This is a genomic window from Ferruginibacter sp. (assembly GCF_014377975.1).
Taxonomy (GTDB): Bacteria; Bacteroidota; Bacteroidia; order Chitinophagales; family Chitinophagaceae; genus Ferruginibacter.
Window position 1 is genome coordinate 1 of the sequence record NZ_JACMOO010000137.1, and the last position, 57,671, is coordinate 57,671.

42 protein-coding genes (1 of these 42 running past the window's edge) are annotated in these 57,671 nt (G+C 39.5%); 31 read left to right on the top strand and 11 right to left on the bottom strand.

The genetic code is table 11. The annotated features are described in order from the left end of the window. The 13 genes from H7254_RS08015 to H7254_RS08075 form a co-directional block, all read left to right on the top strand. Positions 1–771, top strand: a 771-nt coding sequence (locus tag H7254_RS08015; protein WP_301932474.1) for an SMP-30/gluconolactonase/LRE family protein, incomplete at its 5' end; no start/stop codon positions are given. A 39-nt stretch (positions 772–810) separates the two neighbouring features. Then, positions 811–2,046: a selenocysteine synthase gene (locus tag H7254_RS08020; RefSeq protein WP_301932475.1), complete on the top strand. Its 1,236-nt coding sequence runs from the start codon at positions 811–813 to the stop codon at positions 2,044–2,046. A 58-nt stretch (positions 2,047–2,104) separates the two neighbouring features. Continuing rightward, positions 2,105–2,527: an amidohydrolase family protein gene (locus tag H7254_RS08025; protein ID WP_301932476.1), complete on the top strand. Its 423-nt coding sequence runs from the start codon at positions 2,105–2,107 to the stop codon at positions 2,525–2,527. A 27-nt stretch (positions 2,528–2,554) separates the two neighbouring features. After that, positions 2,555–2,974 carry a hypothetical protein gene (locus H7254_RS08030; RefSeq protein ID WP_301932477.1) on the top strand — a complete coding sequence of 140 codons (420 nt, stop codon included), beginning with the start codon at positions 2,555–2,557 and terminating at the stop codon, positions 2,972–2,974. Between the two features lie 99 nt (positions 2,975–3,073). Then, a complete protein-coding gene (locus H7254_RS08035) occupies positions 3,074–3,364 on the top strand; it encodes a hypothetical protein (protein WP_367875426.1) in 291 nt (96 codons plus the stop codon). Between the two features lie 181 nt (positions 3,365–3,545). Continuing rightward, positions 3,546–5,276 carry a c-type cytochrome gene (locus H7254_RS08040; protein WP_301932478.1) on the top strand — a complete coding sequence of 577 codons (1,731 nt, stop codon included), beginning with the start codon at positions 3,546–3,548 and terminating at the stop codon, positions 5,274–5,276. A gap of 13 nt (positions 5,277–5,289) precedes the next feature. Continuing rightward, positions 5,290–6,423 carry a carbohydrate-binding family 9-like protein gene (locus H7254_RS08045; RefSeq protein ID WP_301932479.1) on the top strand — a complete coding sequence of 378 codons (1,134 nt, stop codon included), beginning with the start codon at positions 5,290–5,292 and terminating at the stop codon, positions 6,421–6,423. A 227-nt stretch (positions 6,424–6,650) separates the two neighbouring features. Next, positions 6,651–7,115, top strand: coding sequence for a RidA family protein (locus tag H7254_RS08050; protein ID WP_301932480.1), 465 nt, complete (start codon positions 6,651–6,653; stop codon positions 7,113–7,115). Positions 7,116–7,180: 65 nt separating this feature from the next. Then, positions 7,181–8,407, top strand: coding sequence for an aminotransferase class V-fold PLP-dependent enzyme (locus tag H7254_RS08055; RefSeq protein ID WP_301932481.1), 1,227 nt, complete (start codon positions 7,181–7,183; stop codon positions 8,405–8,407). Between the two features lie 41 nt (positions 8,408–8,448). Then, positions 8,449–10,251 (top strand): amidohydrolase/deacetylase family metallohydrolase, encoded by a 1,803-nt coding sequence (locus H7254_RS08060; protein ID WP_301932482.1) that lies wholly within the window; start codon positions 8,449–8,451, stop codon positions 10,249–10,251. A gap of 240 nt (positions 10,252–10,491) precedes the next feature. Continuing rightward, positions 10,492–11,421, top strand: a complete 930-nt coding sequence (locus H7254_RS08065) for an RraA family protein (RefSeq protein ID WP_301932483.1) — start codon at positions 10,492–10,494, stop codon at positions 11,419–11,421. A gap of 72 nt (positions 11,422–11,493) precedes the next feature. Next, positions 11,494–12,777: an MFS transporter gene (locus H7254_RS08070; RefSeq protein WP_301932484.1), complete on the top strand. Its 1,284-nt coding sequence runs from the start codon at positions 11,494–11,496 to the stop codon at positions 12,775–12,777. A gap of 485 nt (positions 12,778–13,262) precedes the next feature. Next, positions 13,263–13,985, top strand: a complete 723-nt coding sequence (locus H7254_RS08075; protein WP_301932485.1) for a hypothetical protein — start codon at positions 13,263–13,265, stop codon at positions 13,983–13,985. A 436-nt stretch (positions 13,986–14,421) separates the two neighbouring features. On the opposite strand, the gene H7254_RS08080 is transcribed toward H7254_RS08075, so the two are convergent. Next, the gene (locus tag H7254_RS08080; protein ID WP_301932486.1) at positions 14,422–15,315 is read right to left on the bottom strand and encodes a PIG-L deacetylase family protein; all 894 of its coding nucleotides are present in this window, start codon (positions 15,313–15,315) and stop codon (positions 14,422–14,424) included. A 159-nt stretch (positions 15,316–15,474) separates the two neighbouring features. Between H7254_RS08080 and H7254_RS08085 the strand changes: the two genes are divergently transcribed. After that, positions 15,475–15,933, top strand: coding sequence for a (2Fe-2S)-binding protein (locus H7254_RS08085; RefSeq protein ID WP_301932487.1), 459 nt, complete (start codon positions 15,475–15,477; stop codon positions 15,931–15,933). Between the two features lie 4 nt (positions 15,934–15,937). Next, positions 15,938–18,082, top strand: coding sequence for a xanthine dehydrogenase family protein molybdopterin-binding subunit (locus tag H7254_RS08090; RefSeq protein ID WP_301932488.1), 2,145 nt, complete (start codon positions 15,938–15,940; stop codon positions 18,080–18,082). A 707-nt stretch (positions 18,083–18,789) separates the two neighbouring features. Here H7254_RS08090 and H7254_RS08095 read toward each other — a convergent pair. From H7254_RS08095 to guaA, 6 genes are all read right to left on the bottom strand, one after another. Beyond that, positions 18,790–18,975, bottom strand: coding sequence for a hypothetical protein (locus H7254_RS08095; protein ID WP_301932489.1), 186 nt, complete (start codon positions 18,973–18,975; stop codon positions 18,790–18,792). A 220-nt stretch (positions 18,976–19,195) separates the two neighbouring features. After that, positions 19,196–20,575, bottom strand: a complete 1,380-nt coding sequence (locus tag H7254_RS08100; RefSeq protein ID WP_301932490.1) for a c-type cytochrome — start codon at positions 20,573–20,575, stop codon at positions 19,196–19,198. Between the two features lie 52 nt (positions 20,576–20,627). Further along, positions 20,628–22,280 carry an ATP-dependent DNA ligase gene (locus H7254_RS08105; RefSeq protein ID WP_301932491.1) on the bottom strand — a complete coding sequence of 551 codons (1,653 nt, stop codon included), beginning with the start codon at positions 22,278–22,280 and terminating at the stop codon, positions 20,628–20,630. A 70-nt stretch (positions 22,281–22,350) separates the two neighbouring features. Next, entirely contained in the window at positions 22,351–23,382 is a 1,032-nt protein-coding gene (locus H7254_RS08110) for a ligase-associated DNA damage response exonuclease (RefSeq protein ID WP_301932492.1), read from the bottom strand. A gap of 356 nt (positions 23,383–23,738) precedes the next feature. Then, entirely contained in the window at positions 23,739–24,962 is a 1,224-nt protein-coding gene (locus H7254_RS08115) for an ABC transporter substrate-binding protein (RefSeq protein ID WP_301932493.1), read from the bottom strand. Between the two features lie 137 nt (positions 24,963–25,099). After that, complete coding sequence (guaA, locus tag H7254_RS08120; RefSeq protein WP_301932494.1) at positions 25,100–26,632, bottom strand: glutamine-hydrolyzing GMP synthase; 1,533 nt, start codon at positions 26,630–26,632, stop codon at positions 25,100–25,102. A gap of 211 nt (positions 26,633–26,843) precedes the next feature. Here guaA and H7254_RS08125 point away from each other — a divergent pair, with 211 nt between their 5' ends. The 6 genes from H7254_RS08125 (at position 26,844) to H7254_RS08150 (ending at position 30,709) form a co-directional block, all read left to right on the top strand. Then, on the top strand, positions 26,844–27,728 hold the full coding sequence (locus H7254_RS08125) for a DMT family transporter (protein ID WP_301932495.1): 885 nt from the start codon (positions 26,844–26,846) through the stop codon (positions 27,726–27,728). Between the two features lie 115 nt (positions 27,729–27,843). After that, a complete protein-coding gene (gene rpmB / locus H7254_RS08130; RefSeq protein WP_301932496.1) occupies positions 27,844–28,080 on the top strand; it encodes a 50S ribosomal protein L28 in 237 nt (78 codons plus the stop codon). A 49-nt stretch (positions 28,081–28,129) separates the two neighbouring features. Continuing rightward, a complete protein-coding gene (rpmG, locus tag H7254_RS08135) occupies positions 28,130–28,312 on the top strand; it encodes a 50S ribosomal protein L33 (RefSeq protein ID WP_229760836.1) in 183 nt (60 codons plus the stop codon). Positions 28,313–28,411: 99 nt separating this feature from the next. Beyond that, positions 28,412–28,582 carry a DUF4295 family protein gene (locus H7254_RS08140; RefSeq protein WP_301921126.1) on the top strand — a complete coding sequence of 57 codons (171 nt, stop codon included), beginning with the start codon at positions 28,412–28,414 and terminating at the stop codon, positions 28,580–28,582. Positions 28,583–28,727: 145 nt separating this feature from the next. Beyond that, entirely contained in the window at positions 28,728–29,696 is a 969-nt protein-coding gene (gene ftsY, locus H7254_RS08145) for a signal recognition particle-docking protein FtsY (RefSeq protein ID WP_301932497.1), read from the top strand. Positions 29,697–29,854: 158 nt separating this feature from the next. Further along, positions 29,855–30,709: a S1 RNA-binding domain-containing protein gene (locus H7254_RS08150; protein WP_301921124.1), complete on the top strand. Its 855-nt coding sequence runs from the start codon at positions 29,855–29,857 to the stop codon at positions 30,707–30,709. A 72-nt stretch (positions 30,710–30,781) separates the two neighbouring features. Here H7254_RS08150 and H7254_RS08155 read toward each other — a convergent pair whose 3' ends face one another. Both H7254_RS08155 and H7254_RS08160 read right to left on the bottom strand, forming a co-directional pair. After that, positions 30,782–32,140 carry a GH1 family beta-glucosidase gene (locus tag H7254_RS08155; RefSeq protein ID WP_367875427.1) on the bottom strand — a complete coding sequence of 453 codons (1,359 nt, stop codon included), beginning with the start codon at positions 32,138–32,140 and terminating at the stop codon, positions 30,782–30,784. A 436-nt stretch (positions 32,141–32,576) separates the two neighbouring features. Next, entirely contained in the window at positions 32,577–35,039 is a 2,463-nt protein-coding gene (locus H7254_RS08160; protein ID WP_301932498.1) for a TonB-dependent receptor, read from the bottom strand. Between the two features lie 164 nt (positions 35,040–35,203). Here H7254_RS08160 and rimO point away from each other — a divergent pair, with 164 nt between their 5' ends. Next, a complete protein-coding gene (gene rimO, locus H7254_RS08165) occupies positions 35,204–36,511 on the top strand; it encodes a 30S ribosomal protein S12 methylthiotransferase RimO (protein WP_301921122.1) in 1,308 nt (435 codons plus the stop codon). A gap of 442 nt (positions 36,512–36,953) precedes the next feature. Continuing rightward, the gene (gene bshC / locus H7254_RS08170) at positions 36,954–38,549 is read left to right on the top strand and encodes a bacillithiol biosynthesis cysteine-adding enzyme BshC (protein WP_301932499.1); all 1,596 of its coding nucleotides are present in this window, start codon (positions 36,954–36,956) and stop codon (positions 38,547–38,549) included. A 178-nt stretch (positions 38,550–38,727) separates the two neighbouring features. Here bshC and purE read toward each other — a convergent pair whose 3' ends face one another. Beyond that, positions 38,728–39,243, bottom strand: a complete 516-nt coding sequence (gene purE / locus H7254_RS08175; RefSeq protein WP_301932500.1) for a 5-(carboxyamino)imidazole ribonucleotide mutase — start codon at positions 39,241–39,243, stop codon at positions 38,728–38,730. A gap of 269 nt (positions 39,244–39,512) precedes the next feature. On the opposite strand from purE, the gene H7254_RS08180 reads away from it, so the two are divergent. From H7254_RS08180 to H7254_RS08190, 3 genes are read left to right on the top strand one after another with little or no spacing between them, the layout of a single operon-like run. Beyond that, a complete protein-coding gene (locus H7254_RS08180) occupies positions 39,513–40,544 on the top strand; it encodes an efflux RND transporter periplasmic adaptor subunit (protein WP_301932501.1) in 1,032 nt (343 codons plus the stop codon). A 59-nt stretch (positions 40,545–40,603) separates the two neighbouring features. Then, positions 40,604–43,726, top strand: coding sequence for an efflux RND transporter permease subunit (locus H7254_RS08185; RefSeq protein ID WP_301932502.1), 3,123 nt, complete (start codon positions 40,604–40,606; stop codon positions 43,724–43,726). An 11-nt stretch (positions 43,727–43,737) separates the two neighbouring features. Next, positions 43,738–45,036 carry a TolC family protein gene (locus H7254_RS08190; protein WP_301932503.1) on the top strand — a complete coding sequence of 433 codons (1,299 nt, stop codon included), beginning with the start codon at positions 43,738–43,740 and terminating at the stop codon, positions 45,034–45,036. 73 nt (positions 45,037–45,109) lie between these two features. On the opposite strand, the gene H7254_RS08195 is transcribed toward H7254_RS08190, so the two are convergent. Then, on the bottom strand, positions 45,110–46,282 hold the full coding sequence (locus H7254_RS08195; RefSeq protein ID WP_301932504.1) for a 5-(carboxyamino)imidazole ribonucleotide synthase: 1,173 nt from the start codon (positions 46,280–46,282) through the stop codon (positions 45,110–45,112). 259 nt (positions 46,283–46,541) lie between these two features. Between H7254_RS08195 and hppD the strand changes: the two genes are divergently transcribed. The 5 genes from hppD to H7254_RS08220 form a co-directional block, all read left to right on the top strand. Further along, the gene (gene hppD / locus H7254_RS08200) at positions 46,542–47,675 is read left to right on the top strand and encodes a 4-hydroxyphenylpyruvate dioxygenase (protein ID WP_301932505.1); all 1,134 of its coding nucleotides are present in this window, start codon (positions 46,542–46,544) and stop codon (positions 47,673–47,675) included. A gap of 497 nt (positions 47,676–48,172) precedes the next feature. After that, on the top strand, positions 48,173–51,424 hold the full coding sequence (locus H7254_RS08205) for a TonB-dependent receptor (RefSeq protein WP_301932506.1): 3,252 nt from the start codon (positions 48,173–48,175) through the stop codon (positions 51,422–51,424). Between the two features lie 23 nt (positions 51,425–51,447). Further along, positions 51,448–53,196 (top strand): RagB/SusD family nutrient uptake outer membrane protein, encoded by a 1,749-nt coding sequence (locus H7254_RS08210; RefSeq protein ID WP_301932507.1) that lies wholly within the window; start codon positions 51,448–51,450, stop codon positions 53,194–53,196. 215 nt (positions 53,197–53,411) lie between these two features. Continuing rightward, a complete protein-coding gene (locus tag H7254_RS08215; protein WP_301932508.1) occupies positions 53,412–56,906 on the top strand; it encodes a VCBS repeat-containing protein in 3,495 nt (1,164 codons plus the stop codon). A gap of 132 nt (positions 56,907–57,038) precedes the next feature. After that, positions 57,039–57,671, top strand: partial view of a VCBS repeat-containing protein gene (locus tag H7254_RS08220; protein ID WP_301932509.1) — the 5' end (the start) only. It continues 957 nt past the right edge of the window; 633 of the gene's 1,590 nt are visible here — the first part of the coding sequence; the start codon lies at positions 57,039–57,041; the stop codon falls past the right edge of the window.

Sequence of the window (57,671 nt, forward strand, 5' to 3'; positions counted from 1 at the left end):
GAAGGACCTGCAGTTGACAAATCCGGAAACATTTATGCTGTAAATTTCTCTCATGAAGGTACAATTGGCATCATTGCTCCATCTGGTAAACCGTCACTGTTTGTTCAACTTCCGGATAGCAGTATTGGAAATGGAATCAGATTCGACAGCCACGGTAACATGTTAATTGCCGATTACAAGATGCACAATGTGCTTCAGGTGCACATGAAAACTAAAAGTATCAGTGTGTATGCCCATGAAGACAGGATGACGCAACCCAACGATTTAGCAATTGACAGCCAGGACAGAATTTATGCCAGCGATCCGAATTTTAAATTACAAACCGCCCGTGTCTGGAGAATTGATACCAATGGTAAAGTTACTTTACTGGATAGCATGGCTGCAACCGCAAATGGAATAGAAGTAAGCCCTAACGAAAAGAAATTATATGTAGGCGCCGGAAGTGAAGTCTTTTCCTATGATTTATCATCAAACGGAGCAATAAGCAATAAAAAATTATTAATTGAATTTCCTGATTTTGGTACGGATGGCATGCGCTGCGATATAGAAGGAAACTTGTACATCGCACGTTTTGGAAAGGGCACGGTTGCAAAAGTTTCTCCTGCCGGCCAATTGATGAAAGAGATTACATTAACAGGTAAAAGGCCCACCAATGTAGCATTTGGAGGAAAAGATGGATGTACGATTTATGTTACGTTAATGGATATAGGCAATCTTGAAAGTTTTCGCGTAGACGTTCCCGGCCGGGCCTGGAAGATGAAAAAACTGTGATGAAAAAATTCAGGGTATCACTTAGTAAAATAGATAAAGATGAAACGCAGAGATCTTATTAAAGGGTTAACACTCCTGCCAATGGGAGGAAGTTTTATAGGGAACATGCTTCCTGGTGAAGCAATGGCAGGCACCGGTTTCAAACACGGAAGCAAGCGCAACTTAGTGAAAGAACTTGGAATCCGCACTTTCATAAATGCTGCGGGCACCTATACAACTATGAGCGCCTCCCTGATGCATGAGGAAGTAATGGATGCCATAGACCAAAGCGCCAAAGAATTTTGTATGCTGAATGAAGTGCAGGATAAAGTAGGGGAAAGGATTGCTCAAATGTTACATGCGGACGGAGCCATGGTGACTGCAGGTGCATTTTCTGCTTTAACCCTGGGAATGGCAGGAATACTAACAGGCACAGCCCAGGAAAAGATAAAAAGACTGCCTCATCGTTTAGAGGAGGCAGGTATTAAATCAGAAGTATTATTGCAGAAGGGCCATTATGATGGCTATGAACAAGCGCTATACAATACAGGTGTTACTATAATTGCTGTGGAAACAGCAGATGATGTTCACAAGGCTGTTAATGAAAAAACGGCGTCTATGCATTTTTTAAACTGCAACGCACAGGAAGAAAAAATTATGCATGAAGAATGGCTGCAATTAGCCAAAAAATACCATCTTCCTGCTACCATTGATATTGCCGCAGATGTGCCGCCAGTTTCTAATTTATGGAAATATAATGACATGGGTTTTAGTTTTGTTGCGCTTTCAGGTGGCAAAGCTATACGTGGACCACAAAGCGCGGGAATACTAATGGGCAAAAAAGAGATTATTGCCGGAGCCCGGCTAAATGATTCCCCCAACGGTGTAACCATTGGCCGTGGAATGAAAGTGAATAAAGAAGAAATACTCGGCATGTATGCAGCATTGGATAAATACATTAACCAGGATCATGATAAAGAATGGAAAATGTGGGAAGACAATATTGGATTTATCAATGAAGCTGTTAAAAAAGTTAAAGGGGTTACCACAGAAATAACTGTTCCGCCAATTGCGAATCATACGCCGAAGCTGACTATAAGCTGGGATAAAAATATTATTAAAACAACCCGAAAAAATTTAGGAGACAAATTACGTAATGGAGATCCTTCCATAGAATTGATTTCATGGGGAGATCCGGATAATAGTATCAGCCTTACCGTTTTTATGTTAAAGAAAGGAGAGCATAAGATTGTTGCAAAAAGAATACAGGAGGAGCTTGCAGCCGCTTCAGCTTAAATAGCCTGAATTTATTTCGAACAATTCCTTTTTATCAAAAAAAAATCAACAGCTGCTAATGGTAAAATTATACTTTTTATTTTTCTCATTTTTATTTACGGGAGGCTATATCGTCAATGCTCAATGGTATAATATTGTTATTAAGGGGGGCCATGTAATAGATCCCAAAAATAACATCAACCGTGTAATGGATATTGCCATTAATGATGGGAAAATTGCTTTGGTTGCGGCAAACATAAATGCCAAAGATGCAAAACAGGTAGTTAATGCCAAAGGCTTATATGTTACTCCAGGTCTTATTGATATTCATACACATAATTTTTCCGGTAATCATTCCGACCAATATTTAATGGATGCTCCAGGCGCATTGTCTCCGGATGGTTTTACTTTTCGGGTGGGCGTTACTACGGTAGTTGATGCAGGAAGTTCGGGGTGGCGCAATTTTCCACTTTTTAAAGCGCAAACAATCGACAGGTCATAAACAAGGGTACTCGCTTTTCTGAATATTGTGGGATCAGGCATGTGTGGCGGCGCTTATGAGCAAAATGTAGAAGATATGGACCCCAGCATGGCTGCTTACGTTGCCAATGAGTACAAAGAATATATAGTTGGGTTTAAAGTAGCACATTTTGAGCCAGCTCAATGGACAACGGTGGATAGCACAGTGAAAGCAGGAGAATTAACCAGCAAACCTGTAATGATTGATTTTGGTGGTGATGAAAGTCACACGCCATTATCTATTGAAGAATTATTTTTTAAACACTTGCGTCCCGGCGATATTTATACCCACGCATTTGCAGAGCTTAAAAGAAGAGATCCTATCGTGGATATTACTACCAGAAAGCTAAAACCGTTTGTTATAGACGCACAGAAAAAAGGGATTGTTTTTGATGTGGGTTTTGGTGGTGCAAGTTTTGATTTCAGGTAGGCAATACCTGCACTTAAAAGTGGCTTTTATCCAAATTCTATCAGCACCGACCTTCATACAGGAAGTATGAATGCGGCCATGAAAAGTATGTTAAATATTATGTCAATTTTTTTGGCGCTGGGCATGGACCTGCAAAGTGTAATTACAGCCAGCACCTGGCATCCTGCTGTGGAAATAAAATACGAAGAGTTGGGGAATCTGTCAATTGGATCAGTGGCTGATATAGCAGTGCTAAATCTTAGAGAAGGCAAGTTTGGTTTTTGGGATAGAAATGGCTTTAAGGTGAAAGGTAAACAAAGGCTTGAATGCGAAATGACCATTCGGGCCGGCAACATCGTGTATGATTTAAATGGAATCGCTGATCCGGAAGTAATTAAAAGTACTCAATAATATTAAACCGGTTAATCACGGGTGCATTCAACATTTGGTGGGTATTGGCTGTGGCAACAACAAGTGGTTGGTAGAGATACCAATCACGGTTTAAAGTTAATCACTATGATGTTCCTCCCAAACGAAATTAGCAGAGGTCATTCGTAATGCATCCTTAATTACAAAAAAATAAACTCATTTTATGAGATTAGTTGTCTTAAGATTTCTTTTTGCATTCTTACTCATCATAAATCTTACGCAATGTAAAAGGCATGGTCTTCCCCTGGGTGATGCAGATAATGGAGGTCTTGTTTTGCCTGTAGGGTTTGAGGCCGTAGTTGTTGTGGATAGCCTTAAAGGTGCGGTAAGGCATCTTGCTGTAAATTCTAACGGAGATATTTACGTTAAATTAAGATTTCCTTCGGCTGAAGGAGGCAACGCTGCTTTAAGAGATGATGACGGCGATGGTAAGGCAGACATTGTTAAATTTTTTGATGAATACCAGGATAAAAGCAGTTATGGAACCGCCATGCGGATTCACAATGGGTATCTTTATTTCAGTTCTGTTACCAGGATATTCAGGCAGAAGTTAACTCCCGGCGATTTGATACCCGACAGTAAAATAGAATTGATGCTGACAGACACGCAACCTCCACGCCAGCACGATGCTAAACCAATAGCGTTTGATGATAAAGGAAATATGTATGTTCCATTTGGCGCCCCATCTGATTGCTGCCAGGTTGAAGACAGGACACCCTTTTCACCTGGTATGGACTCCTGTCCTATTCTAACGGTAAGGGGAGGAATCTGGCGATTTGATGCAAACAAACCAGGACAATTTCAAAAAGATGGTTATAAGTTTGCAACAGGATTAAGAAGTGTAGTAGCCCTTGAATGGAACAATAAAACCCATAATTTATACACCGTATGTCACGGACGGGACTACCTGCATGCTACCTGGCCCAAATATTTTTCTGAGTGGGAAGGTGCTGTGCTTCCATCCGAAGAATTTCTGGTATTAAAAGATAAAGCTGATGCAGGCTGGCCTTATTATTATTATGATCAGATAAAGGGTAAATTATTACTTAGTCCTGAATATGGTGGAGATGGAAAAATAGCAGGAAAAGCCGCTGAATATACACAACCACTTATAGGTTTCCCTGGCCATTTTGCACCAAATGATTTATTGTTTTATACAGGTAACCAATTTCCTGAACACTATAAAGATGGCGCTTTCATTGCTTTTCACGGATCTACCAGCAGTGCACCCTATCCCCAATCTGGCTATTTTATTTGTTTCGTTCCATTTAAAAATGGCGCACTTTCAGGGCCCTGGGAAGTTTTTGCAAATGGTTTTGCCGGCGTTGATACTGTTGTTAATACCAGTGATGCCAGATACCGGCCAATGGGTTTAGCAATGGGACCTGATGGTTCGTTATACATTTCCGATTCAGAGAAAGGAAAAATTTGGCGGGTAATGTATAAAGGAGATAGTACCATTAAATTTGGACAGGCGCAATTATCCAAAATGGCTAAAATAAAACAGCGGGCATCTAATATAAAATTGCCCGATATTGTTGCAGATAACCTGGACAGAGGAACTGTAAACAACGCAGGAAAGTTATACAATACCTATTGCGGCGTTTGCCACCAAAGGGATGGGATGGGCAACGATCGTTTTCCCCCTTTAAGTGGTTCTGAATGGGTTATAGGTGATAAAATGGTTCCCATAAATATTGTTCTAAATGGTCTGGAAGGGGAAGTGTATGTTAAAGGAAAAGCGTATAATAATAAAATGCCACGCCTTCACCTTTTGCCAGACGAAAATATAGCGCAGATTTTAACTTATGTCAGGCAAAATTTTAATAATAAAGCGGATACGGTTACAGTGGAAGATGTAGTAAAAGCAAGGATGGCGTTGGGTAAAAAGTAAACAAGAATTTAAAATGAGAAAAATAAAAAGTTTATCTGTTGCAGGTATTGCAATGGCTCTGTTATTTTATGGAGCAGCAAATGCCCAGGACAGCAATACCAGTTATAACAGGCTATTGCAAATTCCTTTGCAGTACACGGTATTGAGAACAACAGAAAAAATGATCATAGATGGAAAAGAGGATGAAAAGGATTGGAGCAAAGCATCCTGGACACCGAAGTTTACAGATATTGAAACGGGAAGCCAAATTGATTCAATACAGGAGGCAAGGTGTAAAATGCTGTGGGATGATGATTTTTTATATTTATTTGTAAAATTTAAAGAGCGTGATTTATGGGCTTCCATACATACTCATGATGCACAGGTTTTTCAGGATAATGCATTCGAAATGTTTATTTCTCCCGGTGGAGAAACGTATAATTATTTTGAATTTCAGATAAATGCTTATGGCACTGTCTGGGATTTATTTATGCCTAAGCCATATCGTAATGGAGGAATAGGGTTAACCAGTTGGGATATAAAAGGATTACAAAAAGCTGTTTATTTAGATGGCACTCTAAATAATCCCAATGATACGGATAGAAGCTGGAGCATTGAATTGGCGGTGCCTTTAAGCTCGGTTAGCATGAATGGCAGCCACAATCCTTCCATTGGAACTATATGGCGTATGAATTTCTCCAAGGTGCAATGGAAGCTGGATACAGTAAACGGAGCCTATGTGAGGCAAAAAGATAAGGTGACCGGTAAATTATTTCAGGAACATTATTCTGTATGGTCGCCACAAGGAATTATTAATTTACATTATCCGGAAAGATGGGGCTACGTTCTTTTTTCTGATACATTATCAACCAACAGTTTTCTTACTCCCCAGACTGAAAAATTGAAATTACTTCTCTGGAAATATTATTACATGCAACAGGAATTTAAAAGTATAAATGGAAAATATGCTGCTACATTAAAACAATTGGATATCATTAATAGAGGCGAAAATGGGTTAACAGCAAAGGACTCCGACATACAAATGCATGCGGATGAAAAACAGTTTTGGATACAGGTATTTTTGCCTTCATCAAATGAATATATGAGTGTTGACAATGGAGGAGAAATTCATGTCGAAAGTTCCGGTCAATTAAAAATAACTAATTAAAAAAACAGGTATCTTGACATAATATTCTTTGAATAGAATGTTTTGAGGAATGGAGATAATTTCATGGCCCTATGTTTTAAATGCGAGTTAAAACATAGTAAGAACTTTTGATGTGATTGCACCCAAATTGGCTTCAATATTTAAAACAACCCGTTGTGATGTGGTTTCAGGAATTAAAATAATCATCTGCATCTGATAAATATTTATAAACCATTTAAAACAAAATTATGCAAACAGAAAGAAGATCAGCCATTAAAAAATTATTAGCGTCTGTAACTGCCATTGCAGGATTGGGATTGGCAGCCAAGGCAACAGCTATTACCGGAAACGACAAAGTAGCTGGAAGTATAACTACTTCTCAGGATGTGCCCTTGTTCTCGGGTCATACTATACACAATGGGGTAGTGTACATTGCAGGAAAAGGCGCCCACGTGGCACCGTTTGAAATTAAAGCACATACAGAAATAGTATTACAGGAATTGGAAAAAGAATTAATTAAGGCAGGGTCATCAATGGAAAAAGTTTTAAAAGTAGGTGTATTTTTAAATGACATAGCTGATTACCAGGGAATGAATGAAGTGTATAAAGGCCGTTTTGGGAAAAATCCACCTGTTCGCACTACAGTAGCGGTAGCAAAAGGCGGTGTGCCTGGCGACTCACTGGTTGAAATGGATTGTATAGCTTATTTGTAATATCAACAGAAACCAACTCAAAGAAATACATTCAATAAAAAATGAGGGCCTGATAAATCTATAACATGAAAAGAAGAGATATTATTAAAGGGTTAAGTTTATTGCCGCTTTCCGGCGGAATAATCGGAGGAATATTTACTTCCAAAACAGTATTTTCGGAGTCAAAACAAAAGCGCGACAGGCGGGATTTGTTTGAAGAATTAGGGGTAACCAAGGTAATCAATGCAGGCGTAACGATGACTTTTTTATCCGGTTCGCTGATGATGCCGGAAGTATTGGATGCCATTAATTCAACAAGCCATGATTTTGCCAATATGTTTGACCTGCAGGATAAAGTGGGGGCAAAGATAGCAGAGATGTTACAGTGCGAAGATGCGATGGTAACATCAGGTGCAGCCTGTGCAATGGTGTTGGGAACCGCAGCAGCCATCACCGGCAAAGACCCCGAGAAGATAAAGCTAATTCCAAATCTTCCAGGACCCAGGCCTGAAGTGATTATGCTGAAAAGTCACCGGTACCTGTTTGACCAGGCTATTACCACAACAGGAGCAACCATTATAGAAGTGGCAGGGCCCGATGAGATGGATAAAGCTTTTAACAGTAATACCGTACTTGCTCTTTTTTATAATGCAGCCGGAAGTTCAAGCGTTTCGCATGAAGAATTTATAGCACTGTGCAAAAAGCATAACATACCTTCTTTTATAGATGCAGCGGCAGATGTACCCCCGGTTGAAAATTTATTTAAGTATCAGAAAATGGGTTTTGACCTCGTTACTTTTTCCGGTGGCAAAATGATCCGTGGCCCTCAAAGCGCCGGATTATTATTTGGCAGAAAGGATCTGATAGAAGCTGCCAAACTCAATCACAGTCCGCACGAAGCACCCATAGGCAGACCTATGAAAGTAAATAAAGAAGAAATGTTTGGTATGTACGCCGCATTAAAATCATATCTCGAACGTAACCATCAGCAAGAATGGGATGGTTGGCTTGAACGTATTGAAAAAATAAAGAAAAAGGTAACACAGGTGGAAAGTGTGCAAGGAGAAACGTATATAAATCCCGGTCCTGCAAATGCTTTTCCTACCCTTTATGTAACATGGGATCAGGAAATTGTGAAGATGACAGCAAATGATGCGCAAGCTGCGCTTCAAAAAGGCACACCATCTATTGTAACCAATGTGACCACCAAAGATGGAAGCAAGGTGTTAAGCGTTGGGGTAGTTTTATTAAGACCAGATCAGATAGACATTGTAGCCCGGCGCGTAAGGGAAGTTTTAAAACACGCCATTTAATTTTTTTTGCAGTAAACCCTAATTATAAAACAAAAAAATCAATGAAAAAAACATCACTGATTCTGATAACCCTGACTACATTTTTCTGTAATTATGCTTTTCCTCAAAACTATAGTATCGTCATAAAGGGAGGTCATGTAATTGATGCAAAAAATAATATTGATGCGGTAATGGATGTTGCTATCGACAATGGTAAAATCAGTTTGGTAGCAAAAAATATTAATGCTGCTAAAGCATCCCAGGTTGTAAATGCCGAAGGGATGTACGTTACGCCAGGGTTAATAGACATTCACACCCATGTTTTTTGGGGTACAGAACCTAATCATCAATATGAAAATGGAAACCTGGCCATTCAGCCTGATGGATTTACCTTTAGCAATGGGGTTACCACTGTTGTGGATGCCGGAAGTTCAGGCTGGCGTACCTTCCCCACTTTTAAGGGCCAAACGATTGATGTTTCTCAAACCAGGGTACTAGCCTTTTTAAACATTGTAGGCGAAGGCATGCGGGGTGGTTATGAGCAAAACAAAAACGATATGGATTCCAAAATGTCGGCCCAGGTAGCCAGACAATATAAAGATATTATTGTTGGGTTTAAACTGGCACATTATGAAGGCTACGACTGGGCGCCTTTAGACATGGCTGTACAAGCAGGTAACCTCGCTGGAGGTATTCCTGTAATGGTAGATTTTGGCGGAAGCCAGCCGCCGCTTTCAATTGAAGAATTATTTCTAAATCACCTGCGTCCCGGAGATATCTTTACACACTGCTTTGCGCAGTTGGGCAGCAGGGAGTTTATAATAGATACCACTACCAAAAAGGTAAAACCCTTCGTTTGGGAAGCATCTAAAAAAGGCATTATTTTCGATGTAGGCTACGGCGGCATCAGTTTTGCCTACAGCCAGGCTATACCGGCAATAAAAGACGGTTTTTATCCCAATTCCATCAGCACCGACTTGCATGTAGGCAGTATGAATGCCGCAATGAAAAGCTTTCTTACTACGGCGTCAAAATTTTTAGCAATGGGTATAGATCTTAAAACGGTAATTACACAAAGTACCTGGAATCCGGCCAGGGAAATCAATCACGAAGAACTTGGAAATTTATCAGTGGGATCAGGTGCAGATGTGGCCATACTCAGCATCAGAAAAGGTAAATTCGGCTTATTTGATTATACTGGTTATAAACTGGTAACCGATAAAAAGCTGGAATGCGAAATGACCATAAGAGATGGCAGAATTGTATACGATTTAAATGGCATTGCCAATCCGGTCATGGCTTCCCTGCGCCCTATTGCCGTTACAACAACCAATACTACCAGCAATTTTTACGACTGGTACAACGAAATAAAATCAGGTAATGACCTTAAATTAACTCCCCATAAAAGCATCAACCAGGCGGAGTTCTTCAGGCAATATCGTAAAAATAGCAGCTGGTGGGATAAAGCATTTACATTTTTAAAAACAAAGGAACTTGCTCAACTTACTCCCGGTATATACGTGATCGATTCCGGAAACGTGATTGCAACAGTTTCTCAGGGACCCGCCAAAAAAATGGAAGAGGTAAAATGGGAAGCTCATCGGAATTTTAATGATCTTCAATACATTATAAAAGGGAAGGCACTTATGGGCCTCGCATGCGTCGCCGACACCAGAGCAGCGCTTACAATACCCTATTCCAATACAACGGATAACATGAATTTTACAAATGAAGGCGGCGAATATTTTGATGCAGATGCGTCCACCTTCTTTATTTTTTCTCCGCTCGAAATGCACCGGCCAGTTATTAAAGTACCGGAGAATGAGGATGTGAAAAAAATCGTCATTAAGGTGAGGGTTCCATAAAATTGCCCTGATATTAATAATAAAAAATACAACGCATTGAATTGTTTTGTAAAAAAAATATTGAATAAGGGTGGATTTTATCATATGTAAGGTTGGTGCTTCCATCAACCCGGGCAGTCCGCCGTAGGCGGTCTATCCACCAACCACTTTCAACCGGGCGATGCTACATCCGAAAGCTATCGGATTGGAAATATACCCGTTGATAAAAGTTATTCTTTTAAATTAAATTAAACTAAAATAATGAAAGTTAATAAAGCTATAATTGGGGTGATTTTTTTTTGTATTTTCTCCTGCGGCCATGGTAATGCACAAACCATTTCTAAAGATGAATTGATATTTCTTACATCCCAATGGAAAGGAGAAAGGTTTGCAGATGGGCGTCCAAAAATTCCAGATGATTTATTGATAAGGGCACGTAATATAGGCCTTGATGATGCATGGACCGTTTTAAAAAATTTTGGATATCTAAACCAGTTTGAAGGTGGCTGGAAAATGGTAAATGACAGCACCCCGGTGATCGGCCGTGCGGTTACTGCCATGTACCTTCCTTCCCGTCCGGATGTAGAAAAAAACATTAAGGAACGGGGCTTAAAAGAAGGTCGTAAGGGTAGCACCAATGCATGGCTCATAGATATGCTTACCAAAGGAGATGTTTATGTGGCCGATGGTTTTGGTAAAATTGCAGGAGGCACCTTGATTGGAAGTACACTGGGAAATTCCATCTACAGCAAATCAGGGAATGGCGTAGTTTTTAATGGTTCAGCCCGTGACCTTGCAGGCTTATCTGAAATAAAGGGATTTAATGCATTTGTGCGTGATTTTCATCCATCTTTTTTGGAGGGAATGGTGCTCATGGGTCTTAATACACCTATCCGCATAGGGAATGCCATCGTGTTACCCGGCGATCTGGTTATTGCAGGCAGAGAAGGGGTTCTTTTTATTCCGGCTCAACTGGCCGACCAGGTTATCACTACATCAGAATTTGTTACGTTAAAAGATAAATTTGGTTTTGAAATGGTAAAAACCAATAAATATTCCACAGGCCAGATAGACAGCCAGTGGACTGATGACATAAAACAAATTTTCCTTAAATGGCTTAGCCAACATCCGGAGTTAGGAAAAATGAATAAAGAAAAATTAGAAGAAATTATGAGTAAGAGAACCTGGTAATTTGAATCTGAATAAAACCGTTACAGAATATCTTTCCATTGTATAAAAAAATTTAAAATAATTAAGCAGGATATGCCCAAACCTTTAGCCAAAAAACGCTGGTATCGATTAATTCCGATTGTCTTTATTACCTACAGTCTTGCATACCTTGACAGAGCCAATTTCGGATTTGCATTGGCAGGTGGAATGGGCCACGATCTGAACATTACGGCAGCCATGTCCTCCTTACTTGGCTCGCTCTTTTTTCTTGGCTATTTTTTTTTTCAGATTCCCGGCGCATTGTACGCTGCCAACAAGAGTGCCAAATTATTAATTTTTTGGTCCCTGATTTTGTGGGGCTTGCTGGCAATGGCTACAGGTATGGTGCATAATGTAAGTCTGCTAATTGTAATTCGCTTTATGCTTGGCGTAGTAGAAAGTGCTGTAATGCCATCCATGCTTATATTTTTAAGCAGATGGTTTACAAAAGCAGAACGCTCAAGAGCCAATACCTTTCTGATTCTTGGCAACCCCGTTACCATTTTATGGATGTCCATCCTGTCGGGACACCTGGTAGGAACGTTGGGCTGGCGCTCGATGTTTATCATAGAAGGAGCACCGGGAATCATATGGGCATTTTTTTGGTGGTACCTGGTAAATGACAAAGTAAAGGATGCCAAATGGCTGTCTGAATCTCAGAAAGCTGACGTGGAAGAACAATTACTATTAGAACAACAAAGTATTAAGCCGGTAAAAAATTATGCAGAAGCCTTTAAGTTACGGGTGGTGATTTTATTGTGCCTTCAATATGCGTTGTGGAGTGTAGGGGTATATGGCTTTGTAATGTGGCTGCCTTCTATCATTAATGCGGCCCCCAACATGGATATAGTAACAACAGGCTGGCTATCTTCAGTTCCTTATATTCTGGCAATAATCATGATGTTGGTAACCTCTTATTATTCCGACAGGACCTTAAAGAGAAAAGAATTTATCTGGCCGTTTCTTTTGGTGGGAGCTTTAGCTTTTTACGGATCGTATTTAGTTGGAACCAGTAATTTCTGGCTGTCGTTTATATTACTGGTGATTGCCGGTGGAGCAATGTACGCACCGTATGGGCCTTTCTTTGCCATCATTACAGAGATTTTGCCGGGCAATGTGGCCGGAGGAGCCATTGCACTTATCAATAGCTTTGGAGCTCTAGGTTCTTTTCTCGGGGCCTATTTGGTTGGATATTTAAACGGTACTACCCATAGTTTTGATGCTTCTTATATTTTTATGTCAGGCTCTTTGTTTATGTCTGCATTGATAACCATTATAGCGCTAAGAAAAAAGGAAGTGCTGTATCCACAACTAAAGCTGGCTAAAAAAGGCCACTGATACAACAACGGCGTATGATTAAAGAAAAGCCGGATTGGAAAAGTATTAAAATTAAAAATCATTTTTTCATTAACCTTACGTTACATCCGTCAGTAAGAATCCTTGCTGTTAATTTGTTTAGTTTATCCAGTTTTCTTTTTGGACAATCACTACAAAAAATAAGTTTCTTTAATAAAATAATTTCACGAGGCTTCCCGGCCAAAAAACTATTTTAACCAGGTTTGGTAGGTACAATATCAATTTCGGAAACTACTTGCTTCTTACTCAAATTTTTGAAAATTGACATTTTTGAAAATTATTCTGTTCAGTTTTGGCCCAGTTTGGATTGTGGTCTATTCGCTTTCAGTAATCTGTTGGCTTTACAAAAAAAGTAAACTGAGCATTTTTTTATTACAGCCATTGTAAACTACCGGCTTTAAAATTTTTGCAGACAATCCGAACATAGCAGTACTTCGTTTGTAAACGATGTTATTAAAATATAATTTATGAAATTTTTAATATGCTTCTTACTCATTAGTATTTCTTTATCAGCCTCACCACAGCAGCAAGAAGATAAGGGAACCGGTAAAAAAGTTCATTCTTTCCCCCTGATTATACGCGGTTTAGGTTCCAGTTTTCAACAGTTTGATGGCCTTAACAGCCGCATTGCAAATTTGACCCAATATGAAAAATTGCGGAATGATGCAGCTGTAATAAGTTTGGGCTGGCTTAAAGAAAAGCATCGTTTTATTTCTATAGCGGGCATCACCGCAGGTAGCACCATGAGTGGTCACCAGGACAAAAAAAGCAGCTCCATTCGTTATCTTGGCTTTAATGCTGATCTTGGATACAACCTGTTTAAAAGCGAAAAAATAATGCTTTATCCATTAGCTGGTCTTGGGTTTCAACAGTACCAGGCCATTTTTTACAAAGATAATTCCGGTGTTAATTTTGACGATGTTTTACAATCAACTGCTTTACAAAACAGCATCAGTTCTGTAAAGGTTAATAATGCATTTTTTGTGTATCGCCTTGGCTTTGGTGTTACAGTAAAATTTCCTAAATGTCCATCCGGATCAATAGGCATACAGGCTGGTTATACAGGCAGTTTTAAAAAGAATAACTGGAGGAGTAATGAAAGCCAGGTGTTGAATAATGCTCCAGAAGATAAAGTAAGTCAGTTTCATGTAAGTCTTATATTTATCAACAAACCATGGATGATGAAATAGCATCCACGTTTATATTTTTTATTTTTATCTGGCCTCCCATTTTATGATTATAGAACTTTCTTTTCATTCAAATCTAACTATTTCTGTAATTTTTACAGGCTGATAAAACCTAAGGTCGCTTGCCTAATTACCAAAACTGCTGTTGGGGTAATGATGTAAGTTTGTTACTAGGGCTATAGGTTTATTTTCATTGGTGTAACTCGCTTTTATCGCCTCAATTAAGGCTCAAAAAGGTGTTTGAAAAAAGTACTATTGCTGGTGTTTGTTAGCGGCAATTAAAATCATGAATACCATTTACTTATTTTGCCATAAATAAGTAAATACAGGAAATAAGTACTTGTGCGAAAAAAAATCATTTCCTCTGTAGCGGGGTCTCTACTGTTTCTGTTAATACCTGCGCTCACGACATCCGATACTATCACGCCAACTACTTTTTTTATTTTATCAGCATTGGAAATAATCTTCTGATCTCTGCTTCATCCGGTTGTGTTCCATACTCGCATATTTCAAATGCTTCTGCATATTTTGCCTGAGCGGCTTTGTCTTCACCATACCATTTTGCCAGCGACGTTTTTATTGCAGGAGTGATGGGTTCAACCCATTTTGTTGCCAACCATTTTAAGCGGTCACTTTTATTTTTTGGCACTTCGTTTAAATAATGACCTATCCATGGCAACCATTCGTATACCTGCGACACATGCGCATCTAACCCTAAAAGTTTTTGTTCATTTACATTGGTAATATCAACCGCGATATCCGGACGGAAAGGATTGGGCCTTTGAAAATTATCCTGGAAATATAAAAACACCGGGTTCTTTTTTAGTGCCGGAACATCGGACGCAACATTGGGTACAGAAACCATATAAGCTGCATCCTGTACCAATATACCTGTATATCGATGGTCGGGGTGATAATCATTTGGCCTTGGTGCAATCACTACATCGGCGTTCCATTCCCTAATTTTTCTGATGATCTCCAGCCGCACTTCCAATGTTGGCATCAGCAAGCCGTCATGGTTACCAAGCACATCGTATTTTATTCCGAGACGTTTGGCCACTTCCTGTGTTTCTTCATATCTGCGTTTGGCCAGCGCCACACCTTTCATTGTCTGGTGACCGGCATCGCCATTGGTTACGGAAAGAAATTTTACAGCATAGCCCATCTTCGCAAAAATTGCAGCAGTGCCACCGCTGTTTACATCGCAATCATCCGGGTGTGCGCCAATCATAATGATGCGGATCTTGCCATTGGGGGCTTGTGCAAAAACGCTGGTGATACTGCTGATTAAAAAAATAGAAATCAATACAAACAGAAAGTGTGTTGGCTTCATATAATTCGGTTTAGTGATTATAAAGATATAGTTTATTAGAAAGTAAAAAGATAGCCCCCGGTTTCGTTCACCGTAAATAGCGAAATAAATAATTCTGAAATTTACCCAAACTACTAAGTGTAAAATTTTGTAATTTTATAATTATAAAAAAACTATCACATGCCGGTTTATAATTTACAGATAAATGGTCATCAGCTTACCGCAGATGTGGCTGAAGATACTCCATTGTTATGGGTGCTAAGGGATCACCTGGGACTGGTTGGCACCAAGTATGGGTGTGGCATTGCGCAGTGCGGCGCCTGTACGGTACACATGAATGGTACTGCCATACGATCCTGCTCATTACCTGTTTCAGCTGTTAAAACTGCAGTCATTACTACTATTGAAGGACTTTCTGCCAACGGGGACCATCCCTTGCAACTGGCATGGGACGAAATAGATGTACCCCAGTGCGGGTATTGCCAGGCGGGCCAGATTATGACGGCGGCTGCGCTGTTAAAAAGAAATCCTCACCCTACCATAAAAGAAATTGAAGATACCATGCATGGAAATATTTGCCGTTGCGGTGCTTACCACCGTATTCGCGAAGCAGTAAAATTAGCCAGCACAAAAATTTAAAAACATGCAACAGTCAAATACTTCCCGGAGAGATTTTTTAAAAATAACTACGTTTACCGGTGGCGGCCTGTTACTGGGCTTTAGCTGGTTTGGCGCAGAGGGCGAAATGCCCACGGTAATCAACACACTGCCATTGGATAAAAGTATCGGCTTTAACAGTTACCTGTCTATTACTGCGGATGGTGTGATTACCATCTATTCTCCAAATCCTGAATTGGGTCAAAATATTATGACTTCTTTTCCAATGATTGTTGCAGAAGAACTGGATGCGGACTGGACAAAAGTAAAAGTTGAACAGGCTGCGCTGGATACAAAAAGTTTTGACCGGCAGTTAACGGGCGGTAGCGGTGCTATACCCCATTCCTGGAAAAGATTGAGAAACGCAGGTGCTACAGCAAGGGCAATGCTCATTCAGTCGGCAGCCACTCAATGGAATGTTCCATCAACTGAATGTACTGCCAGCAATGGGTTTGTGTTGCATGCAGCTACGGGTAAAAAAGCAGGCTTTGGTGAACTGGCTGCAAAAGCTGCAACCTTACCAGTACCTAAAGATGTTGTACTGAAAGACCGTAAAGATTTTAAGATCATTGGCCAGTCAGTAAAGAACGTGGCCAACAAAAGTATTGTAACCGGTAAGCCCTTGTTTGGTCTGGATTTTTACCGTGAAGGCATGCTGTTTGCAATGATACAGCGGCCACCAGCCTTTGCTTCAAAAATAAAAACGGTTGATAGCACTGCCGCCAAAGCAATGCCCGGTATTGTAGAGGTAGTGGTTTTTAAAAATAACGTGGCGGTAGTGGGTAAATCAACCTGGGAAGTAAACAAGGCAAGAAAGCTGCTAAAGATTGAATACCAAAATGACGGCTTTGTTGAAAGTACCAGCGATCATAACGCCATTTTTACAACTGTGATGGCCGACGGCAAACCGGAAGTAAAAAGAAAAGATGGGGATGTGGAAGCGGCTTTTAAAACAGCAGCAAAAATTATAAAAGCCGAATACCAGTGTCCGTTTTTATCGCATGCACCAATGGAGCCAATGAATTTTTTCGCTCATGTAAGACCCGATGGCGTTGAATTGGCGGGCCCTTCGCAAACTCCGGCCAGTGCACGTACCGCGGTATCTAAATTATTAAACATTACCGAAGATAAAATTACCTTAGAGCTTACAAGGCTGGGCGGTGGCTTTGGCCGGCGTTTAAAGTTTGATTATGTGGTAGAAGCTGCAGAACTATCCAGTATTATTAAGGCGCCTGTAAAATTAATCTGGACAAGAGAAGATGATGTTACAGGGGGCAATTATCGCCCTGCGGTGAGGTATCACTTTGAAGCTGCATTGGACAGTGCCGGAAATTTAGTGGGCTATAAATGCCGTGGTGTTGGCCTTAATGCCGGCAACCTTGTTCGGGAAGATAACTTTCCATCGGGTGCGGTGGATAATTTACTGATAGAAAGTATTGATTACAAATCGCCAATTACAACAGGAGCATGGCGTGCACCGATCACTAATTTTTTAGGATTTGCAGAACAGGCTTTTATTGATGAAGTGGCACAGGCGGCAGGTAAAGATCCGGTACAGTTCAGGCTGGAGCTTTTAACCAAAGCAAGAACTACTCCTGTGGGTGCCATCAAATATAGCATCGACCGAATGGAAGGCGTGATAAAGATGGCAGCAGAAAAATCTGCGTGGAGTACTAAAAAGCCCGGTGTTTTCCAGGGCTTCAGTGTTTACTTTTCTCATCAGAGTTATGTAGCGCAGGTTTGCGAGGTAATGATGCAGGCGGGTAAGCCAGTTGTAAAAAAGATTTATGCCGTAGCAGATTGCGGACAGGTGATTAATTTAAGTGGTGCCCGTCAGCAGGTAATGGGTGGAATTATTGATGGGCTTGGTCATGCCATGTACAGCAAACTAACGTTTAAAAATGGGGCCAGCGAACAAACAAATTTTCACAATTACCGGTTAATCCGTATGAAAGAGATTCCGGAGATTGAACCATATTTTATAGATAATGGTATTGACCCCACCGGGTTGGGAGAACCGGCTCTGCCACCTACCGGAGGCGCAGTAGCCAATGCAATTTATAAAGCCACCGGCAAGCGTTTAAGAAAACAGCCTTTTATTGATGAGGAAGTTTTTACTGGTAAAGTGTAAGCCAAATAAGGGTGTTTTTCCGTCCGCCTTTTTTTGCCGGATTATTTTTCAATCAGTGCAATTTTTGTGAATGGCAGAATTTGGTAACGACATATCAGCTATAGTAATAATGATCTTGCCTAAAAATTAGTGTTAGTCTGTTTAAGTAAAATCAATGGAATGGTGTTGAAGGAATGCTTTTATTTTATCTGCATGTACACATAGGCCAACATGCAAAAAAGGGTAATTGGATACTTTGGATTTTTTACCGTTGTTTACTTTTAACCGAATCAATAACTATTTATTTATGCTGCAGGCTTTAGTAATTTTTACACTACAAAAAAGCAAATTGAGAAAGATAAAAATTTGTGATAAAATGTGAAATTAAAATGCAACTGTTGTTTGAAACAACTCAGAATGAATCACGCCGGTAGTTTCGTCCAGTGCAACAAATACTTTACCCTTTAAAATAAAATTTTGCACATTTTTAGTTTCCGGATGTACGATGTAGTATTCCTGCACAACGTATTACTCATAAATATCTTTCTTTTCGCCTTCATATTTGTGGGCAGTGCCGGGTGATAAAACTTCAATCACCAGATCTTGTACACCCACCAAACCTTTCGGTTCAATCAGGCTGAGATTGCTGTTGGCGATAAAAATTAAATCGGGTTGAAAAATATTACGCTTTGAAAAATGAACATCGTACGGAGCTATTCTGATTTGTTCTATATTTTTTTTCGTGGGTAAAGCAACAGTTCAATATTTATTTCATTCAGAATAAACTGGTGTACATCCAATGGTACAGGGCTCATAACTAAATTATTATTAATTAATTGGCAAGAAGTACCTTCTGGAAGATTTTCCCAAACTTCATAAATTGTTTTGGGTAAATGTAAGGTGGTCGTGTTCATAACTATTTATTTATTGTAAGTTACGAAACGATTTATAATTTTTAATACCCTCTATAGGGTTATGTAGTGTGCACTAATTTAAGCAGGGTTGACTGGAAAGTTTAACAAAATATGTTGCGCTTGCTTCGCTTTGATAAAAGCTTTATTGAAATACAAATTTTTAAACGTGCGACGCCACTGAAGCTCAATCAGGGTTACTGGCTGGTGACCAAAATATTTTTTATAAAGTTTTCAAATATTCAATTACGTTGCGGCGCTCTGCATCGGATAATTTGTCGCCAAAATAATGTCCTTCATTACTAAATCCTTTTTGCGTGGTGTTGTATACTTCATTGTTGCCGGGCTCATTTTTTGTTTCGTATTTGTACCCTGGTATATCATAGTTATAGACAATCCGCGTAAAATCCCTTTTCCAGTATTTAGGTCTTTTTTTACTATTTAAAAGGGTTTCCAAATCGGGCACAGATCCATTGTGTAAGTAAGGGGCTGTTATCCAGATGCCATCCAGCGGCGGTGCAATATAGCCACGGTAAGGCACCAGCTTTGCCGGATGATCGCCGGTGCTGAACCAGCTATTGTTAAACCAGTTTACCATTTGCGGATTGCTGTAATTGGCTGTGTACAAAGCAGAATCTGTTTTGATGATTTCTTCCGGTATCAGCAGGTTAGGGTAACTCACACTATCGCCATAACTGCCATGACATTTTTTACAGGTGGCCGAAAAAACCGCCTTGCCCTCCGAGGCCATGGCGGTATTGATAGGACCAGGAAATTTTGGTGGTTGTATGGAATTGATGTAGGCGAGCACATCATTAAAATGACTGTCTACTTCGGTGGCTTCGGTAGTATCAGATACGGTTAGTAAGTTGCTGCCCATTAAAAATTTACCGAAATCTCCCCGGCCAAAACCATTGTAAAACATGGCATTCTTTTTCTTAAGTAACCACCAGGCAGGTACATCTGTGGGGATCATTTCTGTTGGCAGTGTAAACAAACTTTTATCGCTCCACTGCAGTGTTTTAGCATCTCTGTGCGATACCAGCAATGCCGCCAGTGCATCTGCGAGGTTAACGCCTTTTGTGCTGGTGACGAGTTGGGGCGAAACCGCTTTGAGGGCGTCGATAAAACTTTTTGCCGCCTCATACTTTTTAACGTTTGTGCCTTGCAGATTTTTTAAAAATTTTTCGGCAAATAATGCCGTTCCCTGCCGGTTTATGGTAAAATCGCTGAGCGAATTACCAAGACCAACAATTAATTTTCCATCAAAAACCTGGGCATGGCATTGCAGGCAATTGGGTGCTACTACCAGCTCTCCGTTGGGTGCCTTTACGGCTGTAAAATTATATGCAAGATTTTTATTGTTACCATCCCGCTGCAAAAAATTGCTGGTGTCTTTAGCAGTTCCCATTAAAAATAAATTAAAGGGAATACCACTTTTTAAATAATCGCCGGTGGTTAAATATTTATAGCCTGTGGCGGCATTGCCAGATCTTTGTTTGCTGGGTTGTATAAATTCCGGGCTTTCTTTTAAATGTTTGCTGATGGTAACAAAGGCAAAACCTGAAGCCACCAGCAATGATACAATTAGTAATTTTTTCATAACATTTTTACAGTTTTTATACAGGCAACAATTGCCATTGAAAATAAGCCTTTTATAACTCGCCTGCCTCAACAACGCCGCTTTGCTGGTTATAAATTGTCAACATATTTTTAAGGTCGTCCAAGGTATTTATCTCTTCGGTTTTTTTGTCTGTACGCCAGCGGTTCATTCTGGGAAAGCGCAATGCCACGCCGCTTTTATGGCGGTTGCTGGCAGCGATACCTTCAAAAGCGATTTCAAAAACAAGTTCAGGTTTTACGGTACGCACGGGCCCAAATTTTTCAATTGAATTTTTTTTTACAAAACTGTCTACCTGCGCAAATTCTTTATCGGTAAGTCCAGTGTAGGCCTTGGTAAATGGTACTAGTTTATCGCCATCTTTTACAGCAAAAGTATAATCGGTGTACAGGTTGCTGCGTCGGCCATGTCCCTTTTGTGCATAAATCATTACCGCATCAATTGTGAGCGGATCAATTTTCCATTTCCACCAGTCGCCCCTCTTACGGCCCGCCTGGTAAGGCGAAATTTTTCTTTTTAGCATAATGCCTTCGCTGCCCATCTCCCTCGATTTTGCACGTATATGACCCAACTGCTGCCAGTTTGTAAATGCAATAACAGGTGAAATATGCAGTGATGGATCATTGGTGTTTGCAATTACCTGTTCCAGCAAATCCCTTCTTTCTGCCATAGATTTATAGCGGATGTCTTCGCCATTGAACTCCAGTAAATCATAAGCGATGAAGCCTACAGGCGCTGCTGTTAATTGCTTTTTTGTGATTGTTTTTCTTCCTATTCTTGTTTGTAAGGCTGCAAAAGGTAAAGGTTTAAAGGGGTCTTCTTTTGCGGTGGTTGAAAGGCTGATAATTTCGCCATCTATTACGGTGCCTTCCTGTAACTGATCTTTAAAATTATTGTACTCAGGAAATTTTTCGGTAAGCAATTCTTCTCCACGGCTCCATACAAAAAAGTTGTTGTCGCGTTTAATGATCTGTCCACGAATGCCATCCCATTTCCATTCTGCCTGCCACAGTTTTTCATCTTCCAACTTTGTTACATCTTCATCCACCGCATAAGCGAGGTAAAAAGGATATGGCTTCGAAAAATCAGTTGCAGCAACGGTCTCACTCAACAAGTTTTCAAAAGTAGTTATGGCAGGATTCCAATTGCCTGAGATGCGGTGAGCAATTACAGATGCCGCAACATTTACCGATTTTGCCAAGGCTTTTACCATCATGGTTTGCGATACCCCGATTCTAAATCCTCCGGTGATGAGTTTATTAAAAACAAATTTTTCATTGCGGTCCATTTGCTGCCAGCTACTGGTGATGAACTGTTTTTTTACCAGCTCATCCTGTTTTTCAATGCGGATAAATGTTTCCAGGTAAAACGATAAGGTATGTTCTGCAACAAAATTATTTTCGTTCTCAGGTTCCGGCAGTAATAGTGAAATTGTTTCGGCCAGGTCGCCTGCCGTGTGGTAGCATTCATCAAACAACCACGGTGAAATGCCCGTTAGTTCCATACACCAGGCTTTTAAAATGGTTGAGTTAATAATACGCTTCGGACGTCTGCCGCTGAAAATGGCAATTACCCACACTTTATCTTTCTCAGCTGCTACCGCAAAATAATCCTGCAATGCCTGCAGCTTATCATTTGTTTTGGTGCTGGTGCCAAGAACGGATACGAGTTTTGCAAATTGTTTCATAATCAATTTAAAAATTAAACTTTGGCTCCCGGTAACATAAAAGGCGGAACCGGCCGGTAATTATCAATTATTAATTATTAATTATTAGTTCCTCATTATCCCCCAGCGCCTTGCTACTTTCTTCCTCTCCGCCATATTCTGTTTTTACCTCGCCTGCTTCAATAGCATGCTCATTTAAGAAGCGACTGAATGCAGCCTGAAAGCCGTGAGTGGCAAATACTTTTTGTGCGCCAGTGGCTTTAACCGCCTCCAGTAAACCGTTCCAGTCTGCGTGGTCACTTAGCGCAAAACCTGCGTCGGTATTGCGTCTTCTGGCATTGCCTCTTACCTGCATCCAGCCACTGCATACTCCTACGCTGTAAGGGTAAAATTTTTTCATCCAGGGCGTACCATCGGCGCTGGGCGGTGCTATTACGATGTTACCTGCCAGTTGTTCTTTGGGAGTATCTGGTTGAACCCTCTGTACTTCGGGTAATTTCCATCCGCTATTTACCAATGCCTGGTGAACATTCCATACTGCGCCATGTACAAAAACCGGCAAACCAATTTCGGCGAGTGGCATAAGCACCCGTTGAGCTTTACCCAGGCTGTAGGCAATCAGCACGCTGGTTTTTTTCTGGTTGTTATTTTGAGCTACCCAGTTTTTAATGTCTTCAAAAATGGCAGCCTGTTTTTTCCATCTGTAAATGGGTAAACCAAAGGTTGATTCAGTGATAAATGTATTGCATTGAACGGGCTCAAAAGCGCCGCTGATCCCATCATCTTCGGTTTTATAGTCGCCACTTGCTACCCATACATCTCCATGGTATTCAACCCGTATCTGTGCAGAACCAATGATGTGGCCTGCAGGATGGAGGGATACTTTTACACCGTTTATAAAGACAGGTTCATTCCAGTCTACGCTTTCATAAACATTGTCGCCAAGGCGTAATTGTAATAATGGTTTGGTAAGGTGATGGCACAGATAGTACTTACTTCCCCAACGGGCATGATCACTATGGGCATGGGTTATAACCGCTTTGTCCACCGGCTTCCAGGGGTCAATGTAAAAGTTACCCTGCCTGCAGTAAAGACCTTTGTCGGAGAATTCAATTAGCGGCATTTTTTAATTAAAAATTTAGAATTAAAAAATATAAATGGATTAAGATTGATGCGGATTTTTTTTAAACAAATGAAAATTAACCAGTGTAAATACACATCAATATTTTTATTACCACTGTTTATGACTACTGCATTTTTTATCAAAGTACTTTACTTCTTTCCACTTTATACCGTTTTTTGCAGGTAAATGACAGCCTGCATACGGTACCTGTTTACCGGGCAACTTTAATTTATTATGAGTTACACTTTTTTGAATTGTCCATCTTTCTTATTACAAACAGTACGGGATTATGTTTGACACGATACAGTAAAAATAAAAAATGTTAAAAGTGGTTTTAAATAAAACAAAATATTAAACTACCAGGCTTTGGAGATGCTGCCATTCATGATGCGTACAAAGTATACATGTTTATTTTCAAAATAATCCGGTACAGGTGCATCTTTTTTTAGTAGTACCGGCCTGAAATTATAATCAGTAATTAGTTTAAATGATTTTTCATTGAGGTGATTGATTACCGTGCCAGGGTAGGTTGTAACCAGTTTTGTAAAAAGCCAGGTACACTCAAATCCCTTAAAAGCCATATCCGTAGCCCGGGCTTTGTATTTTTTCATGTAAACAGAGTTTACCATTTTACTATATTCATCCCACTTGGTGTTAAAATAAGGAGTTGTAAAAAATACAGGAAAATCTACAAATACATCTTTATTCATCAGTGCTTTAAAATTATCCCAGTTGGGCATGCCCAATAAAGTAATTGGATAACTCTCATGTATCTGGTAACATGCTTTGGTAAGTTTGGTAGCAAAGGTTTCATCCAGCGAACCGCCAATGATCACGGTTTGCCGGTTGCTATCCAACCTGTTTTTTAACAAGCCGGGCGAAACGATGCTATCAAAATTTAAAGTCTGTATATCCAGCAAAGGTTTGCCATCCTGTATATTGATCATCTTAAAATATGCAGCCACCTTATCTTCCTGCGGACCCTTTTGACGGCAAAGAAATATTTTGTCTGTACCATGGTTTTGAACCAGATAACTAAAAATGGCTTCGCAATGGGCTTTTAAAGTAGAATTGACAATTACGAGAAAAGGATTGGCTGTAATCCCTCCATCATTGGGATACGTGGCCGAAATAAATGGGATACTTTTTGTAAGGGCAAAATCTGCCAGTTGTTTAAACTCCACGTCTTTTACCGAACCGATGAGGATGTCAAGATTGTCCAGCTTTTTTCCGGCAATGAGTTGGGGTATTGTTTTAGTATACGATTTGGTATCATAAATAAATGCCTCTACATTGTCATTGGTAAGTTTCATAGAGTCCAATGCAATCTGCGCTCCATGTATAAATTCAAGACCCGGCGTCATAAATTTGGGGATGGCATCTGTAAAGCGGATGGCGCCGGTACTGGTAAAAATCGTATCTAAATAAAGCGGGGCAAAAATTCCAACACGATAAGTCTTGAAAACCGGTGTAGTTTCATTTTGTGCAGCTGAGGATAAAGTAAAACAACTGAAAAAAATGCATAAAATCAGCATTGCCCTTGCACCAAGCGCTGTTTTTTTTACCCTGTATTTTTTCATATCCTTTGCTTTAATGTTCGATCTTCCTACTGCTGAATTGCTGATTTTTTTCGTTTTTTTTGAGGTATACTAATCCCTGTGATCATTTGAATTTTAAAAATTCAAGCATCATAAATCCTACAGCTTGCTTAGTCGCATCATTCCCACTCAATGGTTGCCGGAGGCTTACTGCTGATATCATACACCACCCGGTTAATACCTTTTACGTTATTGATGATTTCATTGGAAATATCCGCTAAAAATTCATACGGTAAATGTGCCCAGTCTGCCGTCATGCCATCTACAGAAGTAACCGCCCGTAACGCTATTGTAAATTCATAGGTTCTTTCATCACCCATTACACCCACGCTTTTTACCGGTAACAAAATAGTTCCTGCCTGCCACACACTGGAATAAAGAGCTGCTTTTTTTAATCCATTGGTATAAATGGCATCAGCATCTTGCAATAACCGTACCTTTTCTTCCGTAATATCTCCTAAAATACGGATACCCAAACCCGGCCCGGGAAAGGGATGACGAAACAGCATGTCGTGCGGTAAACCCAGCTCAACACCTACTTTTCTTACTTCATCTTTAAACAAAGACCTGAGCGGTTCAACCAGCGATAACTTCATCGTAGCAGGCAGGCCACCCACATTATGGTGCGATTTAATGGTCATCGAAGGACCATGTACAGCCGCAGATTCTATCACATCCGGATAAATAGTACCCTGACCTAAAAAATCAATATTCTCAATTCGTTGGGCTTCCTGGTCAAATATTTCTATAAACCCCCCGCCAATGATTTTTCTTTTTTCTTCGGGATCTGTTTTGCCCGCCAGTTTGGTATAAAAATGTTCTTTGGCATCAATGCCTTTTACATTCAGGCCCAGTTGTTCATACATTTTCAGTACTTCTCCAAATTCATTTTTACGCAGCAACCCGTTGTCTACAAAAATGCCGAATAAATTTTTTCCAATGGCTCTGTGAATCAGCGTGGCTGCCACGGTACTGTCAACACCGCCACTCATGGCCATGATGACCCTTTTATTGCCAATCTTTTCTTTTAACGCAGCTACTGTATCACTGATAAAGTGCGCAGGTGTCCAGTCTTGCGAGCAACCGCAAATATCCACCAGAAAATTTTTAAGAATGGTTTTACCTTCCGTGCTATGGTAAACTTCCGGATGAAACTGCAGGCCGTATAAAGGGTAACCCGCGCTGCTCCGTACAAATGCCGCCACGGGAATACTTTCTGTAGTGCCCAAAATATCAAATCCTGCGGGAAGTTGTTTCACTGTATCACTGTGGCTCATCCACACCTGGCTGTTGGGCAACACATTTTTTAATAAAATATCTTCTTTCAAAATTTCAAGCCTTGCCCGTCCATATTCTCGTTTGTCGCTTTTTTCCACCTTGCCGCCAAATAGTTTTGCCGTAAGCTGGGCGCCGTAACACACACCCAGCACAGGTAATTTTGCAGCCAGCGCTTCAATATCCACTACAGGGGCATTGGTTTCATTTACTGAAAAAGGTGATCCCGAAAGGATGATCCCTTTTAATTCAGGGCCAAATATAATTTCCTTGTTATAAGGAATTATTTCGCAATAAACATTTGCCTCTCTTACAGCCCTTGCAATTAACTGTGTGTATTGAGAACCAAAATCGAGTATTAAAATTTTTTCCGTCATGTGGCTGCGAAGGTAAATAATTACTGTATCTGCCCAATAATATTACCATTTTGGAAAAATAAATAATTGGGATCCGGGCAAAAACAGCCATGATCGGCATCGTTGCATCGCCCTCTTTTACCGCATACCTTTTTGGTACGCCTTCCATTTTGTACTACCTCTTCAACTGCCTGTTACGGGTTGTAATGGCAAACCTTATCTTTGTTCCCGAATGAAAAAAGCTTTTGTCCAGTTGCATATTGCCGTTTTTTTAGCAGGTTTTACAGCTATTCTGGGCAAACTTATCGGTTTAAACGAAGCACTGCTTGTTTGGTATCGCCTGTTGATAACAGTACTTACGCTGGGCCTCATTTTGTTTTTTAGAAAGCAACTGCAACGCCTTTCTTTAAAGGATGCCCTGAAAATAGGCGGTGTAGGTTTGGTAGTTGCCCTGCATTGGGTAACATTTTACGGAAGTATAAAATATGCCAATGTTTCTGTTGCATTGGTTTGTCTATCGGGTACCGGTTTCTTTACCGCTTTTTTTGAGCCGCTTATTTTTAAAAGAAAAATAAATATCCGGGAAGTTTTGCTGGGCATGCTGGCCATTGCGGGTATTTATATCATTTTCGATTTTTATCCGCAGTTTAAAGTAGGAGTTATTTTTGGTATAGTGTCAGCTGTAGGAAGTTCCCTGTTTCCCATTTTTAATAAAAAACTACTGGTACGTTTTAATCCTGCTACGCTTACTTTATACGAACTGGGGGGCGGGTTTTTATTTTTATGCCTGTTTGTCCCATTTTATTTAATGCAGTTTCCGGCGGCTTATTACCTGCCCACTACTTCAGACTGGCTTTGGCTGCTTGTGCTGGCCTGGCTGTGTACGGTGCTTTGTTTCGATTTGCAACTGAATGCCTTAAAAAAAATTTCCCCCTTTACTGCCAACCTCACCTATAATCTGGAGCCGGTGTATGGCATCATCCTGGCTTTTATATTTTTTCATGAAAATAAATCTTTCACGGGGCATTTTTACATCGGTGTCGGGCTAATTTTGCTGGCAGTTATTTTGCAAATGGGAGGGCTTTGGTATACCAGCAGAAGAATTGTGGCGCAATAAAAAGTGTTTTTTAAATAGAAATAAATTAATTGCAACGGGCAATTAAAAAAAAACAATCTTCATCCGTCAAAAATCAAAAATCTTCCCTACCTTCGCCGTCCAAAAAATTAGTACAATGGCTAGAGTATGTCAGGTAACAGGTAAGAAGCCTATGACGGGTAATAAAGTGTCGCATTCAAACATAAAAACCAAGCGTAGGTTTTTGCCTAATTTGCAAACCAAGCGCTACTTTTTAGCTGAAGAAGATAAGTGGGTGACCTTGAAAGTTTCTTCAGAAGCTATCAGAACCATCAATAAAAACGGACTGTTTTCAGTTGTAAAACAACTAAGGGCAGCAGGCGAAAAAATTTAAACCCACCCATTCTCTTTTGAAGGGGACGGGTAAAATAAAATAAATTACAATGGCAAAGAAAGGTAACAGGGTTCAGGTTATTTTGGAGTGTACTGAGCATAAAGCCAGTGGCAAACCAGGTACCAGCCGCTACATTACAAAAAAGAATAAAAAAAATACGCCTGAGCGTTTGGAGTTGAAAAAATTCAACCCGATTTTAAAAAAAGTAACGGTACACAAGGAAATTAAGTAATTCCTGGATGTGCAAATACGAAAATGTGAAAATGGGATTGTACATTAGGTTCATACGTTTTCAGATTTTTAAATTTTCAAATTTTCAAATTAAATAGTCATGGCAAAAGCAGCTAAAACAGCGATTAAAACCAAGGACCAGAAAGCAGCATCAGATGCTAAAAACTGGACAAAAGTAATAAGGGCACTCCGTAGTCCTAAAACCGGTGCATACACTTTTAAAGAGTCTATCGTTCACAAAGACAAGATTAAAGAACATTTAGGTCAATAAATTAAATGTATCTGTATTAATATATTCAAGCTGTTCTGATTAATATCGGAACAGCTTTCTTAATTTTACCCAAATCGACCAGCGATTCAAGTAGTTTTATCTTATAATAATCAATAAATAAATACTCTTTCGGGAGATAATATGCATGGGACTTTTTGATAAACTCTTCGGAAAAAAACAGCAGCAGGAAACATTAGACCAGGGCTTGCAAAAAACCCGGGAAGGGTTTTTTAGTAAAATAACCAAGGCAATTGCCGGTAAAAGTACAGTAGATGAAGAAGTACTTGACAACCTGGAAGAGGCTTTGGTAGCAGCAGATGTGGGCATTGAAACCACCGTTGAAATAATTAGCCGTATAGAAAAACGCGTTGCAAAAGATAAATATCTTAACACCAGTGAATTAAATTCAATCCTTAAAAAGGAAGTCACGGATATTCTGGTATCATCCCCATCAGATACAAGTTATGCGAATTACGAGTTGCCGGCTGGTCATAAACCGCATGTGATTTTAGTAGTGGGCGTAAATGGGGTGGGTAAAACAACTACCATCGGAAAACTGGCGCACAACTTTTCCAGGGCGGGTAAATCTGTTTTATTAGGTGCCGCAGATACCTTCCGAGCCGCAGCGGTAGACCAGTTAACAATCTGGAGCGAACGCACCAATGTGCCCATCGTAAAAAAGGAAATGGGCAGCGACCCTGCTTCTGTTGCCTATGATACTATAATAAGCGGGGTGGCAAAAAATGTAGATGTGATTATTATAGATACCGCAGGGCGCTTACATAACAAGGCTTACCTGATGGATGAACTGACAAAAATAAAGAGGGTCATTCAGAAGGTGATACCGGAAGCACCGCATGAAGTAATGCTGGTATTGGACGGCAGCACCGGGCAGAATGCGTTGGAGCAAGCCAAGCATTTTACCGCCGCTACAGATGTAACCGCTTTAACGATTACGAAGCTGGACGGCACGGCAAAAGGCGGTGTAGTACTTGCGATAGCGCACCAGTTTAAAATACCGGTTAAGTTTATTGGCGTGGGCGAAAAAGCTACAGACTTACTGGTTTTTGATAAGTATCAGTTTGTAGAAGGATTGTTTGCCCCGATTGCGTAAAGAAAATGATGCCCCAACACTCATTATAAAAATCGGGACCTGGTGAAGCGTAGTGATCTAAAAAAAAACTACTCAGCACGCAGATTTTTCATATTATTAATCAGTCTGTAATTTGACTGTATTATTACTTATTAATTATTAATTATTAATTTATTTCAATGGTAGAAGTTGGCAAATACAATCTCTTAAAAGTAATACGGGCAGTGGATTTCGGCGTGTACCTCGATGATGGTGCGGAGGGTATTTTGTTGCCTAAAAGATTTGTGCCAACAGCTACTGCAATTGGCGATGAGTTAAAGGTATTTTTGTATCATGATGGCGAAGACAGGTTGATTGCTACTACGCAGGAACCCAAAGGTGTATTGGATGATATTGTAAAACTGCGGGCAGTAACCGTTACTCCACACGGCGCATTTTTAGATATGGGTTTGATGAAAGATATTTTTGTTCCAAAGAGCAAACAAATATTTGATATGAGGGTAAATGGAGATTACCTGATAAAAATTTACCTGGATGAACAGACCGGTCGCATTGCAGCTACCGAAAAGCTGGAACCTTTTTTAAGCAACGAAGAGCTCACTGTTAAAGAACTGGAAGTTGTTCATCTGATTGTTTATCGCCGCACAGATATTGGCTATGTATGCATCATCAATAACCGCCACACAGGAGTATTGCATTTTAATGAAATTTATCGCAACATTGGTGTGGGAGATAAGTTTAAAGGCTTCATCAAAAAAATATATCCAGTAACCAACGACAAGGACGACCGCTTTCGCATTGATGTAGCAGCAGGACAACCCGGCTATAACAGGGTAGAAGACGAAGCGGGAAAAGTGTTGCGCTTACTGGCAGAGAACAATGGTTATTTACCCTACAACGATAAAAGTAAGCCGGAAGATATTTATGATTTCTTCGGGATGAGCAAGAAAACTTTTAAAATGACGACCGGAAATTTATATAAGGAAAGAAAAATTTCTTTTGAAAAAACAGGAATAAAGTTATTGGAAGGGTAGTGATAAGGGTGAATTGTGAATGGCCCATGATAGTGTCCAACATTCACTATTCATCATTGAAAATTCAAGCCTTTATTGTAAAAAATCTCTCCACCAGTAACCGGAGTTTTTAATGGTGCGTAATTGTGTTTTTAAATCAACATGTACCAAACCAAACCGGGGATGGTATCCTTCACTCCATTCAAAATTATCCATCAGCGTCCAGGCAAAATAGCCTTTAATATTTACTCCTTCTTTTTTTGCTTTTAACATTGCTTGCAGGTGCTGGTTAAAATAATTAATTCTGGCCCTGTCATCGATGATTCCATTTTTTAATTCATCTTTAAATGCCGCACCATTTTCTGTAATCAGTATTTCTTTCACCCCGCCATACAACCATATTTTTTTTATAGTGCGGTAAAAACTATCAGCATTTATTTCCCATCCCATGGCAGTGACCGGCATTTTTCTTACCGTTGCTTTAACCTCTGTGGCCTGTATAATGGGTATGTAACTATTGTGCTTAACCACAACCGGAAAATAATATTGCAGCCCGATAAAATCAAAATCAAAATGCAGGCGCTCTGTGTACTTCCAGGTTTTATTGTGCAGCTGTAATTTTTCTAAAAATTTAAAGGAGTCATCAACAGGATATCCTTTACCCAGCGCCGGTTCTATAAACAAACGATTCATTAAAATGTCAATCCGGTTGGCGGCGGCAAGGTCTTCTTTTTTATCAGAATAAGGAATAACCTGCGAGCAGGAAAATGTGGTGCCAATATGGGCCTGTTCCACCAGCCTGCGGATAATTCTTCCACCCTCTGCCTGTGCCAGGGCAGCATGATGAATGGCGGGCAAAAAATTACCTAATCCTTTTTTACCGGGAGCATGTTTGCCCAGCATATATCCCAGCGTGGTAAATCCAAACGGTTCATTTAAAATTATCCAGTGTTTCACTTTACTGCCATACGCTTCTGCACAAATAGTTACAAAACGGCTAAACCATTTGTTGATAAAATAATTTGTCCAGCCACCTTTGTTTTCAAGCTCCTGCGGAAGGTCCCAGTGGTAAAGGGTTACATAGGGTATCAGCCCCAGTTTAAGGCATTCATCAATTACCCGATGATAAAAATTAATACCTTCTTTATTAATTTTACCGGTGCCATCCGGCAGTATTCTTGCCCAGGAAATGGAGAAACGAAAAAGCGAAAATCCAAGTGCTTTTACTAGCAAAAGATCGTCTTTATACCGGTGATAAAAATCGCATGCAGTGGTTAATTTAGCAGCACCTTTTATTTTGCTGCCGTTTTTAGTAAAACTATCCCAGATGGATTTGCCTTTGCCATCTACATCCGTAGCACCTTCATTTTGTGCGGCCGCAATAGCAACGCCCCATTTAAAATTTTTACCAAAATCTTTTGCAGTTATAATATCGTGTGGGATGCTCAGTATACTGAATTATGATTTTGCAAAATTGGAGTTTAAAGGCCCACTTTAGTATTACCCTTGTGTTAACTTTTTTGATGAGCGATCCGGAGGGTCATTGTAAAATTATATAAATGAAGTATTTTTCTTTCCATAAATAGTAAAATCATCTACTGATCACTTTACTGGTGCTTAATTTTTTAGCAGCAAATTACTTCTATCTATAAGTACCGCTGAACGAAAAAAGGGTGCAGCAACAACGCTTCGGATAGCCGTAGAATATTGGTAAAAATATCCAATAAAAAATAACAACAGTGGCGTTAATGCATAGCCTGTGTATACCTGCACGCCCGGCATCAAAAAATATCATTGATTACATTAAGGGGAATATTACTTATGTGTTGCTGGTAAAATTTAGGTTGAATGATCCTACAGGGTAAAAAATATTTCTTAACAATCGTAATTAATTTGCATCAAGTAAACCATTTGATGAAGTGCGTTTTTTTTCATCTTCATTTCCGGTAGCATGGCCGCGGTCTTCCTTTATTTTATTGCTGCCGAACCGGTAGGTAAAATTCATTCTAAACTGCTGACTTTCCCAATGGCTGTGGGCCAGGATATGTGTTCCGCCGTAATTACTTTCCGCATTCCATTGTAGGGTATGAAACAAATCGGTATAACTGAATTTTACACTGGCTTTATCATGAATTAACTTTTTTTGTATACCGATATCCATGTTGAGATAAAAACGGGTTTTAAAAGTGCCAGCCGAAACGGAAGGACTGGTATAGTAACCAGAAATTTCGCCCGAAAATCCATTACCCATTTTAAACGTTTGCCGGGCATATAATCCAAAAGTGGTAACGTTAATGTTTACTATTTTAGCATTACCAAAATTTGCATTGTATTTGCTGTTGTACAAATCAACAGAAGTATACGCATCCCACCATTTAGTAATTTTAAAAGGCAACGAAAAATTGATGCTGGCAATATTTTGGCTGGCTAAATTCTTTTTGGTAATAAACACCCTCGTTTTTTCAGTAGTGTCAATTATAAAAGTACTAAAATCTTTTACCTGGCTATAACCAATCGTAGTAGTAAAACGCGATTTATAGGTATGTGTTAATTGAAAGCTATTGCTGTACTGGGATTTTAAAAACGCGTTGCCTTTTATAGAAGTCAATTCATCTACCCTCGATTCAAAAGGATTCAAATCGTTGTAATTGGGTCTGTCTATACGACGGCTATAATTAAAACTGAATGAATTTTTTTCGTTTGATATAAACGATAAACCTGCACTGGGAAAAAGATCAGTGTAATTACGGTTAGTCTGTTCATCAGTTTGACGCATTCCATCAGCTCTAATTAGCAAGCTTTTACTGGATGTGTTTTCTACCCGTACGCCTGCCGATAAATTTAATTTTTTATTGAGTGGTGTAGTATAATTTATATACCCTGCCAAAACATTTTCATTATAAAAAAATGTATTGCTTTGGTTCAAATCAATATAATCCTGGTTGTTTATTACATTGTACAAATTAAAAACATTATTAGTTTTTACGAAGCTGAATTTTACGCCTGCACTTAGCTGTCCTTTTTTATAAGGCATTGCATAATCAATCTTCTGAGTATTGATGGTAATGTTGATGGGGGTGTTGTTGCGGTAATTTTTTTCGTACAACAATGTTTCCGGAACCGGTGTGTAATACTGATTTGGCTGATAGCTGGATTTACGGCTGTTGTAAAAACCATGGTCTACATCAATATTTATTTCATGTCCGGTAGTATCTGCATAACGGTAATTTACATTGAAATTTACATTTTCTGTTACGCCGGGAATGGTATTGGTGGCATACAATATCCTATCTGTGATGCCTGTTTTTGCCGAAATACTGGGTGTACGGGATTGACTGAAAACAGTATTATTACTAAAGTTTCCTGTAAAAATAATACCAAGGGTAGATTTTTTAGATGCAAAAAAATCGGCACCGGCTTTTATGTTGTGCGACCATCCTGTAATATTCTGTAAGTTTTTCTGATCGTATATGGTGTCGTTTTGTAACCTGTATAAGTTAAATGTGTTGTCGTTATTGCTCCAGTTATTATTGTAGCTACCAAAGATATTTACTTTGCTGTTTCTGTAGTTTAACCCAAGCGATGCATTGGTTTTAGGATTGATACCTACGTTTAATCCTGCCGACGCAGAACCATTAAAACCAATGGTATTATTTTTTTTAAGTTTGATGTTAATGATGCCGGCATTGCCCGATGCATCATATTTTGCAGAAGGATTACTGATCATTTCAATGGATTCAATATCCGAAGATGGAATGGATTTTAAATAGCCGGCAAGCTCCGCCGCATCCATTGGTACAGCCCTGCCATCAATATAAACACGTACCCCGTTTTTGCCTCTCAAACTAATATTATCATCCTTATCCGTTAATACGCCCGGCGATTTCTGAAGCAGTTCAAAAGCAGTGCTGCCGGTAGCATTGATACTGTTTTCAACATTAAAAACGGTTTTACCTGCCGTTACTTTAATAATATTTTTTTTATAATTGTCAGTTACAGTTACATCCTGCAATCTTTTATTTTCAATAAGTAAAACAAGAGCCGGCACGGTTACAATTTCATTTTCGCCCACACTAAAAAAAGAAGTTGATATTTTTGTATAACCAGAAAAAGAACACCGGATAAAATATTTACCTGCGCTCACCTGGTTAATTTCGTAATCGCCTTTGTCGTCAGCAATTGCGGTTTTAATTAAAAGGCTGTCAGTAAAGCGATATAATAAAATAGTTGTACCGCCAGGTGATTTGCCTGCAGCATTACTTATATGACCATTAATGGAAGAAAGCTGGGCGTAAAGATTACATACTGAATAAATTGTAAAAAGTACGGAGAGCAGTAGTTTTGGCATCATTACTTATTGCTTGAACAGCCGTGAAGATAATGAGTATTATTAAATTTATATTATTTTATTTGTATGTTTTTTAAGTTGTATTTGTTGCGGCTGATTTAAAAGTTTTTTCGTTATTGATAGCTTCGGGTACTCCGGCTAAACTGCTTACCTTTGCCAACATTTATATGAAGACAAAATCGTTACATAAGGATAAGGTAAACATCATTACGCTGGGTTGTAGTAAAAATATGGTGGATAGCGAAGTGTTGAGCGGGCAGTTAATTGCCAATGAAATTGACGTGGTACATGAAAGCGGAAAAAAAGACCACAACATTGTTATAATAAATACCTGCGGTTTTATTGAAAAGGCAAAGGAAGAAAGCATCAATACTATTTTAGACCAGGTTGACTTAAAACGCAGAGGTAAAATAGATAAGGTATATGTAACCGGATGCCTCAGCGAAAGATACAAAAATAATTTAGAGGCCGAGATACCAGAAGTGGATGCGTACTTTGGTACCATGGAATTGCCCATGATGCTGAAACAGTTTAACGCAGATTATAAGGCCGATCTTATTGGCGAAAGACTGTTATATACGCCACAGCATTATGCTTATATGAAAATAAGTGAAGGTTGCAACCGTACCTGTTCCTTTTGCGCTATTCCTTTAATGCGGGGGAAGCATGTTAGCAGAACGATTGAATCGCTGGTAAATGAGGCCAAAAGTTTGGTTGACAGGGGCGTAAGGGAAGTAATGCTGATAGCACAGGAACTTACTTATTATGGGCTTGATATTTACAAAAAAAGAGAACTACCCAAACTATTAAATGCCCTTGCAGATGTAAAAGGACTGGAATGGATCAGACTGCATTATGCTTACCCATCTAAATTTCCGATGGAGATTATTGATGCAATTAAAGACAGGGAAAATATTTGTAATTACCTGGATATGCCTTTGCAACATGCAGCTAACAATATGCTGAGCCTGATGAAGCGGCAGATTACAAGGGAAGAAATGGAAGACTTGATTGGTGAAATCCGCAGCCGCATTCCGGATATTTGTTTGCGCACCACTTTGATAGCTGGCTTTCCGGGTGAAACAAGGGATGATGTGGAGGAGTTAAAAATCTTTTTACAAAAAATGCGTTTCGACAGAATGGGTATATTTACCTACAGCCACGAAGAGGGAACCAGTGCCCACAGTATGATTGATGATGTACCGGCAGATGAAAAAGAAGAAAGGGCACAGGAAATAATGGAAGTGCAGCAGGAAATAAGCCTGGAAAAAAACCAGGAAAAAGTAGGTAAAATATTTAAAGTGCTGATTGATAAAAAAGAAGCGGGACGCTATTTAGGCCGTACAGAATTTGATAGTGTGGAGGTAGATAATGAAGTAATCATTGAATCTAAAAAGAAATTAACCATCGGTGATTTTGTACAGGTAAAAATTACCAAAGCATACGATTATGATATTGAAGGAGAAGTAGTATAAGTATATTTGTATAAGTTAAAAATATTTTTACGGGATTAGTTTATGCTGATATTGAATCAACTAACTCTGAAGATGTGACGTTGGCCAGGAAGCATGTTATTGGCGAAGACGAAATTATAAGGTTGCGCCTTATTTTATCGCTTGACAGCGCTGCTTGCAGGATGGCATTAATGAAACCATTCAATCTCAGTTAGAGTTTTCTTTTGTAGAAAAGCGAAAAGTACAGATGGCCGTGTGGTAGAATACGATGTAGCAGGGCCGGTAAATGTAAAATTTGTCAATAGAAAAGCAACCTGTATTGCATTTGTTTTACCGGAGATAGTGAACTTCTTTCAGGAGCTATACCCAAGAAAGGAATGGATGTATTAATTCAGCGGCAGGAGTTGATCGTAACCCCCGGACATCCCAATTATGAGGTTTTAAAAATGAAGTAGATTATTAAATGGATACCACAGCACAATTCATTCCTTACGGACACACAGGTTACTTTTCAAAAATGGTAACAGATTACATTGCTGCAGAAAAAACGTTGCAACCATTTTACAGCCATCCTGTTTCAATCGATGGAATAAAGGCAGCCATTGAACACCGCAAATTATTTGCTACCGACCGGCCTCTGCTGGTTGAAATATTAAACAATCAATATAAATATACTGCGTTAACCGAAAAGCAAAGTAACTACCTGCAACTATTAAGCAACAACAACACTTTTACAATTTGCACGGCACACCAGCCCAATATATTTACGGGGCATTTGTATTTTATTTATAAAATTTTACACGCTGTTAAACTGGCCGAAGAATTACAAACCGCATTACCTGAAAATAATTTTGTTCCTGTTTATTATATGGGTAGTGAAGATGCCGATCTGGATGAACTGGGGCATGTTTTTATTAATGACGAAAAATTTGAATGGGCCACAAAACAAACAGGTGCGGTTGGCAGAATGATTGTGGATAAAGCTTTGATACAATTGATAGACACCATTAGCGGTCAATTATTAGTTCATCCTTTTGGTGCTGACATCATTGGTTTGATGAAAGACTGTTACCAGTTGGATATAACTATTGAACAGGCTACTTTTAAATTGGTGAATGCATTGTTTGCACAACACGGGCTGTTGATATTATTGCCTGATAATGCCATGGTAAAAAAGGCTTTTGCCCCGGTGATAAAAAAAGAATTAATTGAAGGATTTTCGCACATGGCGGTGCAACAAACAGTGGAACAATTTCCGGCAGAATATAAAGTGCAGGCAAGCGGAAGAGCCATTAATTTATTTTACCTGCTGGATGATAAGCGGGAAAGAATTGAACAGGTGGGAACTGATTTTTTAATTGTAAATACCGATTTAAAATTTACCAAATTACAACTGCTGCAGGAACTTAATGATTATCCCGAGCGCTTTAGCCCCAATGTAATTTTAAGACCTGTTTTGCAGGAAACGATTTTGCCTGATATTGCTTTTATTGGCGGTGGGGGCGAAATTGCTTACTGGCTGGAATTAAAAAAAGTATTTGAAGCAGCACAAGTACCTTACCCCATGCTGATTGTTCGTAATTCATTTTTGATTATCACAAAACAGTTGCAGGCAAGTGCTGAAAAACTACATTTTAAAAATGTGGATTTGTTTGCATCCCAGCTGGATTTAATTAACCGGTTGGTTAAAAGAGATAGTACAGAACAGTTGAACCTGGAAAAAGAAAAGAAACAAATTGCCGCATTGTATGATCATATAAAAACAGTTGCAGCCAATATCGATGCTACATTGCAAAAACATACCAGCGCCCTGCAGACAAGAGCGATTGATAAAATTACGGGGCTTGAAAAGAAAATGTTAAGGGCCGAAAAAAAGAAATTTGAAGCACAGCAAAGACAACTGGTAAAATTAAAAATGCAATTATTTCCAAACAATAATTTGCAGGAACGTGCAGACAACCTGATGCCTTATTATGCCAGCTGGGGCAACGGATTTATCGAAATGATTTACAATCATTCCAAAGGACTGGAGCAGGAATTTGGAATGATCCTGGAATAATTTTTCAAAGTATTTTTACGCACATACGCTTAGGAAAAGTTCAGCAATGGTTTGCTGTAAAAGAGTGCGACGCCTGTGAAGCTCCTTTTAGCTGCTGTATTTAGCCAGGCCAAAAAAACTTTTTTAAATAATTTTGCATGCATACCGGCAAATTAGCAGATCAGCCCATCTATTCTTTTTATGTATCAAACTCATTAGTAAAGCCGAGGTACTTTACATTTTTTACACTTTCCATTACAATATCATCCTGGTATTCTTTGTACGCTTCTAATTTACCCGCAATGGAAGTATCATGAAGGGCCAGTATCTGAGCGGCAAGAATACCTGCATTTTTGGCACCGTTTAATGCAACTGTTGCTACCGGTACACCATAGGGCATTTGTAAAGTTGATAAAATTGAATCCCATCCGTCCAGCGAATTGGATGATTTTACAGGTACCCCAATTACTGGTAAAATTGTTTGGGCAGCTACCATGCCCGCTAAATGCGCAGCCCCGCCCGCCCCGGCAATAATTACTTTTAGGCCTCTTGCTTTTGCCTTAGTTGCATATTCACGCAAACGTTCCGGTGTACGGTGGGCCGACACAATGGTCAACTCTGGTTCAACTTCAAACTGGCGCAGCATTTCGGCCGCCCCTTTCATAATTTCCAGATCGCTTTCGCTGCCCATTATAATACCAACAAGAGGAGTCATGCTTTTTAATTTTACGCAAAGAAAGGCAAAATAATAAATAAGGCAGTTTGTTATTTTAAAAATTATTGTTGAAACATTGTATTAATATTTACAAAATTGCCAATCAATAACATTTGAACGATCAATCGTATATATTTTTACCGTTGTTGTATTGTAACTTTATCTGCTGGTAAAACCAGTTATATTTATTTTCTTTATTATTAACCTTGTGTACAATGCGAAATTCGTTTAACAGAATTTGTTTTATTTCCTTATTTTTTTTGTGTTCAATGGTTTTAGTTAATTGTAAAAATAAATCTGCTGAAACCCCGGCTAGAACTGAAAAGTCAGTGCCACTGGTGGATGTTATTATTGCTGCAACTGAACCTATCAGCAATGTGATTGAAGCCAACGGAACGGTAATAGCAGGAGAGCATGTAGAACTTAGACCCGAAGTGAGCGGAAGGCTTACCTACCTGAATGTACCCGAAGGAAAATACATTGCTCAAGGCACTGTTATAGCCAGGGTAAACGATGCAGACCTGCGGGCACAGATTGCCAAAAGTAGAGTTCAGCTTGAGCTTGCACAAGCCACCACCGACCGCTATAAAAAATTATTAGATATTAACGGACTTAATCAGGCAGATTATGATGCTGCATTAAACCAGGTAAATAGTTTAAAAGCAGATATTGTTTACTCGCAGGCACTGGTGGATAAAACGGTGATAAAAGCGCCCTTTAGTGGAGTTGCAGGCTTAAGAGCAGTTAGTCCGGGTGCGTATGTTTCGCCGGCTACGGTTATTGCTACACTGCAGCAAACCAACCAGTTAAAAATAGATTTTACTTTGCCGGATATTTATGGTGGTGCTATAAAAAGGGGAATTGTTATTACTGTAGAAATTGATGCTGCTAAAAAAGAAACACGTAAGGCAATTATTGTAGCAACAGAACCAGGGGCTAACACAGATACCCGCAATTTAAAAGTGAGGGCAGTATTACAGGGTGGTACCGTTAATCCCGGCGCTTTTGTAAAAGTGTATATCGATGCAGGGCAAAACAGGTCGTCCATTAAAGTACCAGCCAGTTGTATTATCCCGGATGATAAAAATAACCAGGTGGTGTTGGTAAAAAATGGAAAGGCAAGTTTTGTGAATATAAAAACAGGCGTGAGAGAAGCCAGCAATGTAGAAGTTTTACAGGGGATCAGCGTGGGCGATTCTGTTGTGGTTACGGGTGTACTATTTGCCCGCCCCAAAACAGAGGTGCAGGTAAGAAGTGTAAAAAAATTGCAGGAGTTTACCGATGCTGGTGCGTCAAAATAAATTTCAGACTTTAATAAGCAGCAGATGATTTTTAAAAATATTAGACCCCGTTTTATTGCATGAATATTTCTGAATTTTCTTTAAAGCGGCCGGTTTTTGCCACGGTATTAAACCTGATGATTATACTGTTTGGTATTGTTGGATATACCTTTCTTGCCATCAGGGATTATCCTGCCATTGATCCGGCCATTATAACCGTTAGAACCAATTATACGGGTGCCAACCCGGATATTATGGAAAGCCAGGTTACCGAACCTTTGGAAAAGCAGGTAAACGGAATACCGGGTATTAAAACCATTAGCAGTTCCAGCACACTGGGCAGCAGTAATATTACGGTGGAGTTTGAATTGGGTGTTGACCTGGAAGCCGCAGCCAGTGACGTTCGCGACAAAGTAGCACAAGCCATTCGTTCCTTGCCGCAGGACATTGATGCTCCGCCGATTGTTACCAAATCGGACGCCAACAGTGATTTTATCCTCATCCTTGCCGTACAAAGTAAATCCAAAGGGTTACTTGAATTGAGCGATTATGCGGAGAATGTTTTGCAGCAGCAATTTCAAACCATCAACCAGGTAAGCTCGGTAATTATTTTTGGGCAAAAAAGATACGCCATGCGCCTATGGATTGATCCGGATAAAATGAATGCACAGGGAGTAACTTTCAGTGATATCAGAACATCGTTGAACAATGAAAATGTAGATTTACCACCCGGAAAAATTTATGGCGATAATACTGAACTTACTATTAAAACACTGGGACGTTTAACAAGCGAAAAAGATTTTCAAAACCTGATTATAAAAGAAGACAGTACCGGTATTGTTAGACTGGGAAATTTTGCCCGGGTAGAACTAGGACCTGAAAGCTTTGAACAAAGCTGGAAATACAACGGCGTAAATGCGGTAGGGATAGTCCTGATACCACAACCGGGCGCCAATAATATCCAGATTGCCGATGACTTTAATAAAAAACTGGAGGCCATTAAAAAAAATAATAAATCTGATATTGAAATGAATGTGTTGCTCGACAACACTACCACTATCAGGAGGTCGATTAAAGAGGTGGAAGAAACACTGGGTATTTCATTTGCACTGGTGGTGCTGGTAATATTTTTCTTTTTCAGGGATTGGCTCATTGCCATTCGCCCGTTAATAGATATACCCATCTCGCTGATTGCAACCTTTTTTGTAATGTATTTTTCGGGGTTTTCCATCAACATCCTCACGTTGCTGGGTATTGTGCTGGCAACGGGTTTGGTAGTGGATGATGGTATAGTAGTCACTGAAAATATCTTTAGTAAATTTGAGCGTGGCATGCCCATAAAGCAAGCTGCTATTGAAGGTAGTAAGGAAATATTCTTTGCAGTAATTTCTACCTCCATCACCCTGGCCATTGTTTTTTTACCTGTGATATTTTTACAGGGTTTTGTCGGGCGGCTGTTTCGGGAATTTGGTGTTACATTGGCTGCGGCTGTGTTAATTTCCGCCCTGGTTTCATTAACTATAACTCCGGTTTTGAATGTGGTTTTGAGCCGTAAAAAAGTGGGGCATGGGAAATTTTATAATAAGACAGAACCTTTTTTTACCGGCATGGAAAACGGGTATGAACGGTGGTTAAATGCATTTTTAAAAGTGCGTTGGATGGCCTGGGTAGTAGTAGTTGTGTGCCTGGTGATTATAGGTTTCGTGGCAACACAACTTCAAAGTGAACTGGCTCCTATTGAAGACAGAAACAGTATTCGGTTTTCAGTAACGGGTTCAGAAGGAATCAGTTTCGGCAGCATGGAACATGTTTCGGATGAGATAACAAACTATTTGTACGATTCAGTTCCCGAGCGGGATTTTGTTTTTGCCAGAACGCCGGCTGGTGCAATAAACAATAGCCAGTTAAGATTGGGGTTGGTAGATCCGGATAAGCGAACCAGAACGCAATCTGAAATTGCAAGCGATCTGCAAAAGAAGCTCAGCCGTTTCAACGACGCAAGAATTTTTGGCATACAGGAACAAACGATTGCCGTAGGCGGAGCCTCCCGTGGCAGTTTACCGGTTCAGTTTGTGTTGCAAAATCAAGACCTGGAAAAATTAAAAACGATGATTCCGCAATTTTTGGAGGAAGTACGAAAGGACAAAACTTTTTCCAATGCGGATGTAAATCTTAAATTCAATAAGCCTGAAATTCAGCTAACGCTCGACAGGATGAAAGTGAAGGATCTGGGGTTAACATCGCAGGATGTAATTTCCGCCCTGCAATCTGCCTTTAGTGGCGGCCGCCTCGCCTATTTTATTATGAATGGTTTTCAATATTCCGTGATTGCCCAGGTTGACCGGAGTGACCGTAGCGTACCCAGCGATATTACAAAACTGTATGTTCGCAATAACAAAGGCCAGGAGATTCCGATAAGTGCGGTGGTAAAAATGGAAGCAAGCAGCAGCCCCGCAACACTTTATCATTTTAACCGGTATAAGGCGGCAACTATTTCGGCTTCGCTGGCAGATGGTAAAACCATTGGCGACGGTGTAAAGGCAATGGATGCAATTGCAAAAAAATTGCTTGATGAAACGTACCAGACATCGCTTTCAGGCCCATCCAGGGACTATGCTGAAAGTTCGTCCAATATTGCCTTTGCTTTTGCCCTGGCGCTGATGCTGATATATTTAATTCTGGCGGCGCAGTTTGAAAGTTTTATAGACCCGCTTACTATAATGATTACGGTGCCATTGGCATTGGCAGGAGCCTTATTAAGCCTGTTTATCTTTAACCAGACACTGAATATTTTTAGTGAAATTGGTATGATTATGTTGATTGGCCTGGTGACAAAAAACGGTATTTTAATTGTTGAGTTTGCCAATAAAAAACGCGAAGAAGGTTATAGTAAAATGGATGCCATCCTGCATGCAGCACAACAACGCTTAAGACCCATTTTAATGACGAGTCTTGCCACTTCTCTGGGCGCATTACCAATTGCATTGGGTCTTGGCGCTTCTTCAACAAGCCGTGTGCCGTTGGGTATTGTGGTGGTTGGGGGTATCATATTTTCTTTAATACTAACCTTGTTTGTTATACCGGCAATTTATACCTATTTATCAGGCGAACATAAATATAAGGGAATAGAAAAGTCTTCTCTGCCGTCGTCTACTGTTGAAATCAATGAACCACAAAAGGGCACTAGCCCTGAAACTGAATAAATACAAGTGAAATGAAGCAGACTGTTCTATATGTTTTTTTAATTCTTTTGTTTTTGCAATCGGGTGCACAAAATATTTTGCAGTTATCCGATGCCGTTAACATTGCGTTGAAAAACAGCCTTGAGTTGCAGCTAAGTAAAAATATTGTGGAGGCTAATACCGTTTTAAACAATTATGGTGTGGCAGGAGGTTTGCCATTGGTTACCGGTTCGCTTACGGACAATGAACAAATCTCCAGTATCAATCAAAAATTAAATAGCGGGGTAAATATTTCCAGGGATGCGGCACCCAGCAATAGTTTTGCTTTGGGTGTTACGGGAAGCATATTATTGTATAATGGAACCAGGGTAGTAGCCACAAAAGCGAGGCTGGCGGCTTTAGTCGGCCAAAGCGAACAACAATTAAACGCCCAAATCCAGAATATTTTGGCGAGTGTTATGGTGGGCTATTACGATATTGTTCGCCAGCAGAGTTATATGAAAACAATTGATAAATCGATCGACGCTTCGCACCAGCAACTGACAATTGTGCAAACAAGGCAAGCGGTAGGGTTGGCAAATAATGCAGATCTTTTTCAGGCGCAGATTGATTTAAATGCATTGTTACAAACCAAACAATCGCAGCAATTAATTATCGGCCAGGCTAAAGCAGAGTTACTGAGACAACTTACGCTCAATCCCGATTCTGCAATCAGCATCCAGGATACTATTATAATTGACAGGCAACTGTTATTGGAAAATGTTTTAAGTAAGCTCAATAAAAATGCCGACATCACGGCGGCGCTGGACCAGATAAAAATCAACGGGCTGGCGGTAAAAGAAACAGGAGCGCTTCGGTATCCCTCTATTCGTGCCACAACCGGCTATAGTTTTATCCGCAACAAAGCAGCCGCCGGTCAAATCTTATTGAATCAAAACTACGGTCCTTCGCTAGGCATTAGTTTGGGGATACCCATCTACAACGGATCTGTTTACAAGCGCCAGCTAAAAGTGGCAGAAATTAATGTAAGCAATGCCAGGATTGATGAGCAAATTTTAATGAGAGACTACAGTGCACAGGTTATAAAATTCTTTCAGTCATACAACTCCACAATAAAACAACTGGAAACTGAACAACAAAATTATACCTTATCAAATCAGTTGCTCGAACTGGCGCTGCAGCGTTTTCAGTTTAAACAAGCCACTATTGTGGATGTAAAAAATGCACAGCAAAGTTTTGAAGCTTCCGGTTACAGACTGGTAAATTTAAACTATGCAGCAAAAACTGCGGAGATAGAATTAAAAAGGCTGGCCAATGAATTGAGTTTGTGATATGGTGTGTTTAATTTTAAAGGGATTTATTTTTTGCAATCAATTTCAAATGCAGTTGTTTTAAATAATTTTCCTAACCAATATTTACAGCAGACTCAACAGCCGCAACCACCTTTACTGTATTTTTTATCCTGTTGGCCTGGTGTATCAGTTCCTGTTTTTCTTTACTTAAAATAGTTACATGCCCCATTTTACGTCCAGGCTTTGTTTGCTTTTTTCCATAAATATGAACGAATACATTGTCTAGTTTTAAAATCTCATTCAATCCTTCGTAACAAGCTTCGCCCGTGTGTCCTTCGGCACCCAACAGGTTTACAATGGCTGCCGGTAAAATGGCTTCGGCACAACCCAGCGGATAGCCCAACATTACTCTCCACAACATATCAAACTGCGAAGAGTAATTGCCTTCGATGGTATGATGGCCGCTGTTGTGTACACGGGGAGCCGTTTCATTCACCAGTACATTGTCCTCTTTATCTATAAATAATTCAACCGCAAAAATACCCGCACTATTTAAATGTTTTACTAATTTGGTGGCAATGGCTTCTATTTTCCACAATAGTTTTTCAGGTAGGTCCGCAGGGCTTAACTGATATTCCAGTAAATTAAGCCGCTGATCAAAAACCATGTCCACAGCAGGATACATCGCATGGACGCCCTTATCATTTACGGCAATGATCACTGAAATTTCTTTTTTTATGGACACCAATTTTTCCAATACCGACGGGGCATCAAAACCTTTATCCAGGTCAGAGGCTGTTTTTATTACCTGCACGCCACGGCCATCATAACCACCCATGGTCAGTTTATGTACTGCCGGTAAATAAGCAGCATGCTGGTTCAATTCGGCTACACTTTGCGTAATGATAAAATCACTGGTAGGTATCTGGTGATCTTTATAAAATTGCTTCTGCAGCATTTTATTTTTAATAATCTTTAATGCAGCGGGCGTAGGATAAATTTTTACACCTTCCTGTTGTAATATCTCCAGTGCATCTTCATTTACGTTTTCAATTTCAATGGTAATGGCATCCAGCCCTTTACCAAAATTATATACGTCATCAAAATTGGTAATATCACCCTTTGTAAAATGATGGCAAAGATGTGCGGCGGGGCAGGCCAAATCGTTTTCCATCACAAAGGTATCTACGGGATAGTTGGCTGCAGCCTGTAATAACATGCGGCCTAATTGTCCCCCACCTAAAATACCAATTTTTTTTGTCGTCATGGGTGCAAAATAAATCATTATTACCAATTTTTATCTCACTTGTTTATTCACCTAAATCCCGTTATCCTGTTACAGTAAAGTGATAAAATACAGATAGACTGGACTGGAATATTTATCTTTACAAGCGATATGTTGCCGGATTATCCTCATAAAATATTTTCAGATAAGCGCATGAGTTACACTATGCTGATGATTGCCCTTGCTATGGGTTCGTGTTATTGTTAAGATGCCCGTTAAACAATAACCGTAACAAATACAAACAAAAAAAAATTGCAAGATGGAAAACACAACCAGTCAATCCAATTCAATTGTTGAGAATACAACCGATTTTATTCCCCTGCAGGGTACAGATTACGTTGAATTTTATACAGGCAATGCCAAACAGGCCGCCCATTTTTACAAAACAGCTTTTGGCTTTCAATCGCTGGCCTACGCAGGTCCTGAAACAGGGATGAAGGATAAAGTAAGCTATGTTATACGACAAAATAAAATAACGTTTGTATTAACAACACCACTGAGGCCAGGCAATGTGATAGCTGATCATATTTACCAGCATGGAGATGGAGTAAAAGTACTGGCCTTAAAAGTAAAGGATGCAACTTCAGCATATAACGAAGCCATTCAACGCGGTGGAAAAACTTATATGAGTCCGGTTATTTTAAAGGATGAACAAGGAGAAGTAGTGTTAAGCGGCATTCATACTTATGGGGAAACCATACACCTGTTTGTGGAAAGAGAAAATTATAGAGGTATTTTTATGCCTGGATTCAGGGAATGGAAAACAGCGTATAACCCGCCACCAACCGGGCTTTTATATGTTGATCATTGTGTGGGCAATGTGGGTTGGAACCAGATGAATACCTGGGTAAAATTTTATGAAGAGGTAATGGGATTTAAAAATATCCTGAGTTTTGATGATAAAGATATATCTACCGAATACTCTGCGTTAATGAGTAAAGTAATGAGCAATGGAAATGGTTTTGTAAAGTTTCCCATCAATGAACCGGCAGCTGGTAAAAAGAAAAGCCAGGTAGAGGAATATCTTGATTTTTATAATGGAGAAGGAGTGCAGCATGTAGCAATTGCAACAGACGATATTGTAAAGACAGTAACTGAATTAAAAGGTCGTGGTGTAGAGTTTTTAGTGATACCACCAAGCTACTATGCAACCATACTTGACAGGGTAGGTAAAATTGATGAAGACCTTCAGCCATTAAGCGAATTAGGCATATTGATAGACAGAGATGAAGAAGGGTATCTGTTACAGATATTTAGTAAACCACTGCAGGACAGGCCAACTTTATTTTTTGAGATCATTCAAAGAAAAGGCGCAAAAAGTTTCGGTAAAGGAAATTTTAAAGCACTGTTTCAGGCATTGGAAAGAGAGCAGGCTGCCAGGGGAAATTTATAAACAAAAATCATTGAGTAATTTTTGAATGCTCTGTTAAATAAAAATGCTTTCGACATACTTTTTTGAATAAAAAAACTGAACCATTATTGATCGGGTATTATAGATTTTTGGAATAGAATTCAATCTTTTGCCGGATTTAAAAGGAATCAAAATTCGCGTCAAAAGGTTTATCGTAATTGTGTAAACTCATCTGTTTTAAAATTTTTTGAATTAAGAAATTAAAAACCGATTTTATTTCTTTCAATTTTACCACATTCAATTTTTAATAAGGGTAAAATAAAGGAGAACGGTCTATTTATTTTTGATAATGTTTAAAACAATAGAACGTTTTGAATATAAATCATTTACAAGGCAAAATGTTGAAATTTGACTTTCATTCCGCAATTATTAAATTATTGTTCTTAGATAAAATATTATCAGCTTTTTTGTTTTTTTTTAACGTTTGTATAATAAATACTTCTACCTTTATATCATTATTAACCAAACTACGCTGCTATATGTTAAAAAAACTCCTCTCAGGGATACCTGCTCTTGTCTGTTGTATTCTCTTTTCTACTCAAATTTTTGCTCAGCAAAAAACAGTAACTGGTATTATTACCAATGCTAAGGACAACACTCCTATTGTTTTGGCAACGGTAGGTGTTAAAGGAACTAAAATTGCTGCTGTTACCGGTAACAATGGAGAATTTTCCATTACCGTACCAGCAGGGAAAAACACGCTGTTAATTTCTTCTGTAGGTTACGATGAGGATGAAATTAGCATTTCAGGAATTTCTACAGTTAAAGTTTCATTAAAAGAAAGACAAAATTCTTTAAACGAAGTGGTAGTAACGGGTTACACTGCTCAAAAAAGAAAAGAAATTACCGGTGCTGTGTCAGTGGTAAATGTGAAAGATCTTAAGTCAATTCCTTCAGGAACCGCTGAGCAAATGTTGCAAGGTCAGGCTGCTGGTGTGAGTATAATTGGCTCGGGTCAGCCTGGTGAGGGTAGTAACGTATTTATCAGGGGTATTACCTCTTTTGGAAACACTGCTCCACTGGTAATTGTGGATGGAGTTCAATCTGCACCTGGAGATTTAAGTACTTTGCATGACCTTTCTGCAAATGATATCGAATCTGTACAGGTTTTAAAAGATGCACAGGCTGCTATATATGGCGCTCGCGGTGCATCTGGAGTAATTATAGTAACTACCAGAAGAGGTAGAGGAAAAGCTACCATCACTTATGATGGATATTATGGTACACAAAGAGTACAGCCAGGTAATCCGTGGCACAAGGCAAATCCACAACAAATGGCTGAATTATTCTTTCTGGCTGCCAAAAATTCTCAACAGGTTGATTCTGCAACTGGTAACGTTACTTCTGCACAGTATGGAACTGGGTTAAGTCCTGTTTTACCTGATTATATTAAAGCGGGTACTTTATCTGGCGTATCTGCAGGGAACCCGGCTGTAGATCTTAAAAAGTATAACGACAACTATGCCAAAGGTGATATTTATCTGGTAGTGCCTGCTAATAAAACTGGTACTGACTGGTATCATGCAATATTTAAGCCGGCCCCGATTCAGAGTCATTCAGTTACAGCAACTGGTGGAAATGATAAATCAGCTTATTTATTTTCGTTCAACTATTTCAATCAGCAGGGAACAATGTTAAATACTTACCTGAAACGCTATGCTGCCAGGATTAATACTGTATTTAATGTAAAAAATAATGTTCGTGTTGGAGAAAATCTTTACGTATATTTTAAGGATAATCCAAGAATTGGTAATAATGGGGAGGGTAATGAGGTAAATACCACAGCGTGGGAACAACCTATTATTCCTTTGGTGAATGCAGGTGGTGGATTTGGTGGCACTGCTGGTTCTGGATTAGGTAACTCTTCCAGTCCTTACGCCGCCCGTGTTAGGGCAAAAGATAACAAAGGCCTTGATTGGCAAATGCAAGGTAATGTTTTTGCTGAAGTAGATTTCCTCAAGCATTTTACTGCAAAAACATTGTTTGGCGGAAATCTCGATAATTATTACTACTATTATCATAATTACAGAAGTTATGAAAATGCTGAAAATTCAGCATCTAATTCTTATGGTGAGGGTTCTGGTTACAATAGCAACTGGAACTTTACAAATACCTTAAGTTATAACAATATTTTCGCCCGTAACCATTCTGTAAAAATTCTCGCAGGGTATGAAGCTTTGCAATACAGGGGAAGAAATGTTGGTGGTAATAGGATCAATTATTTCTCTGATGATCCAAACTATCTTAACCTGAGTACTGGTGCCAACACTGGTCAATCTAACTTTAGTGGTGGCTATACAACACATGGTACTGCTCTGTTAGCAAAAGTTGATTATGCTTTTAAGGATAAATACTTGTTAGGGTTAAATGGCCGTCGCGATGGTAACTCTGTATTTGGACCTAATTCCCGCTACGGTAATTTTTGGTCTGTTTCGGCAGGATGGATTGTAAGCGAAGAGAATTTTATGAAAAATGTCACCTTCGTAAGTAATCTTAAATTTCGTGGAAGTTATGGAATACTGGGTTCCATTTCCAACGTACCTGGTGGTAATGCCTTTACTGCTTACACAAGTGGTGGAGGAAGTTCTTATTATGATGTAAATGGAGGTGGAAGTACATCATTAGGATTTTATGCCGGATCTTATGGTAACCTAAACACTTCATGGGAAAAAAATAAGATTCTCGATTTCGGTTTTGATGCCACATTAGTAAAGAATAAATTAGATGTTTCTTTTGACTGGTACAAGAAAAAAATTGAAGGATTATTATTTGGTGATCAAGCTGCTGGTACAGCAGGCTTAGGTGCTAATCTACCAAAAGTGAATATCGGCGATATGCAAAATACCGGTATTGATATATCTGCAACTTATCATGCAAAAATTAATAAAGATGTAAATTTTTCAATCGGCGCAAATTTGGGTGCTTATAAAAATTTAATTGTAAGTATTCCGGGAGCTGCAGGTTTCTTTGAAACTGCTGGTACGCATAATACAGGTCAACAGGTTAGAAACCAAACAGGCCATCCGGTAGGTTCTTTTTACGGCTACCATATAGTTGGTATCTACCAGGATGCTGCAGATGTGGCAAAATCGCCTACAGAAACGGATGCTGCCCCGGGTCGCTTTAAATACCAGGATTTAAACGGCGATGGTAAAATAGATGACAAGGACAGAGGTTTTTATGGTAATCCTAATCCAGCCTATACATTGGGTATCAATCTGAGTATATCTTATAAACGCTTTGATTTTTCCACGACGTTGTATGGATCTTTCGGAAATGACATCTTAAATTACACACGTTATTTCCAGGATTTTTGGCCTCAGTTCCAGAATTCGAAGAGTGCTGCATTATTAACCAATTCATGGGTACCTAAGGACAGGTCTTTACCAAGAGGTCAATGGACTGCTGTTAATCCGGGTGCTTCTTATCCAATCGTTGAAAATGATTCTAAATTTAGTACCAATGGAGTTTTAAATGATTTCTATAAAGAAAATGGTTCTTACTTGAGGTGCAAACAAATGTTGATAGGTTATAATTTCGCTCCTGAAGTGTTAAAGCGTGCTGGTATAGATAGGGCAAGAATTTATTTTCAGGCAGCTAATTTGTTTACAATTACAAAGTACACAGGACTTGACCCGGAAGTGGGTGGTTCTGCTGCAACCTTTGGAGTTGACTATGGTAATTATCCTCCTTCCAAAACTTTTAATGTTGGTGTTAGCCTTACATTTTAATTTAATAATATAAAAAATGAGTTATGAAAAAATATAATTTTAAATACTTTTTACCAGTAGTGCTTACGTCACTGGTGTTGTTTGTTGCCTGTAAAAAATCTTACCTCGATGTTCCGCCAACAGGCTCTTTAAGTCCAGACTTACTTGCCAATAAAATTGGTGTTGCGGGGTTGTTGGTAGGTGCCTATTCCCTGTTAGATGGGGAAGGAAGCGGGGCAGGTACAGGAAATGGTCCATGGGCCACATCTTCCAGTAACTGGGTTTATGCAAGTGTTGCCGGTGGTGATGCACACAAAGGTTCTGATCCGGGTGATCAGAACCTGATTACGCCCATCGAACAATGGAATTGTCTTCCATCGAACGGTTATATAGATCAGTTATGGCAGCAAAGGTATGATGGCGTTCAGCGGGCTAATGATGTATTGCGGATAATGCGCAAAGCAAAAGATTTGACACCTGCAGATACACTTGAATTTACTGCTGAGGCAAGATTTTTACGAGCACATTATCATTTTGAGTTAAGAAAGGCTTTTGGTAAAATTCCATGGGTAAGTGAAGATCAGTCATACTCTGCTGGTAATTTTCTTACTCCAAATTTGGAAGTGTTGCCATTAATCGAGGCCGATCTTGCTTTCGCTTATGCAAACTTGCCAGAGATACAAGCTCAAAGTAACCGTTGTAATAAATGGGCAGCGGCCTGTTATCTTGCTAAGATATACATGTTTGAGAAAAAATTTAATGAAGCAAAAGTGTTATTTACAACTATTGTTGCAAATGGCCAAACAGCAAGGGGGCAGAAGTACGCTCTAAATGCACATTTTGCGGATAATTTCAACCCTGCCTTGAAAAACAGTAAGGAAAGTGTATTTGCGGTACAAATGAGTGTTAATGATGGTACAGGTGGAGCAAATGCTAATCAGGGAGATGCACTAAACTTCCCTTATGGTGGTGGGGCGCAAACTTCGTGTTGCGGTTTCTTTCAACCATCTTATAGTCTTGCCAATTCTTATAAAGTGGATGCCAACGGATTGCCATTGTTAGATGGTAGTTATAACAAAACTGATTTAAAAAATGATCAGGGTATTGCCACCAATGATCCTTTTACTCCTGATGCGACAACGCCTCTTGATCCCCGTATTGATTGGACAATTGGTCGTCGTGGTATTCCTTTTCTTGATTGGGGTATTATGCCAGGCCAAAACTGGGTACGTGACCAACAAAGTGCGGGTCCATATGAAGGCATGAAACACATGTTCTATAAATCGCAAATTGGTACTTATACAGACGCTTCTGCATGGTCTAACGGATTTACTGCTAATAATTATAATTTGATTCGTTATGCCGATGTATTGCTTTTGGCAGCTGAAGCTGAGGCTGAAGTGGGATCATTGGATCAGGCTACTATTTATGTAAATCTGGTTCGTAAGCGTGCACAGGATCCTACTGGGTTTGTACAGGGGTCTCCAGCCAAGTATGTTATTGGACTATATCCTACTTTTGCCAGCCAGGATTTAGCCAGAACTGCTATTCGGTTCGAGCGTAAATTAGAACTTGCAATGGAAGGTCATCGTTTCTATGATATTACTCGTTGGGGCATTGGTGCTACAGAATTGAACGCATACCAGGCTCATGAATTATCCAGTAATTATAAAACATTAACCGGTGCTTCTTATAAAACTGGAAGAAGTGAATACTTGCCTATTCCACAAAATCAAATAGATCTTAGCCAGGTTGGTGGTAAATCTGTTCTGACACAGAATCCTGGTTACTAATAGCTTTTAAAATTGTTAAGTACAATAGAGGTAGGTTAATAGCCTGCCTCTTTTTATTTGGTTTATTTTTATGTAAGTATATTTCTTTTCTATTTTTTCTTAGATTACCTATTTTTAAATTTAGTAAATCAGTAGTCATGCGTTCAGCCTGTTCCTTTTTGGTTCTGTGTACTCTGTTATTTTCGTCCTGTAAAAAAAAGGAAACATTATTTGAAATGATTGATTCCGAACATTCAGGAATTCATTTTAATAACAAGATAACTGAAACAGATTCGTTGAATGTTTTGGATATCTCTAATATTTACAATGGCGGTGGCGTGGGTATTGGCGATTTTAATAAAGATGGGCTTGAGGATGTTTACTTTACAGGCAACAAAGTATCCAATAAGTTATATCTAAACAAGGGAAACTTTAAGTTTCAGGATATTACGGAGGAAGCGGGTGTTACCGGAAATGGAAAATGGTGTAGAGGCGTGTCTGTAGTGGATATCAATAATGATGGATGGTTGGACATGTACGTTAGTGCTACGCTTAGCAATGATAGCAATGAAAGGAAAAATTTACTCTATGTAAATCAGGGACTTGATAAAAACGGTAACCCTCATTTTAAGGAAATGGCCGCGGAATATGGATTAGCGGATACCTCCTTCTCAACAATGGCGTCATTTTTTGATTACGATAACGATGGAGATTTGGATATGTACCTTGTTGTAAATGAGATAAAAGATCCCCGTGTACCCAATATTTTTCATCCGGTTTTTAAAGACAGCGCTTTCCAGAATAGCGGCCGTTTGTACCGAAATGACTGGAATGACTCGCTGAAACATGGCGTATTCACTGACGTGTCAAAAAAGGCTGGTGTATCAGCAGATGGGTATGGCCATAACGTGGTGGTAACCGATATTAATAAGGATGGTTGGAAAGATATTTACGTAACCAACGATTACCTGCCCAATGATCTTCTATGGATTAACAACCATGACGGAACTTTTACCGAGCATTTATCTGATTATTTTAAGCATACTTCATATAACTCTATGGGTAGTGATGTCGGCGATATTAACAATGATGGTTTAATGGATGTTATAACGTTGGATATGGATCCAAAAGACAATTACCGTAAGAAAATGATGATGAAAGCTAATAGTTACCAGACCTATCAAAACAGCGACCATTTTGGATATAACTATCAATATGTCCGCAATACCCTACAACTAAATCAGGGGCCAACGATTAAGCAAAACGATTCACTCGGTCATCCGATTTTTAGTGAAGTGGCTTTTTATGCAGATGTTGCTGAAACTGACTGGAGTTGGACACCTTTATTAGTTGATTTTGATAATGATGGTAACCGGGATTTGATTATTACGAATGGCTTTCCAAGAGATGTAACCGACAACGAATTTATTATGTTCCGAAACAAGGCATTTTCTGTTGCATCAAAATCATTATTGCTGTCTCAAATTCCTGAGGTAAAAATTCATAATTATGGATTTAAAAACAATGGCAATTTAACCTTTACAGACGCATCTGAAAAATGGGGAATCAATACGCCCACTTTTTCCAACGGTGCAGCTTACGTGGATTTAGATAACGATGGCGATCTGGATTTTGTAGTCAACAATATTAACGATGAAGCATCAATTTATCGAAACAATGAAAGAGAGCAAAATCAGGATAGTAGCCATTACCTGCAGGTAAAGCTCACCGGCGATGCTCTTAATAAAGGCGGGCTGGGGGCGTGGGTAGAAATACATTATGATCATGGTAAACAACAGGTATGGGAGAATACACCCTACAGAGGATACCTCTCTAGCGTGCAGGATATTGGCCATTTTGGGTTAGGAAAAATAAAGAAGGTAGATTCAGTGATTGTAAAATGGCAGAATGGCAAAACACAGTTATTGCAACACATCAATGCAGATCAGTTGTTGCAGGTAAATATTGCAACAGCGGCACCGGGCGCACCCGGCAGCAATGCAATATTTGCTACAAACAACTTATTTAAAGAAGTAACCGATTCAGTCGGTATCAATTATGTACACAAGCAAACCGATTTTGTAGATTTTAATATTCAAAAACTTTTGCCGCATAAACTTTCTGAATACGGCCCTGCGTTGGCAGTAGGGGATATTGACGGCAATGGCCTAGATGATATGATAGTAGGTGGAGCCGCAGGTTATAGCGCACAATTTTTTCTGCAACAACCCGACAACCGTTTTTTGCAAAAGGCTCTTTTACCAAATACAACCGGCAAACCCACGGACGACATGGGTATCCTACTTTTTGATGCAGACGGCGATGGTGACCTGGATCTCTATATATCTGGCGGTGGCTATCAAAACCCCTCGGGCTCGGCAGCCTACCAAGACAAATTGTACATAAACGATGGCAAGGGGAATTACACACTGGATTCATTGGCGCTGCCCGATAACCACACCAGCAAGTTCTGTGTAAGAGCTATTGATTATGATAAGGATGGCGATCTTGACCTGTTCATAGCAGGCAGGGTAGATCCCTGGAGTTATCCCAAACCGGTATCCAGTTTTATTTACAGAAACGACTCAAAAAATGGGCATATTAAATTTACAGATGTAACCAATGAGGTAGCAAAAGAATTAAAAAATATAGGTCTGGTATGCGATGCCTTGTTTACCGATTTTGACAACGATGGCTTTCCCGATCTCGTGCTGGCGGGTGAATGGATGCCGGTAACTTTTTTTAAAAATGATAAAGGGATATTCAAAAATGTAACCGCTACAACAGGTGTCAATAAACAAATAGGATGGTGGAACACGATTGTATCCGGAGACTTTGACAATGACGGAGATATTGATTACATAGTTGGCAATGCAGGCCAGAACACTTTTTACAAGGCCAGTGACCAATACCCCATCTCCATCTACGCAAAAGACTTTGACAACAACGGTAGCTACGATGCTTTTTCCACACTATGGTTACCTACTAGCCAATTGGATCAAACCAAAAAAGAATATCCTGCCCAGACAAGAGATGATATTGTAAAGCAGATGATCGGGATGCGATCCAAATTCCAAAATTATAAATCATTTGCTACTGCAACTATTGACCAACTATTTACCAAAGAGCAATTAAAAGATGCCCTGCAATTAAAAGCAAATAATTTACAAAGTAGTTACCTGCGCAATGATGGCAATGGAAAATTTACCATTACGCCCTTACCGGCGCAGGCCCAGCTATCGGTCTTAAACGGCATGGTAGCGGATGATTTTGATGGAGACGGCAATTTAGACATCCTAATGAATGGCAACGATTATGGCACGGAAGTAAGTGTAGGCCGCTACGATGCATTGAATGGTTTACTGCTGAAAGGCAATGGCGACGGTAGTTTTACAGCACAAAGCATATTGCAAAGTGGTATCTACATCCCCGGCAATGGCAAGGCACTGGCAAAAATACGAGGCAGTAATGGACAGTACCTTGTAGCCGCCACACAAAACCGCGGAGCAATGAAGATATACGCTTTAAAGGTAACCCATAAATTGTATGCCCTGCAGCCGGATGATGTAACAGCAGTACTCAAACTAAACAACGGCAAAGTACAGCGGCAGGAATTTTATTGGGGCAGTGGCTTCCTGTCGCAATCTGCCAGGTTTTTATACATCAATAGTAATGTAGTATCTGCTACTATTTTTACTGCCAAAGGAGTATCAAGAATAATTTATTTTTAAATAAGTATATCCCTATGGATAAAGCAAATAGCAGTGTGGGGGCCTTGTCTGATGTTTAAACAATCTCTTCAATTAGTGATTAAGTTAGCAGTTCACAAATCCTGCAATTTTAAAAAGTAAATATCAAAAATCATGATTTCTAAAAATTATGCAGGTTATTTAATTCGTTTTTTGTTTGTGGGTACCATTGCATTATTATATTCCTGCAATTCCCGCAATGATTTTAAAAAGAACCAAACACATCAAAATATTTCGGATAAAAATATTGCCAGGGGTAAAATATTGGCAGCTACTTATTGTCAGAACTGCCACCAGTTACCTGATCCTTCTTTGTTGGATTCGAAACACTGGGAAGAGGGGGTTTTACCCGCAATGGGTCCTCGGTTAGGAATTTTTTATTTTACTGGATTTAAAGAATATCCTTCCAGCAGACGAGACAGAAATGTTGATCAAAATTACTATCCTTCAACTCCACTGCTAAGCTTTGATGACTGGCAATGCATACTGGATTATTATACGGCGCTTTCACCCGATACATTGCCAGCTCAACAAAGGCAATATGCGGTTAAAAAAAATGATGAATTATTTAAGATCGAAACTCCGGAGACTGGTGTAAATTCTGCTGCAACCTGTCTTGTAAAAATTGATACGCTTAAAACGCCGCGTCAATTGCTGGTAGCCGATGCCTTAAGCAGAAATCTATATCGTTTTAATAAACAACTTTCTATATTGGATTCTGTGAACATGAAAAGTCCAATTGTCGAT

Coding starts and splice junctions, on each gene's coding strand:
- H7254_RS08205 (WP_301932506.1), top strand. CDS start 48,173: ATGTTAAAAAAACTCCTCTCAGGGATACCTGCTCTTGTCTGTTGTATT.
- rpmB (WP_301932496.1), top strand. CDS start 27,844: ATGGCTAGAGTATGTCAGGTAACAGGTAAGAAGCCTATGACGGGTAAT.
- purE (WP_301932500.1), bottom strand. CDS start 39,243: ATGACTCCTCTTGTTGGTATTATAATGGGCAGCGAAAGCGATCTGGAA.
- H7254_RS08050 (WP_301932480.1), top strand. CDS start 6,651: ATGCAAACAGAAAGAAGATCAGCCATTAAAAAATTATTAGCGTCTGTA.
- H7254_RS08095 (WP_301932489.1), bottom strand. CDS start 18,975: ATGAACACGACCACCTTACATTTACCCAAAACAATTTATGAAGTTTGG.
- H7254_RS08105 (WP_301932491.1), bottom strand. CDS start 22,280: ATGAAACAATTTGCAAAACTCGTATCCGTTCTTGGCACCAGCACCAAA.
- H7254_RS08125 (WP_301932495.1), top strand. CDS start 26,844: ATGAAAAAAGCTTTTGTCCAGTTGCATATTGCCGTTTTTTTAGCAGGT.
- H7254_RS08185 (WP_301932502.1), top strand. CDS start 40,604: ATGAATATTTCTGAATTTTCTTTAAAGCGGCCGGTTTTTGCCACGGTA.
- H7254_RS08100 (WP_301932490.1), bottom strand. CDS start 20,575: ATGAAAAAATTACTAATTGTATCATTGCTGGTGGCTTCAGGTTTTGCC.
- H7254_RS08070 (WP_301932484.1), top strand. CDS start 11,494: ATGCCCAAACCTTTAGCCAAAAAACGCTGGTATCGATTAATTCCGATT.
- hppD (WP_301932505.1), top strand. CDS start 46,542: ATGGAAAACACAACCAGTCAATCCAATTCAATTGTTGAGAATACAACC.
- guaA (WP_301932494.1), bottom strand. CDS start 26,632: ATGACGGAAAAAATTTTAATACTCGATTTTGGTTCTCAATACACACAG.
- H7254_RS08140 (WP_301921126.1), top strand. CDS start 28,412: ATGGCAAAAGCAGCTAAAACAGCGATTAAAACCAAGGACCAGAAAGCA.
- H7254_RS08065 (WP_301932483.1), top strand. CDS start 10,492: ATGAAAGTTAATAAAGCTATAATTGGGGTGATTTTTTTTTGTATTTTC.
- H7254_RS08090 (WP_301932488.1), top strand. CDS start 15,938: ATGCAACAGTCAAATACTTCCCGGAGAGATTTTTTAAAAATAACTACG.
- H7254_RS08180 (WP_301932501.1), top strand. CDS start 39,513: ATGGTTTTAGTTAATTGTAAAAATAAATCTGCTGAAACCCCGGCTAGA.
- H7254_RS08150 (WP_301921124.1), top strand. CDS start 29,855: ATGGTAGAAGTTGGCAAATACAATCTCTTAAAAGTAATACGGGCAGTG.
- H7254_RS08055 (WP_301932481.1), top strand. CDS start 7,181: ATGAAAAGAAGAGATATTATTAAAGGGTTAAGTTTATTGCCGCTTTCC.
- H7254_RS08195 (WP_301932504.1), bottom strand. CDS start 46,282: ATGATTTATTTTGCACCCATGACGACAAAAAAAATTGGTATTTTAGGT.
- H7254_RS08035 (WP_367875426.1), top strand. CDS start 3,074: ATGTCAATTTTTTTGGCGCTGGGCATGGACCTGCAAAGTGTAATTACA.
- rpmG (WP_229760836.1), top strand. CDS start 28,130: ATGGCAAAGAAAGGTAACAGGGTTCAGGTTATTTTGGAGTGTACTGAG.
- rimO (WP_301921122.1), top strand. CDS start 35,204: ATGAAGACAAAATCGTTACATAAGGATAAGGTAAACATCATTACGCTG.
- H7254_RS08020 (WP_301932475.1), top strand. CDS start 811: ATGAAACGCAGAGATCTTATTAAAGGGTTAACACTCCTGCCAATGGGA.
- H7254_RS08190 (WP_301932503.1), top strand. CDS start 43,738: ATGAAGCAGACTGTTCTATATGTTTTTTTAATTCTTTTGTTTTTGCAA.
- bshC (WP_301932499.1), top strand. CDS start 36,954: ATGGATACCACAGCACAATTCATTCCTTACGGACACACAGGTTACTTT.
- H7254_RS08110 (WP_301932492.1), bottom strand. CDS start 23,382: ATGCCGCTAATTGAATTCTCCGACAAAGGTCTTTACTGCAGGCAGGGT.
- H7254_RS08160 (WP_301932498.1), bottom strand. CDS start 35,039: ATGATGCCAAAACTACTGCTCTCCGTACTTTTTACAATTTATTCAGTA.
- H7254_RS08040 (WP_301932478.1), top strand. CDS start 3,546: ATGAGATTAGTTGTCTTAAGATTTCTTTTTGCATTCTTACTCATCATA.
- H7254_RS08080 (WP_301932486.1), bottom strand. CDS start 15,315: ATGAAGCCAACACACTTTCTGTTTGTATTGATTTCTATTTTTTTAATC.
- H7254_RS08115 (WP_301932493.1), bottom strand. CDS start 24,962: ATGAAAAAATACAGGGTAAAAAAAACAGCGCTTGGTGCAAGGGCAATG.
- H7254_RS08075 (WP_301932485.1), top strand. CDS start 13,263: ATGAAATTTTTAATATGCTTCTTACTCATTAGTATTTCTTTATCAGCC.
- H7254_RS08085 (WP_301932487.1), top strand. CDS start 15,475: ATGCCGGTTTATAATTTACAGATAAATGGTCATCAGCTTACCGCAGAT.
- ftsY (WP_301932497.1), top strand. CDS start 28,728: ATGGGACTTTTTGATAAACTCTTCGGAAAAAAACAGCAGCAGGAAACA.
- H7254_RS08025 (WP_301932476.1), top strand. CDS start 2,105: ATGGTAAAATTATACTTTTTATTTTTCTCATTTTTATTTACGGGAGGC.
- H7254_RS08060 (WP_301932482.1), top strand. CDS start 8,449: ATGAAAAAAACATCACTGATTCTGATAACCCTGACTACATTTTTCTGT.
- H7254_RS08210 (WP_301932507.1), top strand. CDS start 51,448: ATGAAAAAATATAATTTTAAATACTTTTTACCAGTAGTGCTTACGTCA.
- H7254_RS08215 (WP_301932508.1), top strand. CDS start 53,412: ATGATTGATTCCGAACATTCAGGAATTCATTTTAATAACAAGATAACT.
- H7254_RS08045 (WP_301932479.1), top strand. CDS start 5,290: ATGAGAAAAATAAAAAGTTTATCTGTTGCAGGTATTGCAATGGCTCTG.